Below are 56,805 nucleotides of genomic sequence, written 5' to 3'. Positions count from 1 at the left end.
CATCGTGACTCTATTGACGCGAGCGAGTCCCGCCAGCACCTGCGCATATGTCGCAGGCGAGAGAGTCTCGGCGTCCATCTGCTCCTCTTCCTGGGCGCGGATGGACAGATCCCGGGTCAAGACCGGGCACCTCGAAACAGGAAACCTTCTGCCGCCAGCCCCGGCCCGAAGGCCAGCGCCAACCCCGATTCCGGCGGGGAGCCATTCAGGATGCGCGCAAGGACGAACATCAACGTCGCGGACGACATATTGCCATAGGCCTCCAAAACTGCGCGGCTGTCATCCAGAGCATGTTCCGGAAGGTTCAGGGCATGTGCGACGGCGTCGAGGATGGACCGGCCACCGGCATGCACTGCCCAGCTTTCGACGCTATCGGCGTCTACGGGCAGCATGGCGGGATTAGCAAGAGCCGCTCCTATCGCTGCGGGTACTTCGCCGGAAAGATGCATGGAAAAACCATGATCCCCAAGGTCCCACCGGATCAGGCCGCTGCTGTCGGCTAGTCCGCAGGAGAAGGGCTGGTCGATGGCAAGGCCCGCAGGCTCCGACGTCACCAGTGCAGCCGCGGCCCCGTCGCCGAATTGCAGCATCGCCAGCAGCGGCTCTAGTTCTTGGTCCGCCTGCAGGTGAAGCGTGCTCAGTTCCACGCTGACCACGAGCACGCGCGCGTTCGGCTCCGAGCGCACGATGTGCCGCGCCGACCTGATCGCTGCGACAGCCGCGTAGCATCCCATATAGCCGACAAGCAGCCGCTCGACGGAAGGCGAGAGGCCGAGTTGTCGCGCCAATATCTGATCGACGCCGGGCGCCGTGAAGCCCGTACAGCTTGCCAGCACGAGATGGGTGATATCCCGCACCGCCACTTTACGGCTCAGTGCGTCGACTGCGCTAGCGGCAAGCGCTGGTGCGGCTTGCCCATAAACAGCCATGCGCCCGGCCGTCGATGGCCAAGTTCCGGCGTAGAAGCCTCCCGGATCGATCGGCGATCCGGTTTCCTTCGGCAGTACCGACCAGCGATGGGCAATGCCGCTGCGTTTCGCCATCCGGTCGAACAGCTTGGCTTCCCGGGGATCACGTAGCTGCGCGCGCGCCCAGCCTATGAAGGCCTGATGGATGTCCTGATCGGGAACGGCGGTGCCGATGGCGTTGATATAAGCAGTCACGAAATCGACGCCACCTCTGGTGAGTTAGGGCGACAATAGGCCACTTCACCTAAGCGACAAACGGATTAAGGAGGCGCGCGGTTCCTTTAGCCAGCCCGCTCTCGCGCCGCCTGGCGGGCGATGGTGAGTAATTCATGCGTCACCATGACGTCACCTGCGTTGCGGCTCGACCGGCTGGCGCGCTCCGCAGCCCCAAGCCGCTGGATGACACGGGCAATGCCGTTCGCATCCCACAGCTTGACCTGCCGGGTGACGGTCGCCTTGTCTTTCCAGAAGATTGCCTTGCCCGCCGTCTCGATCGCAGCGTCGAGGCGACCGGAAGCGTCGAATTCGGCGCGGATGTTCGCGAGGAGAATCGCGCGGTTCTGCAGCGGTCGCAGGATGCTGCCCATGTTGGTTCCGATCACGCGCAGGCCCGCAAGCTCGCTATGCATCGTCCTGAGGTCGCCACCGAGCACAGCGTTCACAAGTGGCCCGATATCTTCCTCGAGCGATTCGGCGGATAGCGCGTTCAGGGCTTCGGCCGTGGCCTCGACCGGATGCTCGGGTGCAGCGTCGAGGAAGAGGGCAAGCTTTTCAATCTCGCCGGCCATCAGCGCCCGGTCCCCGCCAGTGAGGTCGCTGATGCGACGGGCAAGGTCCTGCGGCAAGCGCAGCCCAAGTTCGCGAGCAATGCCGATAGCGATCTGGTCGGCATCGCGGCCCTCGGGCACATAGCTGATGCAGGCCATGGCAGCCTTGTGGTCGAGCGCCAGCTTCACGAGCTTGGAACTACCCTTGAGCGCGCCCGCAATGGCGACCACCGGGTTGCCCGCATGCTCCGCCTGCAGCAGCGCCTCGATGGCGGAGAGGGCTTCATCGCCAACAGGTGTGACGCGAATCCATTGCTTGTCGCCGAACATGGACATGGACGCCGCTTCGTCAGCCAAGCGCGCCGGGTCGCTCTTCAGCGTGGCGCCGTCCAGATCGATGCGCTGTGCGCCGTCGCCCATCGCACGCTCCAGCCGCTTTGCGAGCGCGGCGCTTCCGGACTCGTCAGGGCCATAAAGGAAGAACAGGCGGATATCGGCGGGCGGCGCGTCCAGCGCCCGCTCGATCTGGGATTTATTTGCTTTCACGGGAAGCGGACGCAGCGGACCTCTGTTCTTCCACCGCAAACAGCGCCAGGCGCGAGATGATCTGATCGGCGATCGTTTGCGACAGGCGTTCCAGCGCCGTGTCTTCGGCAGCGATGGTTGCATATTCGCTTGAGGTGACGTCGATGCCTACGTCGGAACCCGCGGTAGCGTCCACCATCTGCGTGCCCGTTGCGCTGTCGACCAGCTGATAACGCGCGCGCAATGTTCGCCGTTCGCGCGTGATGGCATCGTCGGCGCGCACGCCGAAACCCTCGATGTTATCGTCCAGTTTCACGACAAGTTGGTACCGCGGGCCGTTTCCGCCGTGGATGAGGCGGTCCTCCAACGCATTGCGCACCAGCCAGCCTGCTTTTCCCTCGATCGGTGCGACTTCCACGTTCGCCAGCGCTTGGGCGACGGGGCCGCTGCTTCCGCCGCTGTAAACCGGGCGAAGGCCACAGGCAGACAGCAGGGCCGTGACGGCGAGGAGGAGAGCGGCGCGCTTCACAGGACCAGATTGACCAAACGATCCGGGACCACAATCACTTTCTTCGGAGTCGCGCCGTCCAGGGTGCGCATCACGTTGGGCGCGGCGAGCGCGAGCCGTTCCAGTTCGTCTTTCGGCGTGCCCTTCGCTACTGTGATGGTGTCGCGCAGCTTGCCCATGACCTGACAGGCGATGGTGACTTCATCCTCGACCAGCAGAGCGGGATCGACGGCAGGCCAGGGCGCGTCGGCGATCAGGCCCTCGCCGCCCATATCCGCCCATGCTTCTTCCGCCAGATGCGGCGTCATCGGCGCGACGAGCAGCGCCAGACTGCGGATCGCCGTGGAACGAGATGCGGATGGCGCCGCCTTTTCGACAGCATTGGTCAATTCGTAGACCTTGGCCACCGCCTTGTTGAAAGACAGCGCCTCGATGTCGCGCGCCACGCCATCGATCGTCTGGTGCAGCTTCCGGTCCAGAGCCTTGTCCTGACCACTGGCGTCCGCATCGATCTGCCCGAAGAGGCGCCACAAGCGGTTCACAAAGCGCCACGACCCTTCGATCCCGCTTTCGGTCCAGGGCAGATCGCGCTCCGGCGGGCTGTCGGACAGCATGAACCAGCGAACCGCGTCGGCGCCATATTGTTCGATGATGTCATCGGGATCGACGACGTTTTTCTTCGACTTCGACATCTTCTCGACGCGGCCCGCCGTTACTGGCGCTCCGCTTTCGATGTGGACCCAATCGTCGCCGTTCTTCTTCACTTCCTGCGGTGAGAGCCAGCTACCATCGCCAGCCCTGTATGTCTCATGTGTCACCATGCCCTGAGTGAACAAGCCGGTGAATGGTTCGGCAACGCCGATCGCGCCGATGTGGCGCAGCGCGCGTGTCCAGAAACGCGCATAGAGCAGATGCAGGATGGCATGTTCGACGCCACCGATATACTGGCCGACCGGCAGCCAGCGTTCGGCTTCGGCGCGGTCAAAGGGTTTGTCCTTGGGCTGACTGGCAAAGCGAATGAAATACCAGCTCGAGTCAACGAAGGTGTCGAGCGTGTCGGTTTCACGCCGCGCAGGCTTGCCGCAGCTGGGGCAATCGACATGCTTCCATGTGGGGTGGCGGTCCAGCGGATTGCCGGGGATATCGAAGGTGATGTCCTCCGGCAGAACGATAGGCAGTTGATCCTTGGGAACGCCGACGGGGCCACAGCCTTCGCAATGGATGATCGGGATCGGCGTGCCCCAGTAACGCTGGCGCGAAACGCCCCAGTCTCGCAGCCGCCAAACAGTCGTGCCCTTGCCCCATCCGCCTTCTTCGGCACGGGCAATAACAGCAGCTTTCGCGTCTTCGATACTTATGCCGTCGAGGAAGCGACTGTTCACCAGCTTGCCGGGGCCAGTATAGGCTTCGCCGTGGATCGGTTCGTCCGCATCGCCGACCACGCGCGGCACCGGCAGCATATATTTGCGTGCAAAGTCGAGGTCGCGCTGATCATGCGCGGGTACGCCCATCACCGCGCCCGTACCATAATCCATCAGCACGAAATTCGCGACGAACAGGGGAAGCTTGATCGCGGGATCGAAGGGATGAACCGCTGACAGGCCCGTGTCGAAGCCCAGCTTTTCCTGCGTCTCTATCTCTGCGGCGGCGGTGCCGGACTTGCGGCACTGGTCGGCGAACGCCGCGAGATCAAGGTCCTTCTCGGCCAGCGCCAACGCGATCGGGTGATCCGCAGCGATGGCCGCGAAACTGGCGCCAAAAATCGTGTCGGGACGCGTGGAGAACACCTCCAACCGCTCGATTCCGGCAACGGCCTGATCCAGGGCGAAGGAGAATTGCAGGCCGGCCGACTTGCCGATCCAGTTCTCCTGCATCAGCCGCACCTTCTCCGGCCACTGGTCGAGCGTGCCGAGGCCCTCCAGCAGTTCGTCGGCGAAATCGGTGATCTTGAGGAACCACTGGCTGAGCTTGCGCTTCTCGACCGGCGCGCCGGAGCGCCAGCCCTTGCCGTCGATGACCTGCTCATTGGCGAGCACGGTCATATCGACCGGATCCCAGTTAACCGCGCTTTCCTTGCGATAGACGAGGCCGGCGGCATAAAGATCGAGGAACAGCGCCTGCTCATGGCCGTAATAATCCGGCTCGCAGGTCGCCAGTTCGCGGCTCCAGTCCAGCGCAAAGCCGAGTTTCTTCAACTGTGCGCGCATCGAGGCGATATTGGAGCGCGTCCAGTCGCCCGGATGAACCTTCTTTTCCATTGCCGCATTTTCGGCAGGCATGCCAAACGCGTCCCAGCCCATCGGATGCAGCACTTCATGGCCGGTCATCCGGCGGAAGCGCGCCAGCACGTCGCCCATCGAATAATTGCGGACATGGCCGATGTGGATGCGGCCCGAAGGATAGGGAAACATCTCCAGCACGTAGGAGCGCGGCTTGGTGCTCGCGTCGTCCGCACGGAAACTCTGCCGTTCTTCCCAGACGGCCTGCCAGCGGGCATCCGCCTCAAGCGGGTTGAAGCGCCTTTGCATCATATACTCCTGAAGCGGGCAGGGTTGCTGCCCGTCCGCTGGCTCAGCCTTCGTTGATGGCCGTGCGGCGCAGGTCGCGGGCCTTGGTTAGAATGATCTCTTCCAGCTTCTGGACCGTTGCAGCCTGCAGCGGCGCATCGACCCACTGGCCGCCCTGATTCACCTGACGGCTGCCGGCGACGCGCAGCGCGTCGGCGCGCAGGTCCTGGTCGAGGATCGTAACCGTCAACTTCATCCGTTCAGCCGGCGAGTTGGGATTGGCGTACCAGTCCGTCACGATCACGCCGCCATTCGAATCGGTCTGCACCAGCGGCATGAAAGACAGCGTATCGAGCGACGCGCGCCACAAATAGCTGTTCACGCCGATCGTCGTCACCTTGGCCGCGGCGAGATCAGCCTTGGGCCGGTCCTTCGATCCACCGCCACATGCACCGAGCGGCAACATCGCTGCCATCACGAGAACCGTTGCAAGCGAGCGGGCCGAAAAAGGGCGCATAAGCCTTGTCCTGTATAAATTCTGGAGCATTGGCGGCATCTATAGGGAAGATGGTGCGTGGAGCAAGTGCCCGTTTGGTGAGGCAGGATCGCATCTTGACCCGAGCGACTCAGGGTGGCGCAGTTAAACTTGTGTGAACTGTGCAACAGCTATGGCTAAAACGACTCTCGCCCCTAGCCATTTGCCGTTGTTAGGTGTTAAGTCTTCGAAAGAGAAATTCCGGGGCGGAAGAGTCGTTTAGGGTCATGACAAGCAAAGGTGGACATTTGGGGTGGGCGGTCGCGGCAGCGGCTGGTGCTACGCTCGTGCTTTCACCTGCCGTGGGAGCGGCCGCCGATTTGATTGCAGTTCGCAGCACCAATCCCGTATCTTTGGGCAGCCTCGGCAGCATCGGGTCATTCACGCCCGCCACCAAGGACCCGCGCCTTTCTGCGGCTTATGCCAGTGCAGTCCTTAATGGTGGCCGCAAGACATTTCGGTTCACGCCGACCAGCGGTTCGACCAGCGGTCGCCGCTCGATCACCGTGCTTGTTCGTGCCGAGGATGATGTTCCGGTCCGGATGGAGCGCACGATTCCGTCGGTGGGCATCACCCCTGTGGCTTTCAATCTGAATGTCGCTCGGGGCTGGCGCAAGTTTGCGCTGCCTGATTCGGTAGGCCGTGCGGCCATAGACCCGATTCCGGTTGAAGCTCCTGTTGCAACGCGTAGCTTCTCGCTCGAGCAGGGCAAGAAGCGCTTCAGCACGAATGTGCTTGTCGACAGCAAAAGCGATGTTGGGGCACCCTCCGCTACGGTGGATGAAAAGGCCTATTCACTTCAGGTGGGCAGTTCCTATTCGCTTTCGCGCAACCTGAACGTGACCGCGGGGATGCGTTATAGTGGCCGAGTCAGTAGACTCGCTCCGATCGCCGATGATCGCAAGGACGCTCAGGCCGTTTACCTTGGCACCATATTCAAGTTCTAAGCACCAGCGCCTGTTGCGAGGCACTCGGTTAAACTGCCTTTTTATCTAGAGCTAGCTTCGCGGTGCTTTCGCGCGCGACCTTCGCTTTATTAGCGTGAAGGCGACGGGTTGCAGGCGCCAGCCTTGCGCCTGATATCTGCAACGCACCTATCTTTTTTTGCAGCGCAGCATATTGTGAAACTTTCAATCCATTAATGTGTTTAACCACATACGTCGTTTTCCCAGAGGCGCCTGATTCTCCAGTCCGAAAGATAGTCGATGAACCGAATCTCCTTCGACGCGCATTTCAAGCTTCCTGTGCCAAAGCACGTGGCGCTTATTGGAAATGCGATGCCTCGACGGTGCGGAATGGCTACTTTCACGCATCATTGTCGCGATGCGCTGATGGAACAGTTCCCGGATATACGGATCGACCACTACGCCATGGATGATGGGCGTGGCGAGATCGTTTACGATGACGATATCCGTCTGATCGATGACCAGGATGCGCGTGCCTACGCCCGCGCCGCCCAGCAGATTGAGGAGAGCGGCGCGGAAGCTATCTGGCTGCAGCACGAATTCGGCATCTTCGGCGGCTCGGCAGGCGATCTCATCCTGCATCTTCTTGCGCGCACGCGCCTGCCCCTCGTAACCACGTTCCACACGATCCTGGAAAAGCCGAACAGTGATGAGCGGCGCGTAATGGATCGCCTTCTCGCCCGCTCGCGCGATATAATCGTGATGTCGGAGTTTGGCAGGGAGATACTGGAGCGCGTGTACGACGTGGAAAACAGCCGGATCAGCGTCATCCCCCATGGTGTTCCCGACCGCGCCTATGTCGAGCCCGACATGATGAAGCCGCATTTCGGCTGGGAAGGGCGCAAGATCATCCTCACCTTTGGTCTGCTCGCGCCTGACAAGGGTATCGAGAACATGATCGAGGCCATGCCCGCCATCGTGCAGGCGTGCCCGGACGCCTTTTATGTCATCGTCGGCGCAACCCATCCCAATCTGATCCGCGAACAGGGCGAAAAACTGCGCAACGATCTCGTCGCCCTGACACAGCGCCTGGGCGTTGCCGACCATGTCCAATGGATCGGAAGCTATCAGGCACAGGAAGAATTGCTGGACCGGCTGCAGGCGGCCGACGTGTATGTCACGCCCTACGTCAATCCCGCGCAGGTGACGTCCGGCACACTGAGCTATGCCGTCAGCATGGGCAAGGCCGTGGTGTCCACACCTTACGTCCATGCTGCCGAGATTCTGGACGAGGATCATGGCATCCTGGTGCCGTTCCGCGATAGCGCCGCCATGGCGCATGCAATCATCCGACTATTGAGCGACGATACTGTCCGCCGCGCCTATGGCGAACGCGCCTATGCGCGCGGCCGGGAGATGTTGTGGAGAGAATTGGCGCGGCGTGCCGGGCTGTTGCTCGTGCATGCGCAGAGCGCTGAACCCGCGAAACTCCCACTTCGGCGCAGGGAGGTGATATTGGAGCCCAATCTCTCGGCTGTGTTGCGTATGAGTGACGGCACGGGCATCCTGCAACATGGCATCTTATCGGTTCCCGATCGCCGTCATGGCTATTGCATCGATGACAATGCCCGTGCCTTGCTGCTGATGACGCAGGTTCCGAGCATGGACGAAGAGGTGCGCGACCAATGGATCAGCACCTATGCCGCGTTCGTTCAGCACGCCTGGAACCCGGACAAGGGTCGCTTCCGCAATTTCATGTCCTATGATCGCGGCTGGTGCGAAGATGAAGGTTCGGAAGACAGTTCCGGCCGCGCAATGTGGGCTCTGGGCGTCACTGCACGTGACGCGCCGCTTCCCAAGCATCGGGAATGGGCGATGCACCTGTTCAACCATGCCCTGACGCCGATGCGGACCATCTTTTCCCCGCGCGCGCAGGCTTTCGTCATGCTGGGCGCCAGCGCGGTCCTGCAGATCGAGCCCGGGCACGTCGAAGCTCGTCAGGTACTGGAGGAATTCGGATCGAACCTTGTCGCTTTGGTGGCCGAAGCCCGCAGACCCGATTGGGCCTGGTTCGAGGCAGTGCTGGCCTATGATAACGGACGCCTGCCGGAGGCGTTGCTGCGGGCCGGTGCGCTGTTGGGCAATCAGCAATTCATCGAATGCGGCCTGACGACCTTGCAATGGATCTGGCAACAGCAGACTGCGCCCGACGGCCACTTCCGCGCCGTGGGATCGGAAAGCTTTGGCCAGCCTTACGCGCCGCCGCTTCCTTTTGACCAGCAACCGCTTGAGGCCCAGGCGATGATCGATGCTGCCGAGGCAGCTTTTGCCGTCGACGCGACGCGATATTGGCTGGATTGCGCGCATACTGCCTATCGCTGGTATCTGGGCGACAATGATCTTTCCTTGCCGCTTGCCACGCGCAGCGATGGCGGCTGTTACGATGGGCTTACCCCCACGGGCGTTAACCGCAATCAGGGAGCGGAGTCGCTTTTGGCTCTGCAATTAGCATCTTGCGCGATGAACAGGCTTTCCCAAGCCGGAGCAAACGTGGCAATAGAGGCCGCCCTGGGGGATGAGATCGTCCCTGCCTGACAACGGATGATCCCTTTTGCTTGAATGTCATACCTTGCCGCTGCGGCTTCACGCCGATCCCACGCGTGTGGTCGTGCGGCCTTTCCATCTGAGCTGGCAAAGCAACGGCAAGGGGCCGAGCCGGTCCCAGCGAATCGCTACCGCCGTGCTGGCCATGGAGGAAGGAAGCGTTGAAGATCAGCTGACGCATGTGCTGCGTGATTTCGAAGCGCGGCATTGGCAAACCCGTCGCGTGTTCCGCACCCGCTACGATGAGATTCGTGCGCAGCTGAAACTCGACGACGGCGCTTTGTCGGAATCGCGACGGTTGCTGATGGGCGCATATTTCTGCCACGAATATAGCTATGCCGCCGCTGCGCTGATGAACCCCAGCGTTGTTCCGCATTATGATCAGACGGGAATGCCGAAGGGAAGTATCCGGATCATCCTCTCGTTGCGGGCCGTCGGAGAAGGGCACATCAGTTCCGTGGCCTTCCGGGAAGGCGTGATCACGGACGAGGGCGAACTGCATCTGGCGCATCAGCCGCCCTTTGCAACCGCAGCCGATGCTTATGGCGACGAAAGTGTAGTCAAACAGGGAGAGGTCTCTGTGTTTCGGCATCCGGACAGTACCGTGTCCGGCACTGTCCTGTTCCCGATCACCGCCGCACAGGCGAATGGGCTGGAGGATCTGCGGCTCGTATATTTCAGGCATGACGATGGGGCGGCCGAATGGCTGGGTACCTACACGGCCTATAATGGCCATGTGATCCAATCGGAGATGCTTCGCACGGGCGATTTCCGCAAGTTCGACATGGTGCCCATGACCGGCAGCGCCGCCCGCAACAAGGGCATGGCGCTGTTTCCGCGAAAGGTCGCGGGCAAATATATGATGATCGGCCGGCAGGATGGGGAAAATCTCTATCTCATCACGTCGGACACTTTGACGCACTGGGACGAGGGGCAGTTGATCCTGACGCCCGTTTATCCCTGGGAGCTGGTGCAGATCGGCAATTGCGGGCCGCCAATCGAGATCGACGAAGGCTGGCTGCTCCTGACGCACGGCGTCGGAGCGATGCGCGAGTATTCGATCGGCGCAGTCCTGCTGGACAAGGACGATCCCTCGATCGTGCTGCGTCGCACGCGGACGCCGATACTGGCGGCATCGGAAGACGATCGCGAAGGCTATGTACCCAATGTCGTCTACACATGCGGCGCGATGAAGCATGGCGACAAGATCTTCATGCCTTATGGCGTTGCCGACAGCTCCGTGGCCTTTGCATTCGTACCCATCGTGGACCTGCTGGCGCTGATGGACTGATCAGGGACGGAAGACGTCTTTGGAAATGAAGCTGAGGCGGCAAGCCAGGTCGGCTTCGCCGCTGGCTATGATATAGTGATCGCCTGCGTCCACGATGCCGGTCGTGAATACCACCGTGTCGAGATACATCTGGTGCGCGATCGGTGCCGTCAAGGCGGGGTTCGGCGACAGGAGCGGGCCGCTGCTGTTATACAGGATGGTCGTCGGATCATCGCGGTCTAGCAACGACCAGTAGGTGCGGTAGATGCCGATACCATCGTCCGGCTCGACGCCATGCCACAAGGTGAGCCAGCCAAGGTCCGTCAGGACCGGGGGGGTGCCGCCGCCGATCCTAGCGCTCGCGGTAGCATGCGCTTCTGCGCGAATGCCCGGTGCGCGAACGGGCTTCCAGTGCAGGGCGTCCGGGGACGTCGCAAGGTTTATCGAAGGCCCTGCGCGCCAGGGGCTGCCCGGCGGATAGGCGAAATAGCAATCCCCCAGCGGACGCGTTTGGGCCCAATACTGGCCTGCAATCCGGCCTTCGAAGATCAGCATGTCCTTGTTCTGATGATCGAGGACGATGTCCTCGAACTTCCAGTCCAACCCGTTGTCGGAGCTATACAAAGTGGTGGAATGACGCTCGGGACTGACGGAGCACGTGGTCATCAGCCAGCGCCCGTCGACCTGGCTGATGCGAGGGTCTTCTATGCCGTAGCTTTGCCAGTCCCCCTGTGGCGCGATCGCACGATCATAGTGCCTTGCGATCACGTGACGGCCATCCGCCGACACTTCGACGGGCAGCAACCAGGACAAGGACGTGAGTGCCAGAACCGACCAGCCGCCATCGCGTATCTTGAAGGTGCGAGGGTCAGTCATGTCCACATCGGCCAACGGCCAGGCATCGAGCACATAGCGTCCCTCAGTCCAGCGGATGGCGTGGACATGATCCCCCTGCACTGGTTCTCGCAACGCTTCGGCCACGCGGACCATCAACAGCAGATTGCCGTTGGGCAACCGCGTCAATCCCGGGTTGAATGCGCCCAGCACGTAGGTCGGCAGCGCGAACTGCCCGGCCAGAGGAGACCTGCCAAGATCGATATCGTCCGGTACGATGATGAGATGGTCGGGACCCGCAGCGCTCATTCCTGTCCTCCGCGGCGGTTGTGCCGTTCCCGCAACAACGCATTTCTGTGCGCGAGTGTCCCTTGTCATGGCAGGTAGCCAAAACTGCAACAGCCGTTATCCTGCCGCGATGTCCGATAGGAAATCAGGCCCCGCCATAGGCTTCGAAGATGTGACCGTGCGTTTCGATGCCGTCGCGGCGCTCGACGGGATCACTGTCACCCTTGCGGGCGGGAGCTTCGTTGCCATCGTGGGGACTTCGGGGTCAGGTAAATCGACGCTGCTGCGGACCATCAATCGCCTGATCGATCCGGACGAAGGAGCGGTGTCGCTGGGGGGCCATGCCGTTCGGGAAGAGAACCCCGTGCATCTGCGCCGCCGCATCGGCTATGTGTTTCAGGGTGTCGGCCTGTTCCCGCACATGACCGTAGCCCAGAACATCGCAATTGGCTTGCGCCTCTCCGGTGCGCGCGACGCAGCGCCCCGCATCGCGGAAATGCTGGCGCTCGTCGATCTGCCGTCGAGCCTCGGCCCGCGCATGCCGGATCAACTTTCGGGCGGACAACAACAGCGCGTCGGCGTAGCGCGCGCTCTGGCTCCACAGCCGCAGGTCCTGCTGATGGACGAGCCCTTCGGCGCCTTGGACCCAGTGACACGGGACGCTCTGGGTAAGCAGGTCCGGGCGTTGCATGACCGGTTAGGCCTCACCACGATCATGGTGACGCACGATATGGCAGAGGCGCTGCTGCTCGGGGATCGCGTGCTTGTCATGGCGGCGGGCCGCATCGTTGCCGACGGCATGCCGACAGACCTGCTCGCGGGGAAAGGCGGTGCGGCGGCAGATGCGCTTCTGGCGGTGCCCCGCGATCACGCCCGACGTCTGGCAGCGCTCGGCGCATGACAGGGTCCCTGGCGGAATGGCTGACGGACTTGTCCGGCCCTCTGGCCGCGCATGTGCAGTTGGCCGCAGCGGCACTGTTGCTTGCTTTGCTGATCGCGCTTCCGCTGACATTGTTGGCGGCGCGGAATGCGCGGTTTGCTGGTATCGTGTTGGCCGGAGCCAGCCTCATACAGACCATTCCGGCGCTTGCCTTGCTCGCCCTGTTCTATCCGATCCTCCTATGGCTCTCCTCCTGGGTTGGCGGCGGCATACCGGCCTTGGGTTTCCTTCCCGCTCTGCTCGCCTTGTCGCTTTATGCGGTGCTGCCGATCCTTCGCAACGGCGTCACCGGCCTTACCAATCTGAACCCCGCCATCATCGAGGCTGCCAATGGCATGGGAATGTCCGCCGCACAGAAGCTGCGCCTGGTAGAACTTCCGCTCGTCGCGCCAGTGTTGATGGCGGGCATTCGCACGGCTGCAGTGTGGACCATCGGCGCTGCGACCTTGTCCACGACCGTAGGACAACCCAGTCTGGGAGATCCCATTTTCGCCGGGCTGCAAACGCAGAACTGGGCGCTTGTGCTGAAAGGCTGCCTCGCGGCAGCGGCGCTCGCGCTCATCACGGACGGGCTGCTGGCGACGGCAGAGCGCAGCATCCGGCGTCGGAAACCATTATGGGCATGGTTGTCTCTGGCTCTGCTGACTGCCGGGGCCGGGGCCGCCTTATTGCCGCTTTACCAGGAAGACGGCCCGGTGGTCACGATAGGCGCCAAGAACTTCTCGGAACAATATATACTGGCGCGGCTCATCGGCAGGCGGCTTGAGGCTGAGGGGTACACAGTGCGCTATCGGGAAGGGCTCGGCTCCGCCGTCATTTACCGTGCGCTGGCGAGCGGCGACATCGACGTGTATGTCGATTATGCAGGAACGCTCTGGTCGAACGAAATGAAGCGCACGGATATCCTGCCGCCCGCGAAGATGATCCCGGCCATCGGCCAGTGGATGCAGCGGTCGTCCGGCGCGCAGTTGCTGGGATCGCTGGGGTTCGAGAATGCCTATGTCTTCGCAATGCGGCAGGGCGATGCGCAGAAGCACGGAATCCGCACGCTTGACGACCTGGCGCGGGCCTCGCCGGGCCTTAAACTCGGATCGGATCTGGAGTTTCTGGAGCGTCCCGAATGGGCGTCAGTCAAACGGGTCTATCCCTTCCAGTTCAGGCAGATGCAGGCGTTCAGTCCTACCTTCATGTACAAGGCGCTGGATAGCGGCAGGGTCGACGCGATTTCGGCATTCTCATCCGATGGAAGGATTGCCGCGGACAAGCTGACCGTGGTGCAGGATAGCAAGGGCGCTATTCCACGATATGACGCCCTGCTGCTGATTTCGCCTCGCCGCGTTCCGGATGCCCGTTTTTCGACAGCATTGCGCCCGCTACTGGGTCGCGTTGCTGTCGAAATCATGCGTGAGGCCAATTTCCTAGTGGACCGCGACGAAGCCAAACGTACGCCGATGGAAGCTGCCGCCTGGCTCGACGACAGGATAAAGCGCGGCCAAGCGCCAAGAGAGTAGCAACTGGACGGCTGGCGTTGCCTTTGGGCCAAGGCAACGCCTCCATCATCCTACCGGCGTGGGCGCTTCTTGCTCTTGCCGCTGCCTTTTCCCTGCATACAGCTGTCCGTTACCGTGGCAGAACAGCGAGGGTAGTTCGTCGAGCCCGACGCAGCAGTGGCCGTGTCGCCGCCACCCGATCCACTGCTGGTGGACGAGCCCATGCCTGCGCCCATCGATCCAGAGGCGCCGGTGGATCCTCCCACTGCACCGCTTCCCGTGGCGGAGCCTGTAGGATCACCTGCGGAACCGGACGTGCCGCCGGTCGATCCCATGCCCGTCGACGTACCAGAACCTGCGCCACTTCCTGTGGCACCACTGGAGGCTCCGCTACCTGTCGGAGAGTCGCTCATTCCACCTGCGCCCATGCCTGTCGAGCCGGCTCCCGTACCCATTCCCGAACTTCCCGAAGAAGAGCCTGAGCTTCCCGGCGACGTCGTTCCCGATCCTGTGGAACTTGTCGAACCGCCAGAGCCGATGCTGCCAGTTGTTCCGGTGGCGTCACCAGAACCGCCGGTAGTGCCGCTGCCGGTCGTACCGCCCGAGCCACTGCCGGTTGTACCGCCCGAGCCGCTCCCTGTCGTGCCGCTGGTGCCCGTTCCGCTACCTGTCGATCCTCCGCTACCCGTCGAGCCGCCGCTGCCTGTCTGCGCGACCGCAACCGAGAGCGATGCTCCTACCAAGAGCGTTGTGGCAACGATGCTGATCCTTTTCATAAGACATCCTTTCTGTTTTGTTTGGCATTTCCGTCAGATTACGTTCCGGAAGAGCTACCTGCGCCCGATCCGGTACCACCGGCTGTTCCAGTTCCACTGCCAGTCGTACTACCGGAGCCAGTGCCAATCGTGCCGCCGCCCGTACTGCCTGTTCCACCCGTTAGTCCGCCAGTGCTACCCGTCGTTCCTCCCGAACCCGTAGTGGCGTCCGTGTCACCCATGGTTCCGCCTCCCATGCCGGTCGCGGCGTTGCTGCCGCTCAAGGTGTTGCCCATCATATTGTCGGTAGTGGTTCCGGTCCCCATCGCCCCTGAAGACATGTTGGGCGCGGCCGAATTGTTGGCGACCTGATCAGAGTTGGCGCCATTGTTGCCCGAACAGGCGGATAGAACGGCAAAAGCAATAAGCGTCGTACAGGGCGCCCAACTTATCTTGTCCATGAATGCCTCCAGTGTTACCGCGAAGTAAACCTGCCCGGTGCGGCGCTGTTCCGGTTATAGATATAGGTTATCGAGAAACTCGCTGCTGCTCCGCCGGAGAAAGTCGAGTGTTTATCGCAGGCTAGGCGATCTGGCCGGCGCTGGGTTGCGCCGGCGGGTGCTTCATCATGTCTGCAGCGTGTATCTCTTGCTCGCGCGCGTCCAAGCGCCCGGCATGGGAAGGCGGCACTATCGGCACCACAAGGCAGACGCTCTGAGCGGGGAGGACATCACGCCAGTCCTTGATGAGTTGCTTGTAGGACTTGCCGACGGCACGGATGTTGCGATCGAGATCATAGAGCCCGAGCGGGTTCACATTTCCATTCTGCTCGCGCAGGGCGGTGTCCCAATCGATCTGATCGGTAAGAGAATACCAGGTGAAACCTACGGTCGGAATGCCGACGTTGCGCAGGCGAAGGACATTCGCCCACTCTTTCCAGAGCCAGTTGACCGCTTCGTCGCCATTGGGTCCTTCACGGAAGTTGGTCTCGGTGTGCATCACCGGCAGCCCGTAGCGGCCGTAATATTGGCGCGTGATCTCGCTATAGCCAAACACCTCGCCAGAGGCCCATGTGCGGCCGTCGTGATGCACGCGATGTTCGTTGGTGCAGTAGTAATCATTGCCGAGGATGCAGTGCTGCTTGAGGCTTTTGCCAAGGAAGAAGTGATATTCCTCGCGCGTCATACCGTTATCCATCAGATATTCGTACATCTCGCTGTCGATGCGGCGTCCGTAGTTCAGGTCCAGTGACAGGAAACGCTTGGAATTCATGATCTCCGCGGGGCGAATGGCAGCCGGGCTGTCGGCGTGAAAATATTCTGATGATTCGCTCTGGATGAAGATGGCGTCGGGGCGGCGCTTCAATATCTCCTTCATCGCCAGCACGTTCGCCTTGACGATGTGCTTCAGGGCCGTGACGAAAGATCGGTCGTCCGACATCTGCTCGTTCCACCAGCCATAGAGAGCGGAGAACGTGGCGCAGATGAACATCTCGTTTATCGGCGTGTAGAGCTGCACCCAATGGTAACGCGTTGCGAAGGCCGCCGCATATTGTGCAAACTGCTCTGGAAAATCGGGATTCTGGAAATTGCCGAGCCAGTCCGGTACGCCGAAATGGCATAGATCCACGATCGGTGTGATATCGCGATCCTTGAGATCGCCGAGCGTGAGGTCGGCAAATTCCCAGTCATATTTGCCGGGGCCCAGCAACGTACGGTGAATCGGCGGACCGAAGCGCAGATATCGTATGCCAAGATCCTCGACCAGATCGAAGTCGTCACGCCAGCGCTTGTAGTGGCCGCAAACTTCCATCTGATCGATACGCGTGCGTCCGTTGTCGATCGTCGGAATGCTGTTCTCGATCCCGGTGCAGAACATGAAGTTCGCCATCAATCGGTCCTTGCTTTTGCGCGCGCCGTTCCGCTCACGAGTTTCTGCCAGGCTTCAGAAGGGCTTCAAGGAAGCACACCCCACGGCTATTGATCGCTAACGTCCTCTTCCCGGCAAAGTTTCGGCGGCACTCACATCGGGTCGCCAGGAACGTGCGTCAGTAGCTCGCGGAATGTCGCCGTGCCTTAGCGATGGCGTCGATCGCCTGGAGGTCGCCAAGCAAATTGGGAATCCAGTCGAGCGGCAGCATGTTGGGGCCGTCGGATGGCGCATTGTCCGGGTCTTCGTGCGCCTCGGCAAAAACCGCCGCCACGCCTACCGCCACGGCTGCACGAGCAAGAGCCGGTGCGAAAGCACGCTTGCCGCCCGATGAACCGCCACGTCCGCCCGGCTCCTGCACCGAATGAGTGGCATCGAATACGATCGGATATCCCGTCTCGGCCATTATCGGCAGCCCCCGGAAATCACTGACGAGGGTGTTGTAACCAAATGACGTGCCGCGGTCGCATAGCAGGATCTTGTCATTGCCGGTCGACGCGATCTTCGCGGCAACGTTCGCCATGTCCCAAGGTGCCAGGAACTGCCCCTTCTTCACGTTGATGGCCGCGCCGGTGCTGCCTGCGGCCAGCAGAAGGTCCGTCTGGCGGCAAAGAAATGCCGGTATCTGGATGATATCGACCACTTCTCCTGCCGCAGCGCATTGCTGGGCATCGTGGACATCCGTCAGCACCGGGCAGCCAAGAGCATCCCGGACATCCGCAAGGATACGCAGCCCTTCGTCAATGCCGATGCCCCTCGCCGCGGTCAGCGAGGTGCGATTCGCTTTATCGTAGGAAGACTTGAAGATCAGCGAGATGCCTAAAACATCGCACTGTTTCTTCAATGTCGATGCCACCATCAGCGCATGGTTGCGACTCTCGATTTGGCAAGGGCCGGAGATGAACACGAACGGCTTGTCGTTCCCGAATTGAACATCCTGCACGGCGAAGGATCTTTGAACGCTGCCATTCTCAGTCATAAACGATACCCTCGGCCCTGCACGACCGCGGTCGATACTCCGGATAGGCAGCCAAGACAAACCGGACGTCGTTGTGATAATGTACAGGGAGAATGCCAGGATAACTGCATAACTGCAGGGATATTCTGCGGAACTGCCCCATTGCATGCAATTACGCGATTGCGCAGGGGGTGATGCAAGAGGTTTGTCGAAGAGGACGATAATAATGCGCGAGATCACTCATAAGCTGGCTCCCAATGTTGTGCTGTCACCCGCGACCGGTGCAGCGCGCTTCACTGACGTGTTCGACCCGAACAATGGTGGCGTTCAGGCACGCGTCAATCTTGGTGATCGGGCAGTGCTGGACGCAGCGGTCGCAGTCGCGAAGCAGGCTCAGCCCGCATGGGCGGCCGTTAATCCACAACGCCGCGCCCGCGTCATGTTCAATTTCAAGGCCTTGGTCGAGAAGAACTTGAACGAGCTTGCGCATCTGCTTTCCTCCGAACACGGCAAGGTCATCGCTGACGCCAAAGGCGACATTCAGCGTGGCCTGGAAGTCATCGAATTCTGCTGCGGTATCCCGCATGTGCTGAAGGGCGAATATACGCAGGGCGCCGGACCCGGCATCGATGTCTATTCGTTCCGCCAGCCGCTGGGCATCGGCGCTGGCATCACGCCCTTCAACTTCCCCGGCATGATACCGCTGTGGATGTCTGGCGTGGCAATCGCTACGGGCAATGCCTTCCTCCTGAAGCCATCGGAACGCGCTCCCTCGGTGCCGGTGCGTTTTGCGGAACTGTTCAGCGAGGCCGGGCTGCCGGACGGAATCCTGCAGGTGCTGCAGGGGGACAAGGAAATGGTCGACGCCATCCTCGATCATCCCGATATCAAGGCAGTCAGCTTCGTCGGCTCCTCCGACATCGCGCATTACGTCTACAAGCGCGGCGTCGACGCGGGCAAGCGCGTGCAAGCCATGGGTGGGGCAAAGAACCACGGCATCGTCCTGCCGGATGCGGATCTGGATCAGGTCGTGAACGACCTTTCCGGCGCGGCATTCGGATCGGCGGGCGAGCGCTGCATGGCGCTTCCTGTCGTAACGCCCGTAGGCGAGAAGACAGCCATCGCCCTGCGCGAGAAGCTGATCCCTGCGATCAACGCTCTGCGGGTTGGCATCTCGACCGACAATGAAGCACATTATGGTCCGGTCGTTACCGCAGCCCACAAGGCAAAGGTCGAAGCATGGATCAGCAAGGGCGTCGAGGAAGGCGCGGAACTGGTGATCGATGGCCGCGGCTTTACGCTGCAGGGGCACGAAGAGGGCTTCTTCGTCGGTCCGACATTGTTCGATCACGTCAAGCCGACGATGGAATCCTATAAGGAAGAGATCTTCGGGCCAGTGCTTCAGATCGTGCGCGCCGAGACGTTCGAGGAGGCGCTCGCGCTGCCCAGCCAGCATCAATATGGAAACGGCGTAGCGATCTTCACACGCAACGGTCACGCGGCCCGCGAATTTGCTGCGCGCGTCGATGTCGGCATGGTCGGTATCAACATACCGATCCCGGTCCCTGTCGCCTATCATACATTTGGCGGATGGAAGCGTTCGGCATTTGGCGACACCAACCAGCACGGCATGGAAGGCGTGAAGTTCTGGACCAAGGTCAAGACCATCACGCAGCGCTGGCCCGATGGCAGCGCCGACGGCAGCAACGCGTTCGTCATCCCAACCATGGGATGACGCACAGCGCAAAAAAACCGTGCTGAACGTGGTACTTAACGTGTGCCAGCGGTGGCCGGGTAACTATTTGTTAACCATGATCCTGTAACTCCGGGGAATGCTCCGCAAGCCTGTTGCTTGAGTCCACTGTCCAGCATTCCCAAGGGAGTACCCCATGGCCCATGCAGTCCTCGCGCCGCGAGCCACGAACACATTGTACACCGCGCGCGGCCTCGTGCTGATGTCGCTTGCCATCGTCGGCATCGCGTGCGTCGCGCTCGCCTTCTACATCGTGGACGGCCGGGCGGCGCGGCAGATCTGGGGTGCGATCACGTCGCGCTGAATTGCATTGCCACCGTTACACGTCGCGCATCATGTGAAACACAGCGCGCGTTAGCGGGGCCAGTATATACGCGAGCGCCGTTCTCTCGCCAGCCCGCATCAGAACCTCGGCTGGCATCCCGGCCTTGAGCAATCTACTCGGCACCTTTGCTGCTTCGCTTTTCGGAATGGCGATAGTCGCTTCGAAGTAAGTCGCGCCGCTGCGTGGATCGGTCAGTGCGTCCGCCGACATGGCCTGGACATGACCTTTCAGCGTCGCGGTGCCGCGTCCTCCAGCGGCATCGAACCGCACGAAAGCGGGCTGGCCGATCCGCACGTCATCCGCATGCGTGGGAAGCACTTGCGCGCGCAGTACGAGGCGATCGTCTGAGGGCAGGATCTCCAGCAAGGGTTCTCCTGATTGGATATATTCGCCTGCGGTCTTGTGGAGACCGACGACGGTGCCGGAAGTCGGCGCACGAACCAGCGTCTGGGACAGCGTCCGTTTGGCCGAAGAGAGCTTCTCCATGACTTCCGTCAGGTCGCGCTGGATCGAGCGCAGCGCATCGGCTGCAGCGGTTTCCGCCTCTTGCCGCGCCTGTCCGCTCTGGATGCGGGTTTCCGCCTTCTGAGCCACCAGCTTGCTGCCCTCGGCATTCAGCGCCGCCAGTTGGCCGCGATATTCCGCCGCCGCGCGCTCCAGCGTGTTCAACCGGCTCTTGCTTGCGAAGCCGCGCGCATAGAGTTGCCGCATGCCGACGATCTCGTCGTCCAGCAACCGGATCTGGGTCTGGTAGGCGGCAGCCTGCGCGCGCGTGCCGGTCCTGCCGCTGTCCAACTGAACCAACCGCTTCTCCGATTGCGCATACTGCCCGGCAAGCATCGCCCGCCGGGCGTGAAAGGCGACGCGCTGGGCCTTCATGGCTCCGGCCACGGCCGCTTCGCTTTGCCGCGCAAGAAGATCGGCGGGGAAAGTCACTTCGGCCGCGTTCATCAGCTCGGCCTGCCGCGCCGCCTGCTCCGCGCGCAGCGAAAGAGCCTGTGCCTCCAGCACCTGCACGTTCAACCGTGCGTCGCCGGCCTCCAGGCGCAGCAGCACCTGTCCTTTGCGCACCCTTGCGCCATCGGCGATCCGGAGTTCCTCGACGGCTCCGCCCACGGGATGCTCCACGACCTTTCGGCGGCCCTCCGCCATGATCTGCCCGCTTTGAACGATGCCACTGGTGATCGGCACACAGGAGGCCAGCGCCATCAGCACGGCGAGCGCTACGCCTGTTCCCACCTTCAACTGGCGAGTTAGACTATTCGAGGCGGCAATGAGATCGTCCGCAAGGACATGCTGCGAAGATATGGCAGGTGAGAGGGTCATCGGGCTGTTCTGGCTTTGGGGGATATATGTTCGGCGCTGTCGGCCGGCTTATTGATCCGGGGAATGATGTCGGCGGTGGCGCCGAACTGACGGACGGTTCCGTTCTGAAGGACCAGCAGTTTGTCGGTATTCATCACCAGGCTGGATTGATGGGCGATGAGGACGATGGTGGCGCCGCGCTGGCGCAACGCCTCCATCGTCGCAGCGAGCGCGCGCTCCCCGTCATGGTCCAGCGCCGTTTCCGGCTCGTCGAATAGGACGATAGAGGGCGAGCCATATAGTGCGCGCGCCAGCCCGACCCGCTGTCGTTGTCCGCCGGACAACGCAAAGCCGGGGCTGCCGATCACCGTATTATATCCCTGCGGTAGCGAGATGATGAGATCATGCACTCCAGCGCTGCGCGCTGCCGCGATTACGCCCTCCCCATCTTCGGCGCCGAAGCGGCATATGTTCTGGGCGATCGTGCCGGGGATCAGCTCGACCGTCTGCGGCAGGTAGCCGACATGCTGGCCCAGCACGTCGGGATCATATTGCGACAGCTCGGCTCCGTCGAAGCGCACTTCGCCATGCCTGACAGGCCAAAGCCCGAGCAGAACGCGCGCCAGGCTCGACTTTCCCGAACCGGATGCGCCTATGATCCCCATCATTTCGCCTGGCCGAAGCGCAAAGCTGACCCCGCGCAATATATGCGCGCCGTCACCCGGCGCAGCGGCGATCACGTCCTGAAAGGCAATCTCGCCGCGTGGCGCAGGCAGAGCCATGCGCTTGGCGGTCGCCGGCATGTGCGCGAGCATCTGCTCCAGTCGCTGCCATGCGTCACGCGCCTGAAACAGGGTTTTCCATGAACCGATCAGCTGATCGATCGGCGTCATTGCACGGCCGAACAAAATCGACACTGCAAATATCGCTCCGGGACTGATGGCATCGGAAAGCGCCAGCCATGCCGCCAGCCCGACGATGAGCGTCTGACTGCCCTGGCGCGCGCCTTTCATGATGGAGGACAGGCCCCCGGTACGAGCCGCGGCATCCATCTGCGTGCGGATCGAATGGCGCAGCATCTCCGCACTGCTCCGCTCGAGCCGCCCGGCAAAGCCCATCGCGACTGCCGGTTCGACGGCGCGCAAATGCGCTTCGGCGAGATCGGTCGCTTGGCGGAAGGAACTGACGGATTCCGCAGTCACTCGGGCCATTGCACTCCGGTTCAAGAGGGCAAGAAGCAGCAGCAAAAGGATGAGTATGACAGTGGCGCCCCCGAGCACGGGACTGATCAGGAACAATGCAATCAACAAGATCGGCATGAAGATCAGGTCGACCATTGCGCCGGGCGTTGGACTGGCCAGAAACGCGCGGACCTGTTCCAGATCGTCCAGCGCCCGTGCCCGGCGGCGCGATCCGCCGGCGAGCGCCGCCTGCCGCTGCGCCGCAAAAACCGGCGCTTCCAAAGAGGCATAGATGGTCGCGCTGGCGCGCGTGAATATCAGATTGCGCAGCAGATCGATCGCCGCGTTCAGGGCGATGGCAACAAGCACCATGGCCGTGATCGCGATCAGCGTGGCGCCGCTTCGGGATGGCAGCACGCGATCGTAGATCTGCGTGAAGTAGAGCGGCATGATCAGCGTCAGGAGACTGATCGCAAGGCTGGCGACCGCCGCAGTACGGGCCGGGCGGCGCAGCGGTGCGATGTCGATCAGCTTCCTGGCGGTTGCCGCGGTTGCGGGAGCAGTCAAATCAGGTCCTCATGCCACTACAGGCAGATAGCAAAATCTTTGGATGCGCGCTGACACCCACGCCGCATCGGCGGCGAGGGTGTCTGTGCAGAAGAAGGGCCGCGCCGGCGATGACCGCCCCGGCCCGCTTGGCCTTACTGGATGAAGTCTGCCGAGTTGAGGGTGCTGCCGCGGTCTTCAAGCATCAGCTGGAAGTCCGCTCGCCCGTCCCCATCGGTATCACCCTGAACCAGCACTCCATTGCCACGCGCTGCATATCGCAGTTCCCCGGCAGTGTCCGAGAAGCCCTTTGTCCCTATGAAGCGGAAGGTGTCATTCGCACTGGTACCTTCCCGAGCGTCGATCTGCGACAGGTCGATCTTGTCGCGATTGCGCACGAAGTCGGTAATGCTGTCCATTGCGCCCGGCGTGCTGTCGCTGACGGCCCGATAGATGAAGCGGTCATTGCCGCTGCCTCCGGTTAGGACATCGGCACCGCCAAGACCGCTGATCTTGTCGGAGCCCGCACCGCCGTTCATGCTGTTGGCAGCGGAACTGCCCGTCAGAGTATCGTTGCCCGACGTGCCGTTCAGCCCGGATATCGGCTTTGCAGACTGTCCCGGTGCAGGCGCGGGAGAAGCCCCGCTACCGGGCTGTGCCGCTTGCCCCGAAGCATGATCCGCACGATCCAGACGCGCCGCGAAGTCCTTCATATAGGCCGAGCGATCCTCGGCCACCGTCTTGGCTCCATCCCAGGAACCTATCCGGAGCGAGCTGCTGCTGTTGTCCGTCCAGTAGTTATCGCCCTTCTTGACGAACTCGCCGCCCCAGCCTTCCTGCGTCGGGCTGCTGCGATCGCGCATGATCATGTCCAGCATGTACAGCACCGTAGGGCTGTCGCCCATCTTGATGCCGTAGCCTTCCATGGTGGGAGAGATGCCCTGCTGGTATAAGCCGTGGCTCATCTTATCGAAATAGTCGCCCAGTGCACCATGGCCCTTGGCGTTCTTGGCCACCCAGTCGTCCGATCCATCATAGGGCCGGTTCTTGCCGTCGTCGGTGTACATGCCCCGGAACGTCTCCAGATCCTGCACCCACCAGACTTTCCCCTTCCAGTTCTGCTCCAGATAGCGCGTCGCATCGCTGTCCTGCTTCCCGATGCTGAGCAAACGAACGCTGTCAGCGATATCCGGAGCATCATGAAGAGCCTGGGCGATGTCAGTCTCACCGCCCCAGGTCAGGACGTAGAGCGGGTCTTTCGGGCTTGCATCGCGGGCTGCCTCGACGATGGCGTTCGATCCTGCCGTAGCCTTCGAATATCCCGCCGAGGGCGCTGCAACAGTGGCGCCCTGATGTGTGACCGACCGAAGATAATCCGCAGTCGGATAGTCTCCATAGGTTTTCAGATTGCCGTAATCCTTGGCATAGGCGTTGATGACTTCCAGAATATCGGACTTCCGACCTCCGGGCTTCGCCTCTGCAACGGTCTGGGACATGCCGACGATCTTCATCGCATCGGAATATAATAATGCATGTACCATTGACTGGTCATCGTCATGATCGCCGCCGCCGATGTCGGTCGAGATAAATACACGTGGTTTGGAAGCCATTTTGAATACTCTGTGAGGCGCGCGGGCGAGAGGAGTCGCCACACGGTCGTTGAAGGAAATCTGCGGATGAATCTCTTATCCGGCTACGCGAGCCGTCTGGATACCGCCGTCAAGGCCCTGTAAAGACTCAATTTTCCTAATCAACATCAGCAATCTAAGTTAATGCACGTTTGAGGGCCGGGACGTGGCAGTTCCGCGATGAGCGTCGGACCAGAATAAGCAGTGAGGAAGCTTGATGCGCTGGCACTCACCCTACCCGGCTCTTTGCTCTCGCCAATTTGTGGGTAAAGAAAAACCGCAGCATTTCACGTGATGCGTCCGGCCCGCTCGGGTCCGTGTAGGAGCCGGTGCTGTGACCGCCCGACCATGCATGCCCCGCGCCGTGAACAGTCCATTGCTCCAGCATGATTCGTCCTTCGGAGTCCACACTCGTCTCTCGCGTGTAGGTGCCTTGGATACTCTTGCCGGTTTCTTGGCGTGTCTTCAGGGACCTACCCGATGCAGTTGACGCTGCCGCGACGATAATGCGGCTGTTGGCTTCGTGCACTGTGCTGTCACGGTCTCCGTGGAAGGTGATGACCGGTACGAAGGGAGCCCCCTTAACCGCAGAAGTGCCACTACTGCCATTGCGCATCGCCATCAGAGCGCTCGGCAAATCGCGCGCTGATCCGCAGGCGAGCCCGGAATGAATGCCTATTGCCGCATAAATATCGGGATAGGTTTGGCCCATGATCGCCGCAGCCGCTCCGCCCGCCGATAATCCGGCGACGTATACCCGATCGGGATCGGCGCCTTGCTCCGCGATCACCTGCCGGGTCACGCCGGCGATCAGTGCCGGCTCGCCTCGATCGCGCTGCTGATCGCCGGGCCTGAACCAGTTCCAGCATTGTTGGGCGTTCGCGGACCTGCTCTGGCGAGGATAGACCACTATGAATCCCATCTCGTCAGCCAACTGGTTCATGCCGGTCCCGCGCGCGAAATCTTCCGGAGACTGGGTGCAGCCATGGAGCATCACCACCAGTGGCATATTGTTGCCCGCATCCGCAGGCACATAGAGATGATACGCCAGGCTTCCCTCGGGCCCCTTATAGGTGCGCTCTTCGAACCTGTTCGCGTGATCGACCGGCGGCGCGCCCTTTGGCGACGTTGTTGTTGCTGGCGTAGGCGATTGCTCGCGTGCGTTCAAAGATATCCGAGCAGGCTTCAGGTCGATGATGTCTCCTGCGGCTGATGAAGAGGGCGATGTGGCTGGTGCCGCCATTCCACTTAAAGCCAACTGAATACGCGCTGTTGCCTTCGCAAGTTGCCCGGATTGGGTCAGCCGCAGCAGTTCTGCCATGGCGGCGCGAGATCTGATGGTCATGGGAGAAAATCCTTAGCGAGAGTAAGTGGCTCAGCCGATGCGATCTGCGAGTGCGGCTTTTACCGCAGGACTGGCGTGGAGAGCGCCAAGCACCGTCAGCGAGCGGATCGTTGCCCGCGCAAGCTCCGGGGAGACGTCGGCGGCGATGGTGGCAAGGCCCAGCACTCGAATGTCGAGCATCTCGCCTGCGGTCCGGACTTCTTCCAGCTGCGCACGCGTGTACGAGCTGATCCCGAGCTCAAGCTGCTTTCGGGAAACCGATTTCCTGGCAGCCTCGCCATGCCGCTCAAGCTGGTTGCGGATAGCAGTCCGAATGAAGTCGGTCCGGTTCGAGTAGAAACCTTCCCGGACAAGCAAGTCGATATGGCCGAGATCGACGAATCCCAGGTTGATCGTGATCTTCTCGCTGTCTGCTTTCGGTTTGAAGTCGTAAACGTCCGCAGGCATCACATTCTCCATCCTGTTACCATCCACATGGATGGTGCAATCGTTTATGGGAATGGCGGATGTCTTGTTCAAGAACGGATGCAACTTTTTGGCAATCGCGGAGATATTTCATCCACGTTGCGTGTCGATGCACCCAATCCCCGTTCACACACGTTAGGTCAGCTTAACGTGGATTGGAGCGACCGTGGGAAACAAGAGTAACAAAGCCGGTAGCGGCAAAGTCAAAGGCGAGAGCGCGGCAAAGGCACCGAAGCTTCCGCCAAATTCCGATGTTCCTTCCACATATGCCGAGCATCAGGGCAGTGGCGGTGAGACGCACCAGATTACGTCCGACCCTGCAATGACCATGACCAGTCAACAGGGGATACCTGTTGCAGACGGACAAAACAGCCTGAAGGCTGGCGCCCGCGGTCCCACCCTGCTCGAAGATTTTCAGCTGCGGGAGAAGATCTTCCACTTCGACCATGAACGCATTCCCGAACGCGTCGTCCACGCCCGTGGCTATGGCGCTCACGGATATTTCGAGCTGACGGACTCGCTTGCCGAGTACACGCGCGCCGACGTTCTGAGCAGCGTCGGACAAAAGACCGAGGTGTTCGTTCGCTTCTCCACGGTGGCCGGTCGGGCGGGTTCCAGGGATCTGGCGCGCGATGTCCGCGGCTTTGCTGTCAAGCTCTACACGAAGGAAGGAAATTGGGATCTGGTTGGCAACAACATCCCGGTCTTCTTCATCCAGGATGCCATCAAGTTTCCCGACCTCGTTCACTCCGCCAAGGAGGAGCCTGACCGCGGCTTTCCGCAGGCCCAGACTGCACATGACAACTTCTGGGATTTCGTAAGCCTTTCGCCTGAAGCCTGGCACATGATCATGTGGACCATGTCCGACCGCGCGATCCCGCGGTCCTACCGCACAATGGAGGGCTTCGGTGTCCACAGTTTCCGCCTGGTCAACGCCAGCGGCAAATCGACGTTCGTCAAGTTCCACTGGAAACCGAAACAGGGGCTCCAGTCGGTCTTATGGAACGAGGCAGTGAAGATCAGCGGCGCTGATCCTGACTTCCACAGGCGCGATCTTTGGGAAGCCATCGAGTCGGGCAACTTCCCGGAATGGGAACTCGGCGTGCAGTTGTTCGATGACGACACAGCCGCCAAATTGCCATTCGACCATCTCGACGCGACGAAGCTGATCACCGAAGAAGATGTGCCGATTCGCATAGTCGGGCGTCTCGTCCTCGACCGCAATGTCGACAACTTCTTCGCGAGCACTGAACAAGTCGCCTACTGCACCCAAAACGTCCCGCCGGGTATCGACTTCAGCGACGACCCGCTTCTGCATGGCCGTAACTTTTCCTATCTCGATACCCAGCTGAAGCGGCTCGGTGGTCCTAATTTCACGCACATACCCGTGAACGCCCCAAGATGCCCAGTCATGCATTTCCAGCAGGACGGACACATGGCCATGCACAACCCCAAGGGTCGCGTGAATTACGAGCCCAATAGCTGGGGCGCGGACGCCGGACCTCGCGAGAATCCTGAGAAAGGCTTCACGAGCTTTCCCGCACCGGTAGAAGGCGTTAAACAGCGCGTGCGATCGGAAACCTTCTCCGATCATTATAGTCAGGCGCGGCAGTTCTTTGCCAGCCAGCTACCGATCGAGCAGAAGCATATCGGGGACGCCTTGGTCTTCGAATTGAGCAAGGTCGAGCGCGTGGACATACGCGCTCGGGCGGTCTCGCATCTGCGCAACATCGACGCCGATCTCGCTGCGACAGTTGCCGACGGATTGGGCATGGCTCTCCCAGAAGCCGCAGTGGCAGCGCGTCCCGCGGTTGACCTTCCGACATCGGCAAAGCTCAGCATCATCGCCAACGGTCCGAAGCACTTCCGCGGACGGAAAATGGGCCTGCTGCTCACGGATGGATCTCCGGCAGACCTGTTCAGCGCGCTGACCAGCGCGCTGGATGCGGGAGGCGCAGCTTGGGAAGTGATCGCACCGAAGATCGGCGGCGTCACTCTGGACGATGGTACGGCCGTCGCTGCAAAACAGAAGATCGATGGAGGCCCATCCGTTCTTTACGATGCAGTGGCAGTTCTCCCATCAGCGGAGGGTGCTGCTCTGCTCGCATCTGATGCCGCCGCCAAGGATTTTGTGTCCGATGCTTATGGGCACTGCAAGTTCATTGGATATAATCAGGCTGCTCTCGCGCTATTTTCGGAGGCGCGCATACCGCAGGAACTGGATGAAGGTTTCCTGACGCTAGTTAAAGCCAAAGATATCAAGCGCTTCATCACCGAATGCGTCAAACTGCGCTATTGGCCGAGAGAAATGGCCGTTGATTTGGATGCGCAATCTATTCGCTAAAGCGGATCGCTAAATTATTAGCTTCGCTGTCGCGGATGACTGGCATGGGGGTTCTTCTTCTCGTGTGAAGACCCCCCATGGGACGTAAATGGTGATCCGGCAGCAGCGGTGTATCAATTCAATTGTTGCTCTGCCGAGAAGACGGGCGTGCGGTTGGAACCAAAGTGATCCGTCAGTGCACTAAATTTTCTCACCCGATAGCCGCTGGCAAAGCATGTCCAGCTGATCCAGAGTGGAATAGCGTAAAGTTAGCAGTCCACCTCCCTGATCGGAGTGGCTGATCTCTACTTTCAGGCCCAGAATATCTGCCAGGTGTTGCTCGAGCGCAGCGATATCGGGATCTTTATCGCCTGCTTTACTCCGGGCATTGGTGGAGGAGGATTTTTCAGAACCGCCGCTCTTGGACTTCCTGACCAAGGCTTCCGTTTCTCTAACGGATAGGCCCTTTTCCTCAATCGTCCTCGCTAAGGACTCACACTGGTCAGCTCCGATTAGCGCGCGCGCATGCCCCATTGTCAGACGCTGCTCCATCACAGCACCTTGAACGGCCTTGGGCAGGTCGAGCAGGCGCATGAGATTAGCGATATGACTTCGCGATTTGCCTACCAGGCGGCCAAGAGCCTCCTGGCTATGACCGAAGTGACCTATCAGCTTTCGATAGGCTTCTGCCTCTTCAATAGGATTAAGGTCTTCACGCTGGATGTTTTCGATTAGCGCTATTTCTAAAGTTTCCGCCTCGTCGAAATCCCTGACGATAGCCGGAATTCTATGCAGTTGCGCGCGCTGCGCGGCGCGCCATCGCCGCTCGCCGGCCACAATCTGGTAGTTCGACCCATCCGGTCGAACGATGATCGGCTGAATTACACCGCGTTTACCGATGCTATCCGCCAGTTCCTGGAGCGCACCGTCATCGAATTGCCGGCGCGGCTGTTCAGGATGCGGGTGGATCATTGATATTTCTATGGACTGGATGGACGACCCACTCCGCGGGGGACTCGCAACGGGTTCTTCCTGCGCTTCGCCGAGTAAGGCGGAAAGACCGCGCCCGAGTCCATGCGGGCGCTTCGCAGGTTTGATGGTCTTGGGACCCGATGTCTCTGCATCTCCGCTCATGCGGCTATCTCTTCTATCTGCGGCAATCGGGCGATCAACTCCCTCGCTAGCTGCATGTAAGCTTCCGATCCTGCACAGCGATAATCATAGATCAATGCAGGCATGCCATGGCTCGGCGCCTCAGAAAGACGAACGTTCCTGGGAATCACCGTCTTGAAAACGACCTCGCCCAAGCAAGCCCGCACATCATCCGCAACTTGATCCGTGAGACGATTACGCCGATCATACATAGTCAAGGCAACGCCCATGATCGAGAGCCCGGGGTTGAAACGGCTGCGGATGCGATCAACCGTCTGTAAAAGCTGAGATAACCCCTCCAGCGCGAAGAACTCGCATTGCATTGGCACGAGCAAGGCCTGCGCTGCGACCATCGCGTTAATTGTCAGCAAACCAAGTGACGGTGGGCAGTCTATCAGGCAAATTTCCCACCTGCCGGCTGGCGCTTGCGACAGGGCCTGCTCCAACCGATGCGTCCGCAGTTCATAATCGATCAATTCAATTTCCGCGCCAGAAAGGTCCTGCGTGGCAGGCATGATATCCAGCTTCGGAACCCTGGTACCAATTACCGCATCCTCTGCCGAACAATCGCCAATCAGAACATCATAGCTGGATTTTTCGCGCTGGGCCTGTGTTACCCCGAGACCGGTTGACGCATTGCCTTGAGGGTCAAGATCAACAAGCAAGGTACGGTGGCCAGTCGCTGCGAGCGCAGTGGCGACGTTGATGGCAGTAGTGGTTTTACCCACCCCACCCTTCTGATTGGCGATAGCAATTATCATCATTGCCGGGATTTCCTCCGTACGCCGCGTGCAACAACAATGGCGCTATCGCAATCCGTAACGCTTTGTTCCACGTGGAACTTGCCATGCCAGATTTCAGACGCGTCGTCCACGTCACTTTGCCAGCTCCTGCCCTTCGGCAGCACCCATAGAGTTTTTGTGTCGGAGAGATGATGCGCAATAGTGAACATTTTCGCGAGGGGCGCGAAGGCTCTGGCACTTATTACATCGGCAGGAGACGTGATTTCGAGCTTCTCCACGGGGCCGCCCGCAACCCAAGCATTATCCAAGCCAAGCGCCCTGACGGTGGCCTCTAAAAATCCTGCTCGCCTGGTCCTCGATTCGACCAAGCCCACATGCCAGTTCGACATAATCGCTATCACTATTCCGGGAAGGCCTGCACCCGAGCCGAGGTCAATCCACTGCCCTCCCCTGCCCGGAGGAGGAGGTGAGAAGTTGAGAAGTTGAGCACTGTCCACAATATGTCGCGCCCAAACGCTTTCCTTCGTCGATTGCGCAATCAAGTTCTGTTGATCGGACTCAGCCAAAAGGATCTTCACATAGGCCTGGAGCCGCGCGAAAGTTTCACGTGAAACACACCGACCCTTGATCCACTCTTGGGCTTCGTCCTCAGTCATGCCGCTATGGGCTTGTGACGACGGAGATGTACCATGATAGCCGAAAGAGCGGCAGGCGTTATTCCTCGGATCCGGCCGGCCCCCGCTAAAGTCTCAGGTCGGGCAGCATAAAGTCGTTCCGTCATTTCAAGCGAAAGCCCATTCACGCCTGAATAATCGAAGTCAGACGGGATCTCCAGCCGTTCATTATCCCTGAGGTCTCGTATCTCAGCTGCTTGCCTTTCCAGGTACGGAGCATAATGAGCATCCTCAATGGCTTCGTTCCGCAGCGGCAATTCCGCCCGGTTCCAAGCCGGTGCAAGTTTATTGATTACGTTGGCATCAATCTCTGGATATCGAGACCATTCGAAAAGCGACCGGCGAATGCCATCTGCTTTTATGGCTGCGCCCATTTCGCGTATAACACTGGGAGTAACCTCGCGGCTCATGTCGCGCATCAGTTCGCTACGGATGGCCTCGCGCCGTTTGAACCAGGCTCTTCGTTGCGGACCGATCAAGTTATGTGTGATGCCGATGTCCGTAAGCCTCGTCGTCGCATTGTCCGCGCGCAGATGAAGGCGATACTCGGCCCGCGCTGTTAGCATTCTGTAGGGCTCCGTAACGCCTTGCAGCACCAGATCGTCGATCATCACGCCTATGTAGCTACTGGCCCTATCCAGCACTAAAGTGTCAATACCTAAGGCTGACGCTGCGGCATTAGCTCCGGCCACCAAACCTTGCGCGGCAGCTTCCTCATACCCCGTCGTGCCGTTTATCTGGCCTGCTAAAAACAAATTCGGCAGTCTGCGCACCGCCAAGGTGGCATCCAAAGCGCGCGGATCAATGTGATCATATTCGACGGCGTAGCCGGGAACTACGATTTCAGCACGCTCCAGTCCGGCCATTGATCGCACCATGTCAAGCTGCACGTCTGTTGGAAGCGACGTACTAATCCCGTTTGGATAGATCAGCGCATCAGCTACGCCCTCAGGTTCAAGGAACACCTGATGCCCGTCGCGGTCACCGAAGCGGAAGATCTTATCCTCGATAGATGGACAATAGCGCGGCCCCTGCCCTTCGATAGCGCCACTGAAGAGCGGCGATCGAGCTAACGAAGCCCTTATGATATCATGCGTTTGCTTCTTGGTCCGGGTTATAGCGCATAGCATCTGCGGCAGCGGGCGGCCCTTGGACATTGGAGACATCGTCCAATGTTCATGATCAGAGGGTTGTTCCTGTAGAACCGACCAGTTGATCGTCCGACCATTCAATCGCGGTGGCGTGCCCGTTTTGAGCCGTGACATTGGTAAGCAAAGATCCCGAAGTTGCTGCGCCATCACAGTAGCGGCTCGCTCGCCGATCCGTCCCCCGACCAGCCTCTCCTCACCACGAAACATCTTTCCACCCAGGAAGGTGCCCGTTGCAAGCACGACTGCTCCGGCAGCAATTACATTGCCATCTCCGAGTACAACTCCGCACACTTCCCCGTTCTCAATCTTCAGAGAAGCGGCCTCGCCTTCGATCACTGAGATCGCAGGTTCCGCCGTGAGGGCATGCTGGATAGCGGCTTTGTAATAGGTCCGATCTGCCTGTACGCGTGGACCATGAACGGCGGCGCCTTTGCTAGAATTGAGCATGCGATAGTGAATCGCCGCAGCGTCGGCGGCCCGGCCTATCAAGCCATCTAAGGCATCAACTTCGCGTACAAGATGTCCTTTTCCTAAACCGCCGATTGCCGGATTACAGGACATCGCGCCGACAGTTGATTTATCAAAAGTAATGAGGGCTACCCGCGCGCCCCTGCGCGCAGCAGCAGCAGCAGCTTCGCAACCGGCATGGCCACCTCCGACCACGGCAACGTCGAAATTCAAATAAGGCATAAGGCTCTATCTAAGCCCTAACGACTTAAACGTCAAAAAAACGCACGGCGTTCCACGTGGAACAGTTTGCCTATTTCCCGATGCAGAAAGTTCCAAAAAGAGCATCCAACATGTGCTCGGTTCCGCTACGCCCGGTGAGCCTGTCGATTACTAGCCGAGCACGCCTAAGGTGTTCCGCAACGATAATCAGATCGCGTTCGCCTCTGGCTTCCTGCAAACCATCTGCCAGATTTCGAAGCGCGGCGTGTTGCCGAGCATGAAGCGCATATTCTCCCTCTCGCGGGAGCATCGTATTAGCGACCTCAAGCAGGGTAGAAACCAATAAATCCATGCCCTGCCCTGTCACGGCTGAAACGCCTAAATGTCCCCCCGGACGCATCGCCCAGCCGTCCACATCTGCCTTCGGAACAATGTTGATCGCATCGAATCGCGGCGCTTCGCCAGGCCTCCCCAGCCAAATCAGCACATCCGCATGTTCGATGGCCTCTTGCGCTCTGGTGACGCCAGTGGCTTCAACGACATCTTCCGTATCGCGCAACCCCGCTGTATCCGTGATCAGGAACGCCGTTCCTCCAATTGAAACGGGAACCTCGATACGGTCCCGCGTCGTTCCTGCAATGCTCGAAACAATTGCAGCCTCTCGTCCCACTAAAGCGTTGAGCAAGGTCGATTTCCCGGCATTGGGTGGCCCTGCAATCACGACCCTAACGCCATTCCGCAGGCGTTCCGCGGAAGGTCTTTCCAGTTCCGCCGTCACCCTTTCGCCCAATGCGGCTATATCTCCGAGGAAAGCGCTTTCCTCCGCTTCGGCCGCCACATCATCCTCATCCGAAAAGTCCAAAACGGCCTCGACGCGTGCGGACAGATTCAGCAGCTCTGTTTCCCATTTAGCCAGGAGCTGCGAGAATTTGCCCTGGGCCATGGCCATGGCCGCCCGGCGCTGAGTTTCTGTTTCCGCAAAGAGCAGATCGGCGAGGCCCTCCGCCTCGTTCAAGTCAATGCGACCATTCTCGAACGCGCGTCTGGTAAACTCTCCAGCTACGGCCAAGCGACATCCCCGCTGGGCACCAAGAACCCGAAGGACTGCTGCCGTTACCGCACGACCCCCGTGGCAGTGGATCTCCGCCAAATCCTCACCCGTCGCCGTGCGTGGCCCCGGAAACCAGATAGTCAAAGCCTCATCCAGAACTACGCCGTCCGAAGGATCTCGAATAGAGGCCAAGGTCGCGCGGCGTGGTGACGGCAATCGCCCCGTCAATGCTCTTAAAACGGTGGCCGCCTCAGGCCCGCTGATCCGAATTACGCCTATAGCCGACGGCGGTTGTCCACTGGACAGGGCGAAGATGGTCTCCACGAGAGGTCAGCCGTCTTTCTTGGTCCCCATTGCAGCCCCGGAAAGGCCAAGGTCCATCATCTGCTTGAACAATCGCATTCCCGCGTCACCCATAGGAGAAAAGCTTCTGAACAGATTTTCCATCTGGTCCAGATTTACCGTACCATCCATCGTCTCCAGCATTGTGCTGACATATTTCTCATGAATTGGACTGACATCAGGCAAGCCAAGAAACGCCCTTGCCTCTTCAGGCGTGCACTCGACATTCACATTCACTTGCATGACGGGCCTCTCATATTAGCAATGCCATAGCGGCAATCACCCATCATGCCGTAAGACCGCTGTAATTGCCAGTTTAGGTATTCGCGGCAGCTGTTGAACTACGTTGTTGCTTTGACCTAAGACAGCTGCATAAATCTAAGGCTTAGGAGATGCATATGACCGAGATGGTATCCGTCACCACTTTTGAAGGCGATGCACAGTTCAGCGCCTATGTAGCTCGCCCCCAAGGGGCTCCTAAGGCAGCGATTATCGTGATCCAGGAAATATTCGGAGTGAATCCAGGTATTCGCGCCAAATGCGATGACTGGGCAGAGGCCGGGTATCTTGCTTACGCGCCGGACCTATTCTGGCGGATAAAGCCGGGCATCGAACTGGATGCCGATCTCGAAGAAGAGCTAAAAGAAGCTCTGGGCCTCATGGAAAAGTTCGATCAGGACCAAAGCATAAGCGACATCGAAGCCACCATAAAGGCTGCCCGCGCTGAGTTGGGCGCTGGCGGCAAGGTGGGGTGCGTTGGCTACTGCCTTGGTGGACGGCTGGCGTTCATCGCGGCGTGCAGGACGGATGCCGACGCGTTCGTCTGCTACTACGGCGTGGGTATCGACGGCTTGCTTGCAGAACAGCACGCAATCGGAAAACCGGTCCTCCTCCATATCCCTACAGCCGATCACTTCGTCGGCCCTGACGCTCAGGCCGCCATGCACGCGGGCTTGGCCAATAATCGTCATGTCACCCTTTACGATTATGAAGGCCAGGACCACGGCTTTGCAGCGGAGATGGGTGCTCGGAGAGATGAAGCCGCTGCGCAGCTGGCAGACTCCCGTACTGCCGACTTTTTCGGGCAGCACCTATGAGCAAGGATAGCTGGCGTATAGTGGCCCGCCGCACCGGAGGCCCCGAGGTCCTGGAGCGGGAGGCATTCGACCCTGGCCCGCCGGGTGCGGGTGAGGTGCTCGTCGAGCATGAAGCGATCGGCCTCAACTTCATCGACACATATTTTCGAACCGGGCTCTACATGGCTTCCCTGCCGACTGGCTTGGGTGCAGAGGCAGCAGGACGCATCTCCGCAGTCGGCGATGGCGTTGCCAACCTCATGGTAGGTGGCCGGGTGACTTATGTGTCGCCAAGCCCCGGCACCTATGCCACGCATCGTAGAATGCCGGCGGATCGCCTGCTAAAGCTCCCCGACGGCATTTCGACCGAGACCGCGGCTGCAGTAACGTTGAAGGGACTAACTGCTGCTTTCCTCGCCGACGATTGCGCGAAGATGCAAAAGGGCCAAGCTGCTCTGGTACACGCCGCGGCAGGAGGCGTAGGCGCAATTCTCGTACCCTGGCTCACCGACAAGGGTGTGACCGTGATTGCCCATAGCGGCTCTGCGGAAAAGGCATTGCGCGCGAAAGCGTCAGGGGCCGCTCACAGCTTGCACGGCAACTTCGCAGATCTTGCTCCCGCAGTACGGGACCTGACTGACGGCAAAGGCGTCAACGTAGTGTTCGACGGCATAGGCGCTGCCAGTTGGACCGCCTCATTGGGTTCGCTAGCGCCTCGCGGCCTGATGGTTACATTCGGCAACGCCTCAGGACCTGTTCCACCGTTCAGCCCGCTGGAACTCAGTAAAGGCGGCTCGCTGTTCGTGACGCGCCCCACCTTGTTCGACTATATTCGGGAGGATGAAGATTATCGGCGGCTTGGCGCCAGCCTGTTTGATCGAATTGCCAGCGGCATCGTCAAGCCCGACATCAACCAGCGTTTCGCTCTCGCCGATGCCGCCGAAGCCCACCGTGCGCTGGAGGCGCGTCAAACGGTGGGATCGACGGTCCTTATACCCTGACCATCAGGAAAACAGGGTCAATAGGCCGACCTGATGATCCACGAAGCCCTCGTACACCATCTTCAGAGCCACATAGACGATGACCACAAGACCCAGATAAGCGATCCAGCGGAACCGCTCGATATATTTGGCGATGATATTGGCCGCGACGCCCATCAGCGCAACGGACAGGATAAGGCCAATGATAAGGATGCCAGGATGATCGCGAGCCGCGCCCGCCACCGCCAGTACATTGTCCAGGCTCATGCTGACATCCGCCACGGCAACAGCCCAGGCAGCAGCGGCGAAGCTCTTGGCCGGTCGAATGCCGGAAACATCATCGTCGCTCGAATCGTGCGGCGTATCGGCACCGCGCTTGGGATGCAGTTCGCGGTACATCTTCCACGACACCCATAGCAGCAACAGTCCACCGGCCAGGATCAGGCCCACGATCTGCATCAGCTGGCTCACCACCAGGGCAAAGCCGATACGCAGCACCAATGCTGCGATTATGCCTATCAGGATGACCTTCTTGCGCTGCTCGGTCGGCAGTCCGGCCGCCAGAGCGCCGACGACGATAGCGTTGTCGCCTGCCAGCAAGATGTCGATCATCAACACCTGACCAAAGGCCGCCAGCGCACTGGGCGAGCCGATATTGGCGAAGTCGTTGACGATGTGGCCCCAAATTTCAGCAGGCGAGCCCATCGAAGGCGCCGCGGCAGTGGCCATCAGCAGAAGGTCGATCAAAGCGCATCTCCGAAATAAATCACGTCCGGCATCGGCTCATAGAACCCATGCAGCAAACGTCGCCACTCTTCATAGCGTTCCGATTGCCGAAATCCATCCCGATGATCGGCTATGGATTCCCACTGCACCAGCAAAAGATAGACGCCGGAACGTTCGACGGCAGGACGAACCTCTATTCCCAGAAAACCGGGCGAAGCGGCAATCAGCGGCCGCGCCTCCCGCATGGCGTCCTCGAATGCGCGTTCCTGGCCAGGGCGGACATGCAACAGCGCCTGTTCCAACACCATGCTGCCGGCTTACTGATTCATGGAGTCGAAGAAATCCTCGTTGGTCTTCGAATCCTTCATCTTGTCGAGCAGGAATTCCATGGCATCGATCGTGCCCATCTGCATCAGGATGCGGCGCAGCACCCACATCTTGCTGAGCTTCGCCTTGTCGACCAGCAGTTCTTCCTTGCGGGTGCCGGACTTGCCGACATCCAGAGCCGGGAAGATGCGCTTGTCCGCAACCTTGCGATCCAGCACGATTTCCGAGTTTCCGGTGCCCTTGAACTCTTCGAAGATGACTTCGTCCATACGGCTGCCGGTATCGATAAGCGCCGTTGCAATGATGGAGAGCGAACCGCCCTCTTCGATGTTACGCGCGGCGCCAAAGAAGCGCTTGGGCCGCTGCAAGGCGTTCGCATCGACGCCGCCGGTCAGCACCTTGCCGGAGGAAGGAACGACCGTGTTATACGCACGGCCCAGACGCGTTATGGAGTCGAGCAGGATAACGACGTCCTTCTTGTGCTCCACCAGGCGCTTGGCCTTTTCGATGACCATTTCAGCGACCTGGACATGGCGCTGTGCCGGTTCGTCGAACGTCGAGGAAACGACTTCGCCCTTCACGCTGCGCTGCATGTCGGTCACTTCCTCGGGCCGCTCGTCGATCAGCAGCACGATCAGGAAGACTTCCGGATGATTGTCAGTGATCGCCTTGGCGATGTTCTGCAGCAGCACGGTCTTGCCGACGCGGGGCGGCGCGACGATCAACGCGCGCTGGCCCTTGCCTTGCGGCGAGATGATATCGATGACGCGGGCCGACTTGTCCTTGACCGTCGGATCGAGCGTATCGAGGTTCAGCTTCTCTTCGGGATATAGCGGCGTCAGGTTATCGAAGTTCACGCGATGGCGCACCGCGTCTGGATCGTCGAAATTGACGGAACTGAGCTTCGTCAGTGCAAAATAACGCTCGCCATCCTTCGGTGCGCGGATTTCGCCCTCGACGGTATCGCCCGTGCGCAGCCCGAATTTGCGAACCTGATTGGGAGACACATAAATGTCGTCAGGGCCGGCAAGATAATTCGCTTGAGGAGAGCGCAGGAAACCGAACCCGTCCGGCAGCACCTCGATCGTGCCTTCACCCATGATCTGCGCGCCGTTTTCGGCTTCGGCCTTCAGGATCGCGAACATCAGATCCTGCTTGCGCAGCGTCGACGCGCCTTCGACCCCCAATTCCTCGGCCATGGAGACGAGTTCAGCAGGCGTGTTCTTCTTGAGGTCTTTGAGATGCATCGGGTGAGTTCCGGCAGATATGCGATGTGGAAGCGCCGGCTCGGATCTGACAGGAAAGGAAATTCTCAACGCCCGAGCGGCAAAGGAGACTGCTGTGCGTTACGCCGCAGGGGAAACCAAGTCAAGCTGCTGCGATTGGCGTTCGCCAGATATGTCGGTGCTTCAGAACGGCTTTACGATTACCAGTATGACGATGACCGCCACGGCGATTCCCGGCACTTCGTTCATCATCCGCAGCTTCTTGTCCGTGAGCGTCCGCTCGCCCCTTGCCAGCTTCCGTGCATAGCCGCTGAGCCAGCCGTGATAGCCGGAAAGACCCACCACCAGCAGCAGTTTCAGGTGGAACCATCCCATGGTCCAAGCCCCGATATCGTAGGCCAGCAGCAAGCCCAGAACCCAGACAAGCACGAGCGAGGGATTGAGGATGATCTTGAGCAACTTGCGCTCGCGATCGATCCATTTGCGATCCTCTTCCGACCCCGCGGGAGATTCCTGATGATAGACGAAGAACCGCGGCAGCATGAACAGCCCGGCCATCAGGAATATCACGAAGATCAGGTGCGCAGCCTTCACCCAAAGGTAAGCCGCTCCCAGAAATGTCATGCGCCTTCACTCACCTTTGTTGCCGCTGAGCCCGTCTTCCGCACCATTGTAATCAATGCCTCGACATGATCAATCGGCGTGTCCTGCAATATGCCATGGCCGAGGTTGAAGATATGCGGCCGCCCGGCAAAGGCGGCAAGGATATTGACCACGGACTCCGCCACTCCGGCGCCGCCCGAAACCAGCGCCAGAGGATCGAGATTGCCCTGCACCGGCAGTCCCTCAGGCAGCACGGCATTGGCCCAATGCGGGTCCACTGTCTCGTCCAGGCCCAGCGCATCTACTCCGGTGCCCGCCGCATAGTCGACCAGCCGGGCACCGATACCCTTGGGAAATCCGATGATCGGCACTCCGGGCCGCCTGGCTTTGACGGCGGCGACAATCCTGGCGTTCGGCGCAATCACCCAGCGATCCAGCTCGAGCGGTGCCAGACTGCCCGCCCAGCTATCGAAAAGCTGTATCGCCTCAACGCCGGCATCGATCTGGCCGCAGAGATATTCGACCGTCGCCTCGACGATAGCGTCGATGATCCCGGCAAAGCGCTTCGGATCGGCATAGGCAAGCCTCCGCGCCGCCCCCTGATCCTTGCTGCCCTGTCCCGCCACCATATAGGTCGCTATCGTCCACGGGCTGCCTGCAAAGCCCAGCATCGCCACCTCGGGGGCAAGTTGCGCCTTCACTTGCCGCACCGTCTCGTAGATCGCATCGAACCGGCTGAAGTCGGGGATGAGCGAAGCAAGCTCTGTGGTGTCCAGAGTCGGCGCCAACCGCGGCCCTTCCCCGACCTCGAACCAGAGCTTCTGCCCCAAAGCATAGGGCACGATCAGGATGTCGGAGAACAGGATTGCCCCATCGAAGGCGAAACGGCGCAACGGCTGCACGGTCACCTCCGCCGCCGCCGCGCTGTCGTACACCAGTTCCAGGAATCCGCCCTTTTCGGCTCGCAGCGCGCGATACTCCGGAAGATAGCGCCCCGCTTGTCGCATCAGCCACATCGGAGGCGGATTCATTGGTTCGCCAGCCAGCACGCGTAACAAAGGTTTCGTGATGGCCTGCGCGACTGGCAGACCCGGAACAGTCAGGGTCATATACTCTATCTTAATTAATATTGAAGAATGATGAAGATGATGGGCAGTGGACAGCGGGGTTAATCCACTGCCCCCGCATTTGCCAACAGTTTGACTCTGGCGACCCTTGGCTATCTGCCAGAGTCGCTTGAGTTATGCACGTTATCCACAGGATGTGGATGAATTTTAGCGGCTGTGGGAGGGCTGTGGATCGTTCTCCGCTTAGCGACGACCAAAATCGGCCTCAAACTTATCCTCGCTTTCATCCCTTGCTTTATCCACAGTTCCCCAACAGAGTTTGCGACGATGACGCGCCTCCACCTCCACCTCCTGTCGGACTCCACCGGAGAGACTCTCGAAAATATCGCGAAGGCGGGTATTGCCCAGTTCGAGAATGTTGAAGCGATCCGGCATTTCTGGCCGATGGTGCGGTCGGAGTTGCACCTGAACCGGATCATGGAAGAGATCGCGATGAACCCCGGTCTCGTGTTGTTCACGCTGGCAAACAGCGATCTTCGCCGAAAGCTGGAGAACCGCTGCCGTGCCTTGGGGCTGCCGCACGTCGCAGCGCTGGATGCCGTCACCGATGCGATGTCGAACATCCTGGGTCAGGAGACACGCAACCGGCCTAGTCGCAAACATATTCTCGACGAAGCCTATTTCGCGCGCATCGAGGCGATCCAGTTCACGATTGCCCATGACGATGGCGTTGCTCATGAGAACTGGGAAGAGGCGGACATCGTCCTTGCCGGAGTGTCTCGCGCGTCCAAGACGCCGACGTCCATCTATCTCGCCAATCGCGGGTACAAGACCGCAAATATCCCGCTCATCATGGAATCGCCCCCTCCCGAGAGCCTCTATCGCCTCAAGCATCCGCTCGTCGTCGGCCTGACCATCAGCCCCGAGCGGCTGGTGCAGGTTCGCCGCAACCGGCTTTTGTCGCTCAATCAGGCGCCCGAAACCAATTATGTCGACATCGAGCGTGTTCAGGCGGAAGTCGCCTTTGCGCGCCGTATCTTTGCCGATAATGGCTGGCCGGTGATCGAAATGACGCGGCGGTCGATCGAGGAAGCCGCCGCGGCCATCATCAACCTGTTCAACGAACGCGTCCTGAACGATGCGGAAGCGAAGGCATCATGACCGCTTCTCTTATCCTTGCATCGCAAAGCGCCAGCCGCCGCGCGCTATTGTCGGCAGCAGGCGTGGCGTTAAATGCCGTAGCGCCAGGCGTCGACGAAGAGGCGGCCAAGGACGCACTGCGGGCCGACGGGCTCGACGCGCGCGCTCTTGCCGATGCGCTTGCGGAATTGAAGGCGCTCAGGGTCTCGCGCCGCGCGCCCGGCGATCTCGTGCTCGGCTGCGACCAGACGCTGAGCCTCGACACCGGCGAGATGATCGACAAGGCCACCGATCGGGCCGATGCCGAACGGATATTGACGCTTCTTTCCGGACGCAGCCACTATCTCCACAGCGCTGCCGTCATCGTACAGGGCGGCACGCCGGTATGGCGGAACATCGAGCGGGTGAGGATGACGATGCGGGTCCTCTCGCCATCCTTCATCCGGTCCTATCTCGACCAGGAATGGGACGAGTGCCGCTGGTGCGTCGGCTGCTATCGTATCGAAGGACCCGGCGCCCAACTCTTCACGCGTATCGAGGGGAGCCAGTTCGCCATTCAGGGCTTGCCGCTGCTGCCCTTGCTTGACTTCCTGCGCATCCGTGCGTTGTTGCCGACATGACTCAGGGAATGCCATATGCCGAAGTGATCGGCGATCCGATCGCACACAGCAAGTCGCCGCTTATCCACAATTTCTGGCTGGAAAAGCTCAACATCGAAGCGGAATACCGCAAGACGCATGTCAAGCCGGAGGGGCTGTCGGCCTATTTCCTGCAACGCCGCGCAGATCCCGACTGGTTGGGCTGCAACGTGACGATCCCGCACAAGATCGCGGTGATGGAATATACAGACGATCCCGGTGGCGTGCGGGAGCGCATCGGCGCCATGAACACGATCGCCGGAGAAACGGGCGGACCGCTGATCGGTACGAACACGGATGCCGGAGGATTCCTGCAGGCGTTGATTGCCCGCAAATGGCGCGGCGAGCATGCCGTGATCATCGGCGCGGGCGGTGCGGCGCGGGCGATCCTCTTCGCGCTGACGACCTTCGGTGTCCCCAATATAACAGTCATGGCGCGTGATGCGGAGAAGGGGCAGGCTCTACTGGAGCGCGCTGGAACGAAGGGCACTGTGATCGGAATGGATGCGCCGCTGCCCGCGGTGGATCTGCTGGTGAACAGCACATCGCTGGGCATGACGGGCCAGCCTGATCTCACGCTCGATCTGTCACCATTACCCGCCCAGGCGCTGGTCTATGACATTGTCTACGCGCCCCTCGAAACCAGTCTGCTGGTGGCGGCAAAGGCACGGGGATTGGCGACCGTCGACGGGTTGGAGATGCTCATCGGGCAGGCAGCTTTGGCCTTCGACATCTTCTTCGATGCCGATGCGCCGCGTGAGCATGACGATGAATTGCGCGCTTTGCTGACGGCCTGACCATTGGCAAAGATCTGGGGCCTTACGGGATCGATCGGCATGGGCAAATCGGCCGTTGCGGCGATGCTCCGCCGGGAGGGGGTGCCGGTCTTCGACGCCGATGCCGAGGTGCATCGTCTGCAGGGACCTGACGGAGCGTTGCTCCCGGCCATCGAGGCGCGGTTCCCAGGCACTACCGGACCCCGAGGCGTGGATCGCCCGAAACTGGGCGCTGCGGTTTTCGGCCACCCGCAGGAATTGAAGGCGCTGGAAGCGATCGTGCATCCGGCCGTGCAAAAATCCCGTTCCGATTTCCTGCGCCGTCACCGGGCGCGCCGACTCGTGGTCCTCGACATACCCCTGCTGTTCGAAACCAGGGGCAGGACGAAACTCGACGGCGTGATCGTCGTGTCCGCGCCTGCGTGGAAGCAGCGTGCCCGCGTTCTCGCCCGACGCGGCATGACGCCTGCCAAGTTCCACCAGATCAGGCATCTCCAGACTCCAGATGCCGAAAAGCGCCGTCGTGCTGACTTCATCGTCGAGACCGGCACGACCTTTGATCGCACCCGCGCGCAAGTTCGCCGTCTCGTCGCTTGCCTTCACGCCAAAGCGGGTCGATAGTGTCTACCCAGAGTCGGAAGGCCTATGCGCGAAATCATATTTGATACGGAAACCACGGGGTTCGACCCCGCTACCGGCGACCGGCTTGTCGAAATCGGCTGCATCGAACTTGTTAATCGCGTGCCCACCGGGGAAAGTTTCCACGCCTATTTCAATCCGCAGCGGGCCATGCCTGCCGCCGCCGAAGCCGTGCACGGGTTGTCGGATATCTTCCTTAGCGACAAGCCGCTCTTTCTCCATGGCGTTGACGCCCTGCTGGATTTCCTCGGGGATTGCCCCCTCGTCGCCCACAACGCCAAATTCGACTTCGGCTTCCTCAATCATGAGCTGAAGCTGATCGGCCGTGATCCGATTTCCTTCGAACGCATGGTCGATACCGTGGCGATCGCCCGTACTCTGCATCCCGGTGCAAAGCACAGTCTCGACGCGCTTTGCACTCGCTACGGGATCGATCGCAGCCATCGCATCAAGCATGGCGCTCTACTCGATGCGGAGCTTTTAGCGCAGCTTTACATAGAGTTGACTGGCGGACGGCAAATCGGCCTCGTGCTCGCCAGCGAAGACACCGGAAATGCGGGCGAAATGGAACGAGCCTTTGTTTCGGCCGTTCGCCCTGTTCGCCCAGCGCGGCCTCATCGGGCCAGCGTTGCGGAGTTGGAGCGGCACGCAGCGTTCATCGCAATGCTGGACAAGCCGCTCTGGCTAGACGGTGCCGCCGCCTGATTGGCGGCGCCGTCCTCTCCGGGGCCGGTCTCCCCGACCGCTCCGGCACGCCCACCGGTCCGTCTTTCGGGTGGACCGGCTCGAATAAGGAGAAGGCATTATGGATATTCAGGTTTCCGGTCATCAGGTCGACACAGGCGACGCGCTGAAGGAGCATGTCTGGACCCGGCTCGAAACGGTGGCCGAGAAATATTTCGCCCGCGCGATTTCGGCGCAAGTGACCTTCCGTCCGGCGCCGCATGGCGCGTTCCATTGCGATATCGTGTGCCATGTGATGACCGGCTTGATCCTGAAAGGTACGGCTGAAGCACAGGATGCGCATGTTGCCTTCGATCAGGCGGCAGACCGCATCGAGAAACAGCTTCGCCGCTATATGCGCCGTCTGAAGGACCGTCATGTGCAGGCCGCTGCCGCCGAAGAGCAGCGTATGAACGGCATCGACGGCCTTCAGGTCGATGGTGCGGGCTATACGGTTTTCGCCACGGCCCCTGAGGACGAAGAACCCGCCGAGGCGCCTCTCATTGTCGCGGAAACGCGTGTCGATATTCCCGAAGCCTCGGTATCTGACGCGGTGATGATGCTCGACCTGCGTAACACCAACGCGCTTCTCTTCCTCAATGCAGGCACGTCCGCCTACAATATGGTGTACCGCCGTCACGACGGCACCATCGGCTGGGTTGAGCCGCGCGCCTGACGACTCGGCAGCTCGGGAGTTAGCGCCCTGGCCTATATGATTGACCTCCCGGCCCCTGCGCTTTATGGGGCCGGGCTTTGGTTCCGGCATCGCGTTCTGGATCGGCAGGCCGGTCTCGATGATCCGCCGGAGGACCGGCTAGGTACGACATGGTTCATTTCGACGACATATTGACGCCCGAAGCACTGGCCATCGGTGTTACGGTCAGCGGCAAAAAGCAACTGTTCCAGAAGTTGAGTGAAATGGCCGAAGCGAACTATGCGCAGTCGGCCGACGTCGTGTTCGATCGTCTCATCGAACGGGAGAGACTTGGCTCTACCGGTTTCGGCGGAGGTGTCGCCATACCCCATGCCAAAATCCCGGACCTCGATCGCGTGCGGGCAATGGTAATCCTGCTCGAAACGCCGCTTGCTTTCGAAGCTGTGGATAATGCGCCAGTCGATGTGGTCTTTGCCCTTCTCTCACCCCTCGATAGTGGGGCTGAGCATCTGAAGACTCTAGCCCGCGTGTCGCGCTATTTGCGAAATGAGGCGCAGATCGCCCGCGTACGCGGCGTCGGTTCGCGCGAGGCGCTTTTCGCGCTTCTTTCCGGCAATGAGGCGCGTGACGCAGCCTGAGATTCCTTTCCCGCCCAGCGGAGAGACGGCGCATTTCAGGGCGCTGGAGCAGCTCTATCGTTCCGCCCCGATAAACCAGCTCTTTCGTTCCGAGTTGACGATAGTCGGCCCTGGGCAGTCACGCATAGATTTCGATGTAGACGCAACGTCGTACCACGCGGCCGGTGCCGTACATGGCACGGTATACTTCAAGATGCTGGACGACGCCGCCTTCTACGCCGCCAATAGCCTGGTCAGTGATCGCTTCCTTCTGACGACGAACTTTAACCTGTTGTTCACGCGGCCGATTCATTCGGGCACATTGCGCGCCGAGGGGCGATGGATCAGCGGTCGCCGACGCGTTTATGTGGCTGAAGCGAGCCTCATCGATGCCGACGGAGAAGAGGTGGGGCGCGGAACGGGAACGTTCATGCGCTCGCAATTTCCGCTGTCGTCACTGCCGGGCTATCGCGCCGCCCCATGACGGCGCGCCTCGCCACGCACATGCTCGTGAGCATGCTGGTGCGTCGGGTGGAAGCCCTTGGAGGCTTCGCCGCCATAGTGCATCGGGGCGATCGGACCAGCGGCACGATCCTGGTACAATGTCTCGAAAAAGGCAGGGAAACAGGGCTGTTCGAGCGTGTCTCCGACCATACGGATGGCCATCGGCTGGTTCCCTGCGGACCGCCGCCTGAGTCCGAATGGGGCGCATCCGCACAATATATTGCGCGCCGTCGGAAGTCTGACCCCGATCTATGGTTAATAGAACTCGATATCGCGGATGCGGAACGCTTGGCCGTGGAATCCCTCGCCTGAACGTTGACGGAACGGAACGTCACAGCCATAGCGCCTGCACGCCAACGCGCAGGTTGCCGCTGTTCCTCATTTGGGGGGAAATGGTAAACACGCAGACGGGGGGCGACCGGACGCAAGAAAAGCCCATCCTCAAGGATACGGCGTCCTGGCCGACTCACCGCACTAACTTGAGCCGTAATGAGTTTCCGTTTGAAGGCCGCAACGATGGCCGCATTTACACTGTCTGCAATTGCTGCCGTTACTGCCAGCGATGCCTCTCAAGCCGCTGGATCGACCGAGACGCTACCCGTCACGATTCCGACGCTTCCTTATTCTTCTACTCCGCAGGATGCAGGCGTTACCTTCGCCGCGCCGCGTGAGATAGTTCAGCCAATCAGCACGACATCAACGTCCCAGTCGCAAAAAGTTTCCTCGGGCGATATCGATGCTCCGGCTCAGCCCGCACCCACGCTCGCCGCGCTCGTAGACGCGCAGCCGGTGCCTGCCGAAATCAACGAAGACATGCGCTGCCTCGCCAGTGCCATATATTATGAGGCGAAGAGCGAAAGCCTCGCCGGGCAGCTCGCCGTTGCGCGTGTCATCATAAATCGCTCGCAATCCGGCCGGTTCGCCAGCAGCCTGTGCGGCGTCGTGCGTCAGCCGAGTCAGTTCAGCTTCGTACGCGGTGGCAACGTGCCTCAGCCGCGTACCGACAGCCAGGATTGGCAGCAGGCCGTCGCCATCGCTCAGATCGCCCTCAAGGATGGCTGGAAGAGCCAGGCCGAAGGCGCGCTCTTCTTCCACGCCCGTCGCGTTTCGCCGGGTTGGGGGAAGCCCCGGCTGGCGTCGATTGACAACCATATCTTCTATCGCTGACTCCTGCGCCGCCTCGCTGCGGCAGCTTGGGACAAGGTAAAGGCCGACCCTGAAATTGGGTTCGGCCTTTTCTTTGTTCATCTATTGTTCTAATACCGCTTGATGACCGAAGCGCTCGCTCCCTGTTCTCCCCTGACCAACGGCACGGCGATGGCGGTTGCGCGCGGGGTGCTCCGCCTGTTCCAGCGACACGACCTGTTCGGCCTCGTCGAAGCGCCGCTTCCGAATGGTCGCCGCGCCGACATCATGGCGCTGGACCTCTCCGGCCATCTGGTGATCGTTGAGATTAAGTGTAGCCGAGCGGACCTGCTTGGCGATGCGAAGTGGCCGGATTATTTCGACTATTGCGACAGATATTTCTGGGCTGTGCCTGCCGGTTTCGACCTCTCCCCTTTTGAGGGCGAGGCATTATGGCCCACGCGCACCGGCCTGATCGTGGCGGACCAGTATGATGCGGAGATCCTGCGTGCTGCGCCGACCGAACCGCTCGCAGCCGCGCGGCGAAAGGCCGAGACGTTGCGCTTTGCCCGGCGTGCTGCGCGACGACTCACCGCAATGTCCGATCCGGACTATGCGGCGGAAATCGGTTTCTGAATTTAGCTGTGCGTACGGCCGAAATCGGGCGCGGGGTCGTCCTGCCCCTCTTCGATGATAGATCGACGGATGGCGCGCGTGCGCGTGAACAGGTTGAACAGCGCATCTCCATCATTCCAGCGGATCGCTCGTTGTAGCGCCGACAAATCCTCGGAGAACCGCTGTAGCATCTCCAGCACGGCATCCTTGTTGGACAGGAACACGTCCCTCCACATCGTCGGATCGCTCGCCGCTATGCGCGTGAAGTCGCGAAAGCCGCCTGCGGAATATTTGATGACTTCGGATCGCGTTACGTCCTCCAGGTCGCTGGCGGTGCCGACGATCGTGTAGGCGATCAGATGCGGAAGATGGCTGGTGACGGCGAGCACCAGGTCATGATGCGCCGCGTCCATCCTCTCGACGTTCGCGCCGATCCGCCGCCACAATTCCGAAACGCGCTCCACTGCCGTGGAGTCCGCATCCGCCGGTGGCGTGACAATGCACCAGCGCCCTTTGAAAAGGCTCGCAAACCCGGATTCCGGGCCGCTGTTCTCCGTCCCTGCCACGGGATGCGCCGGGACGATGGCCTGCCCTGGCAGGGCGGCCGTCAATGCGGCAAGTATCTCTGCTTTGCAGGACCCGACGTCTGAAACGATCGCCTCGCCCGGCAAATCGTCGCGCATGGCTTCCGCAACGTCTCCCATGGCCCGGACCGGCACGCACAGGATCACCAGGTCGGCATCCGTCACCGCCGCCCCCACTGTGTCCGTTATGTCGTCGGCAAGATCGAGGTGCCGAGCGATGTCGCGCACCTCCGCGCTGGCATCATGTCCCGTCAGCCGCACCGTCGGCATCTCGGCCCTGATCGCGCGCAACAGCGAAGAGCCGATGAGGCCCAGTCCGATGACCGTAACCCGCGCAAAAGGCAGCATCAGGCCGCTTCCGCCATGGTCCGAAGGATATGCGCCACGTCCCGCGTCTGTTCTTCCGTCCCGATGGTGATTCGGAGCGCGTTCGGCAGGCCCTGCCCCGGCAACCATCGGGTTGCATATCCCTGCGCCATCAAGCCCTTTAGCGCAGTTTCCGCCGTGAGCTTTCCTTCGAACAGGATCAGCAGGAAATTGGCCTTGCTCGGCACTGCCCGCAGGCCATGATTGCTCATCGCCGCTATTTGGTCGGCGAGCCACTCGCGCCATTGCCGGTTATGCAACCGGCTGGCGTCCACCCACTTGTCGTCGTTGATTGCCGCAATCGCCGCCGCCTGTCCCGCAGTCGTCACATTGAACGGCGCGCGAATGCGGTGCAGCACGTCGATAACGGCCTTTGGCGCATAGCCCCAGCCGATCCTCTCGGCGGCAAGGCCATGGATCTTGGAGAAGGTGCGCGTGACGAAGACATTGGGCGCGCCCTGCGCCAGTTTCATGCCGCCATCGTCATCTTCCGGCTCCAGATACTCCGCATAGGCCTGATCGAGCACCAGCAGGATGTCCGGCCGAAGACCGGCATGGAGCCGAGCAATTTCTGCGGCTGGGGTCATGGTGCCGGTCGGGTTGTTCGGGTTTGCGAGGAAAACCACGCGCGTCCGCTCTGTCACCGCCGCAAGCAGTGCATCCACATCGGTCGCATAGTCCTTGTCTGCCGCGATGACCGGCTTAGCGCCCACGCGCCGTGCCGCTATGTCGTAAACCGAAAAGCCGAACCGCACGTACAGCACTTCGTCCCCCGGCCCCGCATAGGCGCTTGCGGCCAGGTGCAGCAGCTCATCCGATCCAGTGCCATAGATGACGCGCGCCGGATCAAGCCCGAACTTGGCGGCAATTGCCTCGCGCAGCTTTGCCGCGCCGGGATCGGGATAGGTGGCGAGATCCGCTGCCGCTGCAAAAAACGCCGCCCGCGTAGCTTCACTGGCGCCCAGCGGATTTTCGTTGGCGGAGAGCTTGATCAGCGGACGGCCATCATCGGCGGCTGCCTTGCCCGGCACATAAGCGGAGATGCCCAAAATCCACTCTTTGGGCTCCGGCGAAACGCGCGTTATCGTTGTGTTGTCTACCATGCAGGCGCTTTAGCGAGGAAACAGCGCCTGCGCAAAGGGCGCAATGATTGACACCCCTCGCCGCGCGCCCTAGCGGCCAGTGATGGCTACCGTTCCTGCATCGACCGACAGACGCTTCGGCCTTGGCCGACAGGTTCGCCTGCCCGGACCCCTGCGGCTGGACAGCGGCGCTGCCCTTGCGCCAGTGGATATCGCTTACGAAACCTACGGCACATTGAATGCCGACGCTTCCAATGCAATCCTGATCTGCCATGCGCTCACCGGCGACCAATATGTCGCCTCGCAACATCCGCTGACCGGGAAGCCCGGCTGGTGGTGGCGCATGGTCGGGGAAGGCAAGCCCGTCGATCCGGCGCGGCACTTCATCGTCTGCGCTAATGTACTGGGCAGCTGCATGGGATCGAGCGGCCCGGCAACCGTCGATCCCGGCAGGGATGAGCCTTACGCGATGCGCTTTCCGGTCATCACCATCGGCGACATGGTGCGAGCGCAGGCGATGTTGCTCGACCATCTGGGTGTCGAACGCCTGCGCGCAGTCATCGGCGGGTCTATGGGCGGAATGCAGGCGCTCACCTGGCCGACGCTCTATCCCGATCGAGTCGAGCTGGCGCTGGTCATTGCCTCGACCGCGCGCCATTCTGCTCAGAACATCGCGTTCCACGAAGTCGGGCGCCAGGCAATCATGGCCGATCCGCGCTGGCGGGGCGGCGATTACTACGCCGACAATGACGTGCCCAGCTCCGGTCTGGCGGTGGCGCGAATGGCCGCGCATATTACGTATCTTTCCGAAGCGGGCCTTACCGAAAAATTCGGGCGACGGCTTCAGGCGCGGCCGGATAGCCCCGGCGGGCAGAAGACGTTCGGCTTCGACGCAGATTTTCAGGTGGAAAGCTATCTGCGCCATCAGGGCCTCAGTTTTGTCGACCGGTTCGATGCCAACAGCTACCTCTACATCACGCGCGCCATGGATTATTACGACATAGCCGAAGACCACGAAGGCAGCCTCGCCCGCGCCTTTGCTCGTACCAAAGCGCGATTCTGCATTGTCAGCTTCGACACCGATTGGCTGTACCCCACCGCCGAATCGCGCGTCATCGTCCACGCCCTCAACGCGTCCGGCGCGCCGGCGAGCTTCGTCGAACTATCGAGCCCTTTCGGCCACGATGCGTTCCTGCTGGAAGCCCCAGAACTCAATCGCGTCGTCGACGGCTTCCTGCGCGCAGGGGAACGCTGATGGCAGCCGAACTTCCTGCCGATTACACGCTGTCAGACGATCCCGCCCGGCTTCAGCCTGAGGCGATCCATGCCTATCTGTCGGCCAGCTACTGGTCGCCCGGCATCGCCCGGTCGCTCGTGGAGCGCGCTATTGCTGGCTCGCATTGTGTCGGCATCTATCATGGTGAGGACCAGGTCGCTTTCGCGCGCGTGATTACCGACCACGCCACCTTCGCGCATTTGGCGGACGTGTATGTGCTTGAGGCGCATCAGGGCCGCGGCCTTGCAGCGGCGATGCTGCGCTATTTCCATACGCATCCCGACCTTCAGGGGCTGCGCCGCTGGACGCTTAATACGCGCGACGCCCACGGGCTATATGAGCGGCATGGCTGGCAGCGGATTACCGGCATCTTCATGCAGCGCTATGACGGTCCGGCGGTGACGGCATGATGGAGCCACTCCGCCCCGATCTTGCCCTGATTGCGCGTAACGTGACGCCCGGTGCGCGGGTGCTCGATGTCGGCAGTGGCGACGGAAGCCTGATGGCGGCTCTGCGCGACCAGCGTGAGGTCGATGCGCGAGGGTTGGAAATCGATCCGGCGAACGTAGCCTCGGCTGTCGGACGCGGGCTTTCGGTAGTGCAGGGCGACGCGGATACCGACCTGCATTATTATGCCGACGCAAGCTTCGATTACGCCATTCTCAGTCAGACGCTCCAGACCACTCGCCGCCCGGATCGCGTGGTCGAGGAACTGCTACGAATCGGTGCCCAGGCTTTCGTCAGCTTCCCCAATTTTGCACATTGGCGCGGCCGACTGTCGCTGGCATTCGGTGGCCGTATGCCCGTCACGAAGCTGTTGCCGGATACCTGGTACGACACGCTCAACATCCACCACCTCACCATCGACGATTTCCGCGCTCTGGTGAAGGAGCGCGGCTGGTCGATCGATGGTCAGTGGTTCCTGAACGGCATCAAGGAAACCACGCACACCAACGCCAATCTCCTGGCCCAGCACGCGGTATTCCTGCTGCGTCGATGAAGGCTCCCCCGCGAACGGGAGGAGTTCAGATCAAAGGGCGATCCCGCCCGCCGCCAATACGGCCAGCGTCACCAGTTCGCTGGCGGATGAGGCCATGGTGGCGACCTGCACCGGCTTTTCCAATCCGACGAGCATCGGCCCGATTACGGAATCGCCACCCAGCTCACGCAACAACTTCGCCGACAGGTTCGCCGATTGCAGGCCCGGCATCACCAGCACATTGGCAGGCCCCGATAGGCGACAGAACGGATAGTTCTTCATCACGGTCGGGTTCAATGCCACGTCCGGCGCCATCTCGCCTTCATATTCGAAGTCGACATTGCGCTGGTCCAATATGGCCACTGCCTCGCGCAGGCTCGTCAGCCAGTTGCCCGAAGGATTGCCGAAGGTCGAATAGGACAGGAACGCGACGCGCGGTTCATGCCCCATCCGGCGGGCGACGGCCGCCGTGTCCATCGCGATGTCCGCCAGCTCTTCGGAGGTCGGGCGCTCGTTCACGGTGGTGTCCGCCATGAACACCGTATGGCTCTGGCCGACGAGCACATGGATGCCGAACGGGGTCCGGCCTGCCGCCGGATCGATCACGCGGCGCACGTCGCGCATCGTTTGCGAATAGGTGCGCGTAACGCCGGTGATCATCGCTTCCGCTTCGCCAAGCTGCAGCAGCAATGCGCCGAAGACGTTGCGCTCGCGGTTCACCATCCGCTCGCAATCGCGGCGGAGATAGCCGCGGCGTTGCAGGCGCTGGTACAGCAGGTCCACCATCTTGGGCACCAGCGGCGAATTGACGCTGTTATGCACCTCGAAGCTGTGCGGATCGCTGACCCCGAGCGCCCGCAGCCGGTCATAGACGTCCTGCCGCCCGACGAGCACCGGAATGCCATAGCCGCCATCGCGGAACTGGATCGCCGCGCGCAGCACCACTTCCTCCTCGCCCTCCGCAAAGACGACGCGCTTGGGTTCGGCCTTCGCGCCCTCATAGGCGAGCGTCAGGACGGAGGTCGTGGGGTTTAGGCGCGCCTTCAGCGACTGGCGATAGGCGGCGATGTCCGGGATCATCTTCTGCGCCACGCCACTGTCCATCGCGGCCTGCGCCACGGCTGCGGGCACGACTTCCATCAGTCGTGGATCGAAGGGAGCCGGAATGATGTAGTCGGTGCCGAAGCTATGCGACTTGCCATAGGCTTTGGCGACTTCTTCCGGCACAGCCTGCCGGGCGAGCGCGGCGATCGCTTCGGCCGCGGCGATCTTCATGGCTTCGTTGATCGCCGTCGCCCGCACGTCGAGCGCCCCTCGGAAGATGAAGGGGAACCCCAGGACATTGTTGACCTGATTGGGATAATCCGACCGGCCTGTCGCGACGATGGCATCCGGGCGCGCAGCCTTCGCTTCGGGTGGCGTGATTTCAGGATCGGGATTGGCCATCGCAAAGATGATGGGTTGGGGGGCCATATCCCTGACCATATGTCCTTTGAGCGCGCCTGCCGCCGACAGCCCGAGGAACACGTCCGCACCCTTCAGCGCTTCTTCCAGCGTGCGCGCGTCTGTCTTGGCGGCATGCGCGGATTTCCATTGATCCATGCTCTCGGCGCGGCCCTGGTAGATCACGCCGCTGCGGTCGCACATGATGACTTGATCGTGCGGCACGCCCATGGCCTTGATCAGCTCGGTACAGGCGATCGCCGCCGCGCCCGCGCCATTCACCACGATCTTCACGTCCTTGATGTCACGCCCGGTCAGATGAAGCGCGTTGATAAGCCCCGCTGCGCAGATGATGGCGGTGCCATGCTGGTCATCGTGCATGACCGGAATGTTCATCTTTTCCTTCAGCGCCTGCTCGATGATGAAGCATTCCGGCGCCTTGATGTCCTCCAGATTGATGCCGCCGAAGCTGGGCTCCATCAATGCGACGGCATCGATGATCGCCTGCGGATCTTCGCTATCCAGTTCGATGTCGATGGAATCTACGTCGGCGAACCGCTTGAACAGCACGGCCTTGCCTTCCATCACCGGCTTCGACGCCAGCGCGCCAAGATTGCCGAGGCCGAGGATTGCGGTTCCGTTGGAGATCACCGCCACCAGATTGCCCTTGGCCGTGTAGTCATAGGCTGTCGCAGGATCTTCGGCGATGGCGCGCACAGGCACGGCAACGCCCGGCGAGTAAGCCAGCGCCAGGTCGCGCTGTGTCGCCATGGGCTTGGACGCGATGATCTCGATTTTTCCTGGGCGGCCCGCGGAGTGGAAGAGGAGAGCCTCGCGCTCGGAAAACTCCACGTTCGATTTATCGCTCATCTTCAAGTCTCCGCCGCGTTCAGGGCTGCCCTAGCGGCTTTTGGGGAGATTCTACAAGGCCAGCCGAATATTTCTGTCCCTTTCGCCGGGCCGCCCGAGCGGCTATCGCACGTGCAAATGGCTCACAGCAGTTCCTCTCCCGCCAGCGCTTCGCCAACGCCGATGATGGCGCAGTATCTGACCCTCAAGGCAGAGGCCCCCGACTGCCTGCTGTTCTACCGGATGGGCGATTTCTTCGAACTGTTCTTCGATGATGCAAAGGCGGCCGCCGCGACGCTGGACATCGCCCTGACATCGCGTGGCGAGCATGAAGGCGCGCCTATCCCGATGTGCGGCGTGCCGGTCCACAGCTCCGAAATGTATCTCGCGCGGCTGATTCGTGCGGGGCATCGCGTCGCCATAGCCGAACAGACCGAGACGCCTGCAGAAGCCAAGGCGCGTGGATCGAAGTCCCTCGTCGCGCGCGCCATCGTCCGATACGTCACCGCGGGTACGCTGACCGAAGACACGTTGCTCGACGCGCGCACCGACAACATGCTGGTGGCCATAGCGCAGGTCGGGCAGGACTATGGCATAGCCGCAGCGGACATATCCAACGGCCGTTTCGAAACCATCTCCGTTACGTCTTCGCAAGTTTCCGCCGAGTTGGCGCGCCTCTGCCCAAGCGAAGTCGTCGTGCCCGTCGGCTTATCGTTCGACCTGGCGATGGCGTCCCACCCCTTCGATCGGGCAATGTTCGACAGCGCCAGGGCGGAAACTTTGCTGAAGCGGCATTATGGCGTCGCCACTCTGGATGGCTTCGGCACCTTCGCCCGGGCTGAACTGGCGGCTATGGGCGGGCTGCTTGGCTATCTCGATCACGCCGGAAAGGGAACGCTGCCCTTCCTCGCCGCGCCGGTTCGCCGCAGCACCGACGCGCATATGGCCATCGACGCCGCCACCCGCGAAAGCCTTGAAATTGTGCAGACCATGGCTGGCCAGCGCACGGGCAGCTTGCTCGCCGCTGTCGACCGCACGGTGACGGGCGCGGGAGCGAGGCTGCTTGCTGCCGATCTGGCGGCTCCGCTTCTCGACCAGCCGCAGGTAGAAGCGCGGCTGGCACTGGTGGCGTGGTTCCACCGCGATGGCAGCACGCGCGATTATCTGAGAACAGCGCTGCGTGCCCTGCCGGATATCGGGCGCGCCCTCGGTCGTATAGCCATGGGACGCGGGTCGCCTCGCGACCTTGGGCAACTTCGCGATGGCCTTGGCGAAGCGCGCCTCCTGCGCGAGCGGCTGGGCACCGTGTCCGATCGCCCTGCGCTTCTGGAAAAGCTGCTTCCCGCTTTGGAGGGACATAGCGACCTCATCGATCGGCTCTCCCGCGCGCTCGTCCCCTCCCCGCCGACGGAGAGCGCCAGCGGCGGTTATATAGCCGATGGGTATGACGCCGCGCTGGATGAACTGCGCCGCCTTGCAGGTGATGGCCGGCGCGCCATTGCCGCCCTCGAGGCGCAATATCGCGACCAGACCGGCATCGCGTCCCTGAAGATCCGCCACAACGCCGTGCTCGGCTATCATGTCGAAGTGCCCGCCAAGCATGGCGACGTCCTGATGCGGGACGGCAGCGGCTTCACGCATCGCCAGACGTTGGCGGGCGTGGTCCGCTTCAATTCCATCGACCTCCACGAGCAAGCCAGTCGCGTAGCCCAGGCGGGCGGTCACGCGCTCGCCGCCGAAGCCGCGCATTTGGAGGAGCTGATCGAAGCCGTCCTCACGCGCAAATCCGCAATCGACGCTGCCGCCCGCACCCTTGCCCGCCTTGACGTCGCAGCAGGTCTGGCCGAACGCGCCGCGGAAGGCGGCTGGTGCGCGCCGGACTTTGCCGAAGGTCGCTGCCTGGAGATCATCGGCGGCAGGCACCCGGTCGTGGAAGACGCCCTGTCCCGCGAAGGCCAGTCTTTCGTCGCCAACGACTGCTGCCTGTCGGAAGCGGACCGCCTCTGGCTTGTCACTGGCCCCAATATGGGCGGCAAGTCGACCTTCCTTCGCCAGAACGCATTGATCGTCATCCTCGCGCAGGCGGGCAGCTTCGTTCCCGCCACCAAGGCGCGTCTCAGTCTCGTGGATCGTCTGTTCAGTCGGGTTGGCGCGTCGGACAATCTCGCGCGCGGGCGATCCACGTTCATGGTCGAGATGGTGGAAACCGCCGCCATCCTTTCGCAGGCGACCGAGCGCAGTTTCGTGATCCTCGATGAAGTCGGACGCGGCACGTCCACTTATGACGGTCTGGCGCTGGCTTGGGCCGTGGTCGAAGCCGTGCATGAAGTGAACCGCTGCCGGTGCCTCTTCG

Annotated in this window: 55 protein-coding genes (2 of these 55 running past the window's edge); 25 read left to right on the top strand and 30 right to left on the bottom strand. The window is 61.0% G+C overall.

The genetic code is table 11. The features are described 5' to 3' along the window. The 6 genes from QHC67_RS05520 to QHC67_RS05495 all read right to left on the bottom strand — a co-directional run. Window positions 1–78 carry the 5' portion of a methyltransferase domain-containing protein gene (locus tag QHC67_RS05520; protein WP_319292221.1) on the bottom strand. Its footprint begins 573 nt before the window's first position, so only the first 78 of its 651 coding nucleotides appear in the window; the start codon lies at window positions 76–78; its stop codon lies beyond the left edge, outside the window. A 38-nt stretch (window positions 79–116) separates the two neighbouring features. Then, window positions 117–1,163, bottom strand: a complete 1,047-nt coding sequence (locus QHC67_RS05515; protein WP_319292149.1) for a type III polyketide synthase — start codon at window positions 1,161–1,163, stop codon at window positions 117–119. A gap of 86 nt (window positions 1,164–1,249) precedes the next feature. Next, window positions 1,250–2,281: a DNA polymerase III subunit delta gene (gene holA / locus QHC67_RS05510; protein WP_319292147.1), complete on the bottom strand. Its 1,032-nt coding sequence runs from the start codon at window positions 2,279–2,281 to the stop codon at window positions 1,250–1,252. Then, window positions 2,268–2,789: an LPS assembly lipoprotein LptE gene (gene lptE, locus QHC67_RS05505; RefSeq protein WP_319292144.1), complete on the bottom strand. Its 522-nt coding sequence runs from the start codon at window positions 2,787–2,789 to the stop codon at window positions 2,268–2,270. The genes holA and lptE overlap by 14 nt, the downstream gene beginning before the upstream one ends. Then, window positions 2,786–5,296 (bottom strand): leucine--tRNA ligase, encoded by a 2,511-nt coding sequence (leuS, locus tag QHC67_RS05500; RefSeq protein WP_319292141.1) that lies wholly within the window; start codon window positions 5,294–5,296, stop codon window positions 2,786–2,788. The genes lptE and leuS overlap by 4 nt, the downstream gene beginning before the upstream one ends. Before the next feature lie 43 nt (window positions 5,297–5,339). Further along, complete coding sequence (locus QHC67_RS05495) at window positions 5,340–5,792, bottom strand: DUF3576 domain-containing protein (protein ID WP_319292138.1); 453 nt, start codon at window positions 5,790–5,792, stop codon at window positions 5,340–5,342. Between the two features lie 245 nt (window positions 5,793–6,037). On the opposite strand from QHC67_RS05495, the gene QHC67_RS05490 reads away from it, so the two are divergent. The 3 genes from QHC67_RS05490 (at window position 6,038) to QHC67_RS05480 (ending at window position 10,610) form a co-directional block, all read left to right on the top strand. Beyond that, complete coding sequence (locus QHC67_RS05490; protein WP_319292135.1) at window positions 6,038–6,757, top strand: hypothetical protein; 720 nt, start codon at window positions 6,038–6,040, stop codon at window positions 6,755–6,757. A 258-nt stretch (window positions 6,758–7,015) separates the two neighbouring features. Then, entirely contained in the window at window positions 7,016–9,310 is a 2,295-nt protein-coding gene (locus QHC67_RS05485) for a glycosyltransferase family 4 protein (protein WP_319292132.1), read from the top strand. A gap of 34 nt (window positions 9,311–9,344) precedes the next feature. Next, the gene (locus QHC67_RS05480; protein ID WP_319292129.1) at window positions 9,345–10,610 is read left to right on the top strand and encodes a glycoside hydrolase family 130 protein; all 1,266 of its coding nucleotides are present in this window, start codon (window positions 9,345–9,347) and stop codon (window positions 10,608–10,610) included. Here QHC67_RS05480 and QHC67_RS05475 read toward each other — a convergent pair whose 3' ends face one another. Beyond that, window positions 10,611–11,732: a glycosidase gene (locus QHC67_RS05475; protein WP_319292127.1), complete on the bottom strand. Its 1,122-nt coding sequence runs from the start codon at window positions 11,730–11,732 to the stop codon at window positions 10,611–10,613. Between the two features lie 109 nt (window positions 11,733–11,841). Between QHC67_RS05475 and QHC67_RS05470 the strand changes: the two genes are divergently transcribed. Beyond that, window positions 11,842–12,612, top strand: coding sequence for an ATP-binding cassette domain-containing protein (locus QHC67_RS05470; protein WP_319292124.1), 771 nt, complete (start codon window positions 11,842–11,844; stop codon window positions 12,610–12,612). Continuing rightward, window positions 12,609–14,162 (top strand): ABC transporter permease/substrate-binding protein, encoded by a 1,554-nt coding sequence (locus tag QHC67_RS05465; protein ID WP_319292121.1) that lies wholly within the window; start codon window positions 12,609–12,611, stop codon window positions 14,160–14,162. Before QHC67_RS05470 ends, QHC67_RS05465 begins: the two co-directional genes overlap by 4 nt. A gap of 50 nt (window positions 14,163–14,212) precedes the next feature. Here the strand turns inward: QHC67_RS05465 and QHC67_RS05460 are convergent, their stop codons facing one another. From QHC67_RS05460 to kdsA, 4 genes are all read right to left on the bottom strand, one after another. Further along, window positions 14,213–14,917, bottom strand: coding sequence for a hypothetical protein (locus tag QHC67_RS05460; protein WP_319292118.1), 705 nt, complete (start codon window positions 14,915–14,917; stop codon window positions 14,213–14,215). Window positions 14,918–14,955: 38 nt separating this feature from the next. Next, entirely contained in the window at window positions 14,956–15,357 is a 402-nt protein-coding gene (locus tag QHC67_RS05455; protein ID WP_319292115.1) for a hypothetical protein, read from the bottom strand. A gap of 121 nt (window positions 15,358–15,478) precedes the next feature. Further along, a complete protein-coding gene (locus QHC67_RS05450; RefSeq protein ID WP_319292112.1) occupies window positions 15,479–16,786 on the bottom strand; it encodes a family 1 glycosylhydrolase in 1,308 nt (435 codons plus the stop codon). A gap of 157 nt (window positions 16,787–16,943) precedes the next feature. Beyond that, window positions 16,944–17,804 (bottom strand): 3-deoxy-8-phosphooctulonate synthase, encoded by an 861-nt coding sequence (gene kdsA, locus QHC67_RS05445; RefSeq protein ID WP_319292109.1) that lies wholly within the window; start codon window positions 17,802–17,804, stop codon window positions 16,944–16,946. 205 nt (window positions 17,805–18,009) lie between these two features. On the opposite strand from kdsA, the gene QHC67_RS05440 reads away from it, so the two are divergent. Both QHC67_RS05440 and QHC67_RS05435 read left to right on the top strand, forming a co-directional pair. Beyond that, the gene (locus tag QHC67_RS05440; RefSeq protein ID WP_319292106.1) at window positions 18,010–19,518 is read left to right on the top strand and encodes a CoA-acylating methylmalonate-semialdehyde dehydrogenase; all 1,509 of its coding nucleotides are present in this window, start codon (window positions 18,010–18,012) and stop codon (window positions 19,516–19,518) included. A gap of 154 nt (window positions 19,519–19,672) precedes the next feature. Beyond that, entirely contained in the window at window positions 19,673–19,840 is a 168-nt protein-coding gene (locus tag QHC67_RS05435; RefSeq protein ID WP_319292103.1) for a hypothetical protein, read from the top strand. Window positions 19,841–19,855: 15 nt separating this feature from the next. On the opposite strand, the gene QHC67_RS05430 is transcribed toward QHC67_RS05435, so the two are convergent. From QHC67_RS05430 to QHC67_RS05410, 5 genes are all read right to left on the bottom strand, one after another. Next, window positions 19,856–21,187, bottom strand: a complete 1,332-nt coding sequence (locus tag QHC67_RS05430; RefSeq protein WP_319292100.1) for an HlyD family type I secretion periplasmic adaptor subunit — start codon at window positions 21,185–21,187, stop codon at window positions 19,856–19,858. Continuing rightward, a complete protein-coding gene (locus tag QHC67_RS05425; protein ID WP_319292097.1) occupies window positions 21,184–22,914 on the bottom strand; it encodes a type I secretion system permease/ATPase in 1,731 nt (576 codons plus the stop codon). Before QHC67_RS05425 ends, QHC67_RS05430 begins: the two co-directional genes overlap by 4 nt. 134 nt (window positions 22,915–23,048) lie before the next feature. Then, on the bottom strand, window positions 23,049–24,503 hold the full coding sequence (locus QHC67_RS05420) for a nucleoside hydrolase-like domain-containing protein (protein WP_319292095.1): 1,455 nt from the start codon (window positions 24,501–24,503) through the stop codon (window positions 23,049–23,051). Window positions 24,504–24,750: 247 nt separating this feature from the next. Next, entirely contained in the window at window positions 24,751–25,866 is a 1,116-nt protein-coding gene (locus QHC67_RS05415; RefSeq protein ID WP_319292092.1) for a PHB depolymerase family esterase, read from the bottom strand. 30 nt (window positions 25,867–25,896) lie between these two features. Then, a complete protein-coding gene (locus tag QHC67_RS05410) occupies window positions 25,897–26,313 on the bottom strand; it encodes a hypothetical protein (RefSeq protein ID WP_319292089.1) in 417 nt (138 codons plus the stop codon). A gap of 184 nt (window positions 26,314–26,497) precedes the next feature. On the opposite strand from QHC67_RS05410, the gene QHC67_RS05405 reads away from it, so the two are divergent. Continuing rightward, window positions 26,498–28,675, top strand: coding sequence for a catalase (locus QHC67_RS05405; RefSeq protein ID WP_319292086.1), 2,178 nt, complete (start codon window positions 26,498–26,500; stop codon window positions 28,673–28,675). 180 nt (window positions 28,676–28,855) lie between these two features. On the opposite strand, the gene QHC67_RS05400 is transcribed toward QHC67_RS05405, so the two are convergent. The 6 genes from QHC67_RS05400 to QHC67_RS05375 all read right to left on the bottom strand — a co-directional run bounded on the left by QHC67_RS05400 (window position 28,856) and on the right by QHC67_RS05375 (window position 34,679). Further along, window positions 28,856–29,788, bottom strand: coding sequence for a ParB/RepB/Spo0J family partition protein (locus QHC67_RS05400; RefSeq protein ID WP_319292083.1), 933 nt, complete (start codon window positions 29,786–29,788; stop codon window positions 28,856–28,858). Continuing rightward, entirely contained in the window at window positions 29,785–30,570 is a 786-nt protein-coding gene (locus tag QHC67_RS05395; protein WP_319292080.1) for a ParA family protein, read from the bottom strand. The genes QHC67_RS05400 and QHC67_RS05395 overlap by 4 nt, the downstream gene beginning before the upstream one ends. Next, the gene (gene rsmG, locus QHC67_RS05390; protein ID WP_319292077.1) at window positions 30,567–31,205 is read right to left on the bottom strand and encodes a 16S rRNA (guanine(527)-N(7))-methyltransferase RsmG; all 639 of its coding nucleotides are present in this window, start codon (window positions 31,203–31,205) and stop codon (window positions 30,567–30,569) included. The genes QHC67_RS05395 and rsmG overlap by 4 nt, the downstream gene beginning before the upstream one ends. Beyond that, entirely contained in the window at window positions 31,202–33,064 is a 1,863-nt protein-coding gene (gene mnmG / locus QHC67_RS05385; RefSeq protein ID WP_319292074.1) for a tRNA uridine-5-carboxymethylaminomethyl(34) synthesis enzyme MnmG, read from the bottom strand. Before mnmG ends, rsmG begins: the two co-directional genes overlap by 4 nt. Window positions 33,065–33,134: 70 nt before the next feature. Next, a complete protein-coding gene (gene mnmE / locus QHC67_RS05380; protein ID WP_319292071.1) occupies window positions 33,135–34,418 on the bottom strand; it encodes a tRNA uridine-5-carboxymethylaminomethyl(34) synthesis GTPase MnmE in 1,284 nt (427 codons plus the stop codon). Window positions 34,419–34,424: 6 nt separating this feature from the next. Continuing rightward, entirely contained in the window at window positions 34,425–34,679 is a 255-nt protein-coding gene (locus tag QHC67_RS05375; protein WP_319292068.1) for a DUF6489 family protein, read from the bottom strand. 155 nt (window positions 34,680–34,834) lie between these two features. On the opposite strand from QHC67_RS05375, the gene QHC67_RS05370 reads away from it, so the two are divergent. Both QHC67_RS05370 and QHC67_RS05365 read left to right on the top strand, forming a co-directional pair. Then, on the top strand, window positions 34,835–35,533 hold the full coding sequence (locus tag QHC67_RS05370; RefSeq protein ID WP_319292065.1) for a dienelactone hydrolase family protein: 699 nt from the start codon (window positions 34,835–34,837) through the stop codon (window positions 35,531–35,533). Beyond that, window positions 35,530–36,513, top strand: a complete 984-nt coding sequence (locus tag QHC67_RS05365) for a quinone oxidoreductase (protein WP_319292063.1) — start codon at window positions 35,530–35,532, stop codon at window positions 36,511–36,513. Before QHC67_RS05370 ends, QHC67_RS05365 begins: the two co-directional genes overlap by 4 nt. 3 nt (window positions 36,514–36,516) lie before the next feature. On the opposite strand, the gene QHC67_RS05360 is transcribed toward QHC67_RS05365, so the two are convergent. The 5 genes from QHC67_RS05360 to hemE all read right to left on the bottom strand — a co-directional run bounded on the left by QHC67_RS05360 (window position 36,517) and on the right by hemE (window position 40,483). Next, on the bottom strand, window positions 36,517–37,221 hold the full coding sequence (locus tag QHC67_RS05360) for a YjbE family putative metal transport protein (protein ID WP_413818495.1): 705 nt from the start codon (window positions 37,219–37,221) through the stop codon (window positions 36,517–36,519). 14 nt (window positions 37,222–37,235) lie between these two features. Continuing rightward, window positions 37,236–37,526 (bottom strand): antibiotic biosynthesis monooxygenase, encoded by a 291-nt coding sequence (locus QHC67_RS05355; RefSeq protein WP_319292057.1) that lies wholly within the window; start codon window positions 37,524–37,526, stop codon window positions 37,236–37,238. 9 nt (window positions 37,527–37,535) lie between these two features. Further along, entirely contained in the window at window positions 37,536–38,792 is a 1,257-nt protein-coding gene (gene rho, locus QHC67_RS05350; protein WP_319292053.1) for a transcription termination factor Rho, read from the bottom strand. Window positions 38,793–38,954: 162 nt separating this feature from the next. Further along, window positions 38,955–39,395 carry a CopD family protein gene (locus QHC67_RS05345; protein ID WP_319292051.1) on the bottom strand — a complete coding sequence of 147 codons (441 nt, stop codon included), beginning with the start codon at window positions 39,393–39,395 and terminating at the stop codon, window positions 38,955–38,957. Beyond that, a complete protein-coding gene (gene hemE / locus QHC67_RS05340) occupies window positions 39,392–40,483 on the bottom strand; it encodes a uroporphyrinogen decarboxylase (protein ID WP_319292048.1) in 1,092 nt (363 codons plus the stop codon). The genes QHC67_RS05345 and hemE overlap by 4 nt, the downstream gene beginning before the upstream one ends. A 285-nt stretch (window positions 40,484–40,768) precedes the next feature. Here hemE and QHC67_RS05335 point away from each other — a divergent pair, with 285 nt between their 5' ends. The 11 genes from QHC67_RS05335 to QHC67_RS05285 all read left to right on the top strand — a co-directional run bounded on the left by QHC67_RS05335 (window position 40,769) and on the right by QHC67_RS05285 (window position 47,894). Continuing rightward, window positions 40,769–41,602, top strand: a complete 834-nt coding sequence (locus QHC67_RS05335) for a pyruvate, water dikinase regulatory protein (protein WP_319292045.1) — start codon at window positions 40,769–40,771, stop codon at window positions 41,600–41,602. Continuing rightward, window positions 41,599–42,201 (top strand): Maf family protein, encoded by a 603-nt coding sequence (locus QHC67_RS05330; protein ID WP_319292042.1) that lies wholly within the window; start codon window positions 41,599–41,601, stop codon window positions 42,199–42,201. Before QHC67_RS05335 ends, QHC67_RS05330 begins: the two co-directional genes overlap by 4 nt. Continuing rightward, window positions 42,198–43,016: a shikimate dehydrogenase gene (aroE, locus tag QHC67_RS05325; protein WP_319292039.1), complete on the top strand. Its 819-nt coding sequence runs from the start codon at window positions 42,198–42,200 to the stop codon at window positions 43,014–43,016. The genes QHC67_RS05330 and aroE overlap by 4 nt, the downstream gene beginning before the upstream one ends. A gap of 3 nt (window positions 43,017–43,019) precedes the next feature. Continuing rightward, window positions 43,020–43,616: a dephospho-CoA kinase gene (coaE, locus tag QHC67_RS05320; RefSeq protein ID WP_319292034.1), complete on the top strand. Its 597-nt coding sequence runs from the start codon at window positions 43,020–43,022 to the stop codon at window positions 43,614–43,616. 24 nt (window positions 43,617–43,640) lie between these two features. After that, on the top strand, window positions 43,641–44,339 hold the full coding sequence (dnaQ, locus tag QHC67_RS05315; protein WP_319292031.1) for a DNA polymerase III subunit epsilon: 699 nt from the start codon (window positions 43,641–43,643) through the stop codon (window positions 44,337–44,339). Between the two features lie 100 nt (window positions 44,340–44,439). Further along, window positions 44,440–45,033 carry a ribosome hibernation-promoting factor, HPF/YfiA family gene (gene hpf, locus QHC67_RS05310; protein ID WP_319292028.1) on the top strand — a complete coding sequence of 198 codons (594 nt, stop codon included), beginning with the start codon at window positions 44,440–44,442 and terminating at the stop codon, window positions 45,031–45,033. 149 nt (window positions 45,034–45,182) lie between these two features. After that, window positions 45,183–45,650, top strand: coding sequence for a PTS sugar transporter subunit IIA (locus QHC67_RS05305; RefSeq protein ID WP_319292025.1), 468 nt, complete (start codon window positions 45,183–45,185; stop codon window positions 45,648–45,650). Continuing rightward, window positions 45,628–46,113 carry a PaaI family thioesterase gene (locus tag QHC67_RS05300; RefSeq protein WP_319292022.1) on the top strand — a complete coding sequence of 162 codons (486 nt, stop codon included), beginning with the start codon at window positions 45,628–45,630 and terminating at the stop codon, window positions 46,111–46,113. Before QHC67_RS05305 ends, QHC67_RS05300 begins: the two co-directional genes overlap by 23 nt. Further along, complete coding sequence (locus tag QHC67_RS05295) at window positions 46,110–46,445, top strand: DUF1491 family protein (RefSeq protein ID WP_319292019.1); 336 nt, start codon at window positions 46,110–46,112, stop codon at window positions 46,443–46,445. Before QHC67_RS05300 ends, QHC67_RS05295 begins: the two co-directional genes overlap by 4 nt. A 177-nt stretch (window positions 46,446–46,622) precedes the next feature. Further along, window positions 46,623–47,300, top strand: coding sequence for a cell wall hydrolase (locus QHC67_RS05290; RefSeq protein ID WP_319292015.1), 678 nt, complete (start codon window positions 46,623–46,625; stop codon window positions 47,298–47,300). 102 nt (window positions 47,301–47,402) lie between these two features. Next, window positions 47,403–47,894 (top strand): MmcB family DNA repair protein, encoded by a 492-nt coding sequence (locus QHC67_RS05285; RefSeq protein WP_319292012.1) that lies wholly within the window; start codon window positions 47,403–47,405, stop codon window positions 47,892–47,894. 2 nt (window positions 47,895–47,896) lie between these two features. Here the strand turns inward: QHC67_RS05285 and QHC67_RS05280 are convergent, their stop codons facing one another. Both QHC67_RS05280 and hisC read right to left on the bottom strand, forming a co-directional pair. Beyond that, complete coding sequence (locus tag QHC67_RS05280) at window positions 47,897–48,805, bottom strand: prephenate/arogenate dehydrogenase family protein (protein WP_319292009.1); 909 nt, start codon at window positions 48,803–48,805, stop codon at window positions 47,897–47,899. Next, window positions 48,805–49,926: a histidinol-phosphate transaminase gene (gene hisC / locus QHC67_RS05275; RefSeq protein WP_319292005.1), complete on the bottom strand. Its 1,122-nt coding sequence runs from the start codon at window positions 49,924–49,926 to the stop codon at window positions 48,805–48,807. The genes QHC67_RS05280 and hisC overlap by 1 nt, the downstream gene beginning before the upstream one ends. 82 nt (window positions 49,927–50,008) lie before the next feature. Here hisC and metX point away from each other — a divergent pair, with 82 nt between their 5' ends. The 3 genes from metX to metW are packed head-to-tail and all read left to right on the top strand — an operon-like array spanning window position 50,009 to window position 52,181. Beyond that, window positions 50,009–51,160 (top strand): homoserine O-acetyltransferase MetX, encoded by a 1,152-nt coding sequence (metX, locus tag QHC67_RS05270; RefSeq protein WP_319292001.1) that lies wholly within the window; start codon window positions 50,009–50,011, stop codon window positions 51,158–51,160. After that, window positions 51,160–51,591 carry a GNAT family N-acetyltransferase gene (locus QHC67_RS05265; RefSeq protein ID WP_319291999.1) on the top strand — a complete coding sequence of 144 codons (432 nt, stop codon included), beginning with the start codon at window positions 51,160–51,162 and terminating at the stop codon, window positions 51,589–51,591. The genes metX and QHC67_RS05265 overlap by 1 nt, the downstream gene beginning before the upstream one ends. Then, window positions 51,588–52,181: a methionine biosynthesis protein MetW gene (metW, locus tag QHC67_RS05260; protein WP_319291996.1), complete on the top strand. Its 594-nt coding sequence runs from the start codon at window positions 51,588–51,590 to the stop codon at window positions 52,179–52,181. Before QHC67_RS05265 ends, metW begins: the two co-directional genes overlap by 4 nt. Window positions 52,182–52,211: 30 nt before the next feature. On the opposite strand, the gene QHC67_RS05255 is transcribed toward metW, so the two are convergent. Continuing rightward, window positions 52,212–54,473 (bottom strand): NADP-dependent malic enzyme, encoded by a 2,262-nt coding sequence (locus QHC67_RS05255; protein WP_319291993.1) that lies wholly within the window; start codon window positions 54,471–54,473, stop codon window positions 52,212–52,214. A 117-nt stretch (window positions 54,474–54,590) separates the two neighbouring features. Here QHC67_RS05255 and mutS point away from each other — a divergent pair, with 117 nt between their 5' ends. Then, on the top strand, window positions 54,591–56,805 hold the 5' portion of the coding sequence (gene mutS, locus QHC67_RS05250; RefSeq protein ID WP_319291990.1) for a DNA mismatch repair protein MutS. 410 nt of this gene lie beyond the right edge of the window; the window shows 2,215 of its 2,625 coding nt (coding positions 1–2,215); the start codon lies at window positions 54,591–54,593; its stop codon lies beyond the right edge, outside the window.

The sequence above is a fragment of the Sphingobium sp. genome (genome assembly GCF_033795625.1).
In the GTDB taxonomy this organism is placed as follows: domain Bacteria; phylum Pseudomonadota; class Alphaproteobacteria; order Sphingomonadales; family Sphingomonadaceae; genus Sphingobium.
This window is presented reverse-complemented; position numbering and strand designations above follow the sequence as displayed.

Bases quoted from the DNA above. Each gene is read 5' to 3' on its own strand.
- QHC67_RS05410 (WP_319292089.1), bottom strand. From the start codon at position 26,313: ATGCCTGCGGACGTTTACGACTTCAAACCGAAAGCAGACAGCGAGAAG.
- QHC67_RS05430 (WP_319292100.1), bottom strand. From the start codon at position 21,187: ATGACCCTCTCACCTGCCATATCTTCGCAGCATGTCCTTGCGGACGAT.
- QHC67_RS05295 (WP_319292019.1), top strand. From the start codon at position 46,110: ATGACGGCGCGCCTCGCCACGCACATGCTCGTGAGCATGCTGGTGCGT.
- leuS (WP_319292141.1), bottom strand. From the start codon at position 5,296: ATGCAAAGGCGCTTCAACCCGCTTGAGGCGGATGCCCGCTGGCAGGCC.
- QHC67_RS05490 (WP_319292135.1), top strand. From the start codon at position 6,038: ATGACAAGCAAAGGTGGACATTTGGGGTGGGCGGTCGCGGCAGCGGCT.
- QHC67_RS05485 (WP_319292132.1), top strand. From the start codon at position 7,016: ATGAACCGAATCTCCTTCGACGCGCATTTCAAGCTTCCTGTGCCAAAG.
- rho (WP_319292053.1), bottom strand. From the start codon at position 38,792: ATGCATCTCAAAGACCTCAAGAAGAACACGCCTGCTGAACTCGTCTCC.
- QHC67_RS05440 (WP_319292106.1), top strand. From the start codon at position 18,010: ATGCGCGAGATCACTCATAAGCTGGCTCCCAATGTTGTGCTGTCACCC.
- QHC67_RS05470 (WP_319292124.1), top strand. From the start codon at position 11,842: ATGTCCGATAGGAAATCAGGCCCCGCCATAGGCTTCGAAGATGTGACC.
- QHC67_RS05475 (WP_319292127.1), bottom strand. From the start codon at position 11,732: ATGAGCGCTGCGGGTCCCGACCATCTCATCATCGTACCGGACGATATC.
- hpf (WP_319292028.1), top strand. From the start codon at position 44,440: ATGGATATTCAGGTTTCCGGTCATCAGGTCGACACAGGCGACGCGCTG.
- QHC67_RS05395 (WP_319292080.1), bottom strand. From the start codon at position 30,570: ATGATGATAATTGCTATCGCCAATCAGAAGGGTGGGGTGGGTAAAACC.
- QHC67_RS05360 (WP_413818495.1), bottom strand. From the start codon at position 37,221: ATGGCCACTGCCGCGGCGCCTTCGATGGGCTCGCCTGCTGAAATTTGG.
- mnmG (WP_319292074.1), bottom strand. From the start codon at position 33,064: ATGCCTTATTTGAATTTCGACGTTGCCGTGGTCGGAGGTGGCCATGCC.
- QHC67_RS05365 (WP_319292063.1), top strand. From the start codon at position 35,530: ATGAGCAAGGATAGCTGGCGTATAGTGGCCCGCCGCACCGGAGGCCCC.
- QHC67_RS05285 (WP_319292012.1), top strand. From the start codon at position 47,403: ATGACCGAAGCGCTCGCTCCCTGTTCTCCCCTGACCAACGGCACGGCG.
- QHC67_RS05300 (WP_319292022.1), top strand. From the start codon at position 45,628: ATGAGGCGCGTGACGCAGCCTGAGATTCCTTTCCCGCCCAGCGGAGAG.
- QHC67_RS05305 (WP_319292025.1), top strand. From the start codon at position 45,183: ATGGTTCATTTCGACGACATATTGACGCCCGAAGCACTGGCCATCGGT.
- metX (WP_319292001.1), top strand. From the start codon at position 50,009: ATGGCTACCGTTCCTGCATCGACCGACAGACGCTTCGGCCTTGGCCGA.
- QHC67_RS05255 (WP_319291993.1), bottom strand. From the start codon at position 54,473: ATGAGCGATAAATCGAACGTGGAGTTTTCCGAGCGCGAGGCTCTCCTC.
- QHC67_RS05435 (WP_319292103.1), top strand. From the start codon at position 19,673: ATGGCCCATGCAGTCCTCGCGCCGCGAGCCACGAACACATTGTACACC.
- hisC (WP_319292005.1), bottom strand. From the start codon at position 49,926: ATGGTAGACAACACAACGATAACGCGCGTTTCGCCGGAGCCCAAAGAG.
- aroE (WP_319292039.1), top strand. From the start codon at position 42,198: ATGACTCAGGGAATGCCATATGCCGAAGTGATCGGCGATCCGATCGCA.
- QHC67_RS05375 (WP_319292068.1), bottom strand. From the start codon at position 34,679: ATGCAAGTGAATGTGAATGTCGAGTGCACGCCTGAAGAGGCAAGGGCG.
- QHC67_RS05280 (WP_319292009.1), bottom strand. From the start codon at position 48,805: ATGCTGCCTTTTGCGCGGGTTACGGTCATCGGACTGGGCCTCATCGGC.
- QHC67_RS05330 (WP_319292042.1), top strand. From the start codon at position 41,599: ATGACCGCTTCTCTTATCCTTGCATCGCAAAGCGCCAGCCGCCGCGCG.
- QHC67_RS05335 (WP_319292045.1), top strand. From the start codon at position 40,769: ATGACGCGCCTCCACCTCCACCTCCTGTCGGACTCCACCGGAGAGACT.
- QHC67_RS05495 (WP_319292138.1), bottom strand. From the start codon at position 5,792: ATGCGCCCTTTTTCGGCCCGCTCGCTTGCAACGGTTCTCGTGATGGCA.
- QHC67_RS05290 (WP_319292015.1), top strand. From the start codon at position 46,623: ATGAGTTTCCGTTTGAAGGCCGCAACGATGGCCGCATTTACACTGTCT.
- hemE (WP_319292048.1), bottom strand. From the start codon at position 40,483: ATGACCCTGACTGTTCCGGGTCTGCCAGTCGCGCAGGCCATCACGAAA.
- QHC67_RS05450 (WP_319292112.1), bottom strand. From the start codon at position 16,786: ATGGCGAACTTCATGTTCTGCACCGGGATCGAGAACAGCATTCCGACG.
- metW (WP_319291996.1), top strand. From the start codon at position 51,588: ATGATGGAGCCACTCCGCCCCGATCTTGCCCTGATTGCGCGTAACGTG.
- QHC67_RS05345 (WP_319292051.1), bottom strand. From the start codon at position 39,395: ATGACATTTCTGGGAGCGGCTTACCTTTGGGTGAAGGCTGCGCACCTG.
- QHC67_RS05465 (WP_319292121.1), top strand. From the start codon at position 12,609: ATGACAGGGTCCCTGGCGGAATGGCTGACGGACTTGTCCGGCCCTCTG.
- dnaQ (WP_319292031.1), top strand. From the start codon at position 43,641: ATGCGCGAAATCATATTTGATACGGAAACCACGGGGTTCGACCCCGCT.
- QHC67_RS05370 (WP_319292065.1), top strand. From the start codon at position 34,835: ATGACCGAGATGGTATCCGTCACCACTTTTGAAGGCGATGCACAGTTC.
- QHC67_RS05420 (WP_319292095.1), bottom strand. From the start codon at position 24,503: ATGGCTTCCAAACCACGTGTATTTATCTCGACCGACATCGGCGGCGGC.
- QHC67_RS05415 (WP_319292092.1), bottom strand. From the start codon at position 25,866: ATGACCATCAGATCTCGCGCCGCCATGGCAGAACTGCTGCGGCTGACC.
- QHC67_RS05400 (WP_319292083.1), bottom strand. From the start codon at position 29,788: ATGAGCGGAGATGCAGAGACATCGGGTCCCAAGACCATCAAACCTGCG.
- QHC67_RS05265 (WP_319291999.1), top strand. From the start codon at position 51,160: ATGGCAGCCGAACTTCCTGCCGATTACACGCTGTCAGACGATCCCGCC.
- QHC67_RS05455 (WP_319292115.1), bottom strand. From the start codon at position 15,357: ATGGACAAGATAAGTTGGGCGCCCTGTACGACGCTTATTGCTTTTGCC.
- QHC67_RS05460 (WP_319292118.1), bottom strand. From the start codon at position 14,917: ATGAAAAGGATCAGCATCGTTGCCACAACGCTCTTGGTAGGAGCATCG.
- kdsA (WP_319292109.1), bottom strand. From the start codon at position 17,804: ATGACTGAGAATGGCAGCGTTCAAAGATCCTTCGCCGTGCAGGATGTT.
- rsmG (WP_319292077.1), bottom strand. From the start codon at position 31,205: ATGACTGAGGACGAAGCCCAAGAGTGGATCAAGGGTCGGTGTGTTTCA.
- QHC67_RS05355 (WP_319292057.1), bottom strand. From the start codon at position 37,526: ATGGTGTTGGAACAGGCGCTGTTGCATGTCCGCCCTGGCCAGGAACGC.